The sequence below is a fragment of the Butyricicoccus sp. AM32-19 genome (assembly GCF_003480365.1).
Taxonomy (GTDB): domain Bacteria; phylum Bacillota; class Clostridia; order Oscillospirales; family Butyricicoccaceae; genus Agathobaculum; species Agathobaculum butyriciproducens.
This window is the reverse complement of the sequence record NZ_QUIX01000001.1, coordinates 115344-171284: the sequence shown is the minus strand read 5'-3', so window position 1 is coordinate 171284 and position 55941 is coordinate 115344. Positions and strand designations below refer to the sequence as shown.

63 protein-coding genes (2 of these 63 running past the window's edge) are annotated in these 55941 nt (G+C 55.6%); 5 read left to right on the top strand and 58 right to left on the bottom strand.

Annotated features, from left to right (window positions below; translation table 11 throughout):
• From eno to DW806_RS00530, 53 genes are all read right to left on the bottom strand, one after another.
• On the bottom strand, nt 1–1005 hold the 5' portion of the coding sequence (eno, locus tag DW806_RS00785; protein ID WP_117489732.1) for a phosphopyruvate hydratase. Its footprint begins 315 nt before the window's first position; the window shows 1005 of its 1320 coding nt (coding positions 1–1005); it begins with the start codon at nt 1003–1005; its stop codon lies off the left edge, out of view.
• A 251-nt stretch (nt 1006–1256) separates the two neighbouring features.
• Nucleotides 1257–2990: a 2,3-bisphosphoglycerate-independent phosphoglycerate mutase gene (gpmI, locus tag DW806_RS00780; protein ID WP_279220761.1), complete on the bottom strand. Its 1734-nt coding sequence runs from the start codon at nt 2988–2990 to the stop codon at nt 1257–1259.
• A 116-nt stretch (nt 2991–3106) separates the two neighbouring features.
• On the bottom strand, nt 3107–3877 hold the full coding sequence (gene tpiA, locus DW806_RS00775; protein ID WP_110435367.1) for a triose-phosphate isomerase: 771 nt from the start codon (nt 3875–3877) through the stop codon (nt 3107–3109).
• A gap of 112 nt (nt 3878–3989) precedes the next feature.
• Nucleotides 3990–5180, bottom strand: a complete 1191-nt coding sequence (locus DW806_RS00770) for a phosphoglycerate kinase (protein ID WP_118728802.1) — start codon at nt 5178–5180, stop codon at nt 3990–3992.
• Between the two features lie 223 nt (nt 5181–5403).
• The gene (locus DW806_RS00765; RefSeq protein WP_116704728.1) at nt 5404–6282 is read right to left on the bottom strand and encodes a DegV family protein; all 879 of its coding nucleotides are present in this window, start codon (nt 6280–6282) and stop codon (nt 5404–5406) included.
• 11 nt (nt 6283–6293) lie between these two features.
• Complete coding sequence (trmL, locus tag DW806_RS00760) at nt 6294–6779, bottom strand: tRNA (uridine(34)/cytosine(34)/5-carboxymethylaminomethyluridine(34)-2'-O)-methyltransferase TrmL (protein ID WP_116704729.1); 486 nt, start codon at nt 6777–6779, stop codon at nt 6294–6296.
• A 175-nt stretch (nt 6780–6954) separates the two neighbouring features.
• A complete protein-coding gene (locus tag DW806_RS00755; RefSeq protein WP_118728801.1) occupies nt 6955–7875 on the bottom strand; it encodes a hypothetical protein in 921 nt (306 codons plus the stop codon).
• Nucleotides 7796–8362: an RNA polymerase sigma factor gene (locus DW806_RS00750; RefSeq protein WP_118728800.1), complete on the bottom strand. Its 567-nt coding sequence runs from the start codon at nt 8360–8362 to the stop codon at nt 7796–7798. The genes DW806_RS00755 and DW806_RS00750 overlap by 80 nt, the downstream gene beginning before the upstream one ends.
• Nucleotides 8363–9020: 658 nt before the next feature.
• The gene (locus tag DW806_RS00745; RefSeq protein ID WP_110435373.1) at nt 9021–9542 is read right to left on the bottom strand and encodes a hypothetical protein; all 522 of its coding nucleotides are present in this window, start codon (nt 9540–9542) and stop codon (nt 9021–9023) included.
• A gap of 130 nt (nt 9543–9672) precedes the next feature.
• Nucleotides 9673–10581, bottom strand: coding sequence for a riboflavin biosynthesis protein RibF (gene ribF, locus DW806_RS00740; protein ID WP_110435374.1), 909 nt, complete (start codon nt 10579–10581; stop codon nt 9673–9675).
• A gap of 151 nt (nt 10582–10732) precedes the next feature.
• Nucleotides 10733–11650, bottom strand: a complete 918-nt coding sequence (truB, locus tag DW806_RS00735) for a tRNA pseudouridine(55) synthase TruB (RefSeq protein ID WP_118728799.1) — start codon at nt 11648–11650, stop codon at nt 10733–10735.
• Nucleotides 11637–12596 carry a DHH family phosphoesterase gene (locus DW806_RS00730; protein ID WP_118728798.1) on the bottom strand — a complete coding sequence of 320 codons (960 nt, stop codon included), beginning with the start codon at nt 12594–12596 and terminating at the stop codon, nt 11637–11639. Before DW806_RS00730 ends, truB begins: the two co-directional genes overlap by 14 nt.
• Nucleotides 12593–12964: a 30S ribosome-binding factor RbfA gene (gene rbfA, locus DW806_RS00725; RefSeq protein ID WP_110435377.1), complete on the bottom strand. Its 372-nt coding sequence runs from the start codon at nt 12962–12964 to the stop codon at nt 12593–12595. Before rbfA ends, DW806_RS00730 begins: the two co-directional genes overlap by 4 nt.
• 251 nt (nt 12965–13215) lie before the next feature.
• Nucleotides 13216–15525, bottom strand: coding sequence for a translation initiation factor IF-2 (gene infB, locus DW806_RS00720; RefSeq protein ID WP_118728797.1), 2310 nt, complete (start codon nt 15523–15525; stop codon nt 13216–13218).
• Nucleotides 15526–15735: 210 nt separating this feature from the next.
• The gene (locus DW806_RS00715; RefSeq protein ID WP_158578250.1) at nt 15736–16602 is read right to left on the bottom strand and encodes a ribosomal L7Ae/L30e/S12e/Gadd45 family protein; all 867 of its coding nucleotides are present in this window, start codon (nt 16600–16602) and stop codon (nt 15736–15738) included.
• A complete protein-coding gene (gene rnpM, locus DW806_RS00710; protein WP_117489855.1) occupies nt 16592–16873 on the bottom strand; it encodes an RNase P modulator RnpM in 282 nt (93 codons plus the stop codon). Before rnpM ends, DW806_RS00715 begins: the two co-directional genes overlap by 11 nt.
• 22 nt (nt 16874–16895) lie before the next feature.
• Nucleotides 16896–17960, bottom strand: coding sequence for a transcription termination factor NusA (gene nusA / locus DW806_RS00705; RefSeq protein WP_110435381.1), 1065 nt, complete (start codon nt 17958–17960; stop codon nt 16896–16898).
• Nucleotides 17961–17981: 21 nt separating this feature from the next.
• Nucleotides 17982–18446: a ribosome maturation factor RimP gene (gene rimP, locus DW806_RS00700; protein ID WP_242988106.1), complete on the bottom strand. Its 465-nt coding sequence runs from the start codon at nt 18444–18446 to the stop codon at nt 17982–17984.
• Between the two features lie 199 nt (nt 18447–18645).
• Nucleotides 18646–18819 (bottom strand): hypothetical protein, encoded by a 174-nt coding sequence (locus DW806_RS15070; protein WP_158578249.1) that lies wholly within the window; start codon nt 18817–18819, stop codon nt 18646–18648.
• A 34-nt stretch (nt 18820–18853) separates the two neighbouring features.
• On the bottom strand, nt 18854–19552 hold the full coding sequence (locus tag DW806_RS00695; protein WP_118728795.1) for a copper amine oxidase N-terminal domain-containing protein: 699 nt from the start codon (nt 19550–19552) through the stop codon (nt 18854–18856).
• Nucleotides 19553–19675: 123 nt separating this feature from the next.
• Nucleotides 19676–19906 carry a hypothetical protein gene (locus DW806_RS00690; protein ID WP_118728794.1) on the bottom strand — a complete coding sequence of 77 codons (231 nt, stop codon included), beginning with the start codon at nt 19904–19906 and terminating at the stop codon, nt 19676–19678.
• Between the two features lie 101 nt (nt 19907–20007).
• On the bottom strand, nt 20008–20391 hold the full coding sequence (locus DW806_RS00685) for a DUF2500 domain-containing protein (protein ID WP_442861136.1): 384 nt from the start codon (nt 20389–20391) through the stop codon (nt 20008–20010).
• A 180-nt stretch (nt 20392–20571) separates the two neighbouring features.
• On the bottom strand, nt 20572–20916 hold the full coding sequence (gene rplQ / locus DW806_RS00680; RefSeq protein WP_110435384.1) for a 50S ribosomal protein L17: 345 nt from the start codon (nt 20914–20916) through the stop codon (nt 20572–20574).
• A gap of 179 nt (nt 20917–21095) precedes the next feature.
• On the bottom strand, nt 21096–22043 hold the full coding sequence (locus tag DW806_RS00675; protein WP_110435385.1) for a DNA-directed RNA polymerase subunit alpha: 948 nt from the start codon (nt 22041–22043) through the stop codon (nt 21096–21098).
• Between the two features lie 84 nt (nt 22044–22127).
• Nucleotides 22128–22721: a 30S ribosomal protein S4 gene (gene rpsD, locus DW806_RS00670; protein ID WP_110435386.1), complete on the bottom strand. Its 594-nt coding sequence runs from the start codon at nt 22719–22721 to the stop codon at nt 22128–22130.
• A gap of 18 nt (nt 22722–22739) precedes the next feature.
• On the bottom strand, nt 22740–23144 hold the full coding sequence (gene rpsK, locus DW806_RS00665; protein WP_031472201.1) for a 30S ribosomal protein S11: 405 nt from the start codon (nt 23142–23144) through the stop codon (nt 22740–22742).
• Nucleotides 23145–23160: 16 nt separating this feature from the next.
• The gene (gene rpsM, locus DW806_RS00660; protein ID WP_031472203.1) at nt 23161–23529 is read right to left on the bottom strand and encodes a 30S ribosomal protein S13; all 369 of its coding nucleotides are present in this window, start codon (nt 23527–23529) and stop codon (nt 23161–23163) included.
• A 316-nt stretch (nt 23530–23845) separates the two neighbouring features.
• The gene (gene rpmJ, locus DW806_RS00655; protein ID WP_031472205.1) at nt 23846–23959 is read right to left on the bottom strand and encodes a 50S ribosomal protein L36; all 114 of its coding nucleotides are present in this window, start codon (nt 23957–23959) and stop codon (nt 23846–23848) included.
• A gap of 103 nt (nt 23960–24062) precedes the next feature.
• The gene (gene infA, locus DW806_RS00650; RefSeq protein ID WP_110435387.1) at nt 24063–24281 is read right to left on the bottom strand and encodes a translation initiation factor IF-1; all 219 of its coding nucleotides are present in this window, start codon (nt 24279–24281) and stop codon (nt 24063–24065) included.
• 19 nt (nt 24282–24300) lie between these two features.
• Nucleotides 24301–24579, bottom strand: a complete 279-nt coding sequence (locus DW806_RS00645; RefSeq protein WP_110435388.1) for a KOW domain-containing RNA-binding protein — start codon at nt 24577–24579, stop codon at nt 24301–24303.
• Nucleotides 24579–25343, bottom strand: coding sequence for a type I methionyl aminopeptidase (map, locus tag DW806_RS00640; RefSeq protein WP_118728793.1), 765 nt, complete (start codon nt 25341–25343; stop codon nt 24579–24581). Before map ends, DW806_RS00645 begins: the two co-directional genes overlap by 1 nt.
• Before the next feature lies 1 nt (nt 25344).
• Nucleotides 25345–25974, bottom strand: coding sequence for an adenylate kinase (locus tag DW806_RS00635; RefSeq protein WP_118360017.1), 630 nt, complete (start codon nt 25972–25974; stop codon nt 25345–25347).
• A gap of 19 nt (nt 25975–25993) precedes the next feature.
• Nucleotides 25994–27295: a preprotein translocase subunit SecY gene (secY, locus tag DW806_RS00630; protein WP_118728792.1), complete on the bottom strand. Its 1302-nt coding sequence runs from the start codon at nt 27293–27295 to the stop codon at nt 25994–25996.
• A 1-nt stretch (nt 27296) separates the two neighbouring features.
• Nucleotides 27297–27737: a 50S ribosomal protein L15 gene (rplO, locus tag DW806_RS00625; RefSeq protein ID WP_110435392.1), complete on the bottom strand. Its 441-nt coding sequence runs from the start codon at nt 27735–27737 to the stop codon at nt 27297–27299.
• 3 nt (nt 27738–27740) lie between these two features.
• Nucleotides 27741–27923: a 50S ribosomal protein L30 gene (gene rpmD, locus DW806_RS00620; protein WP_110435393.1), complete on the bottom strand. Its 183-nt coding sequence runs from the start codon at nt 27921–27923 to the stop codon at nt 27741–27743.
• Nucleotides 27924–27940: 17 nt separating this feature from the next.
• The gene (rpsE, locus tag DW806_RS00615) at nt 27941–28444 is read right to left on the bottom strand and encodes a 30S ribosomal protein S5 (protein WP_054326956.1); all 504 of its coding nucleotides are present in this window, start codon (nt 28442–28444) and stop codon (nt 27941–27943) included.
• 17 nt (nt 28445–28461) lie between these two features.
• Nucleotides 28462–28821, bottom strand: a complete 360-nt coding sequence (rplR, locus tag DW806_RS00610) for a 50S ribosomal protein L18 (protein ID WP_110435394.1) — start codon at nt 28819–28821, stop codon at nt 28462–28464.
• A gap of 21 nt (nt 28822–28842) precedes the next feature.
• Nucleotides 28843–29388, bottom strand: coding sequence for a 50S ribosomal protein L6 (gene rplF, locus DW806_RS00605; RefSeq protein ID WP_110435395.1), 546 nt, complete (start codon nt 29386–29388; stop codon nt 28843–28845).
• Between the two features lie 14 nt (nt 29389–29402).
• On the bottom strand, nt 29403–29801 hold the full coding sequence (gene rpsH / locus DW806_RS00600; RefSeq protein WP_110435396.1) for a 30S ribosomal protein S8: 399 nt from the start codon (nt 29799–29801) through the stop codon (nt 29403–29405).
• 1132 nt (nt 29802–30933) lie between these two features.
• Nucleotides 30934–32583, bottom strand: a complete 1650-nt coding sequence (locus DW806_RS00595) for a sensor histidine kinase (RefSeq protein WP_118728791.1) — start codon at nt 32581–32583, stop codon at nt 30934–30936.
• Nucleotides 32580–33263, bottom strand: coding sequence for a winged helix-turn-helix domain-containing protein (locus DW806_RS00590; protein WP_118728790.1), 684 nt, complete (start codon nt 33261–33263; stop codon nt 32580–32582). Before DW806_RS00590 ends, DW806_RS00595 begins: the two co-directional genes overlap by 4 nt.
• A 20-nt stretch (nt 33264–33283) precedes the next feature.
• The gene (gene phoU, locus DW806_RS00585; protein ID WP_116704734.1) at nt 33284–33952 is read right to left on the bottom strand and encodes a phosphate signaling complex protein PhoU; all 669 of its coding nucleotides are present in this window, start codon (nt 33950–33952) and stop codon (nt 33284–33286) included.
• On the bottom strand, nt 33952–34704 hold the full coding sequence (gene pstB, locus DW806_RS00580; RefSeq protein ID WP_118728789.1) for a phosphate ABC transporter ATP-binding protein PstB: 753 nt from the start codon (nt 34702–34704) through the stop codon (nt 33952–33954). The genes phoU and pstB overlap by 1 nt, the downstream gene beginning before the upstream one ends.
• A gap of 13 nt (nt 34705–34717) precedes the next feature.
• Nucleotides 34718–35599 carry a phosphate ABC transporter permease PstA gene (pstA, locus tag DW806_RS00575; protein WP_118728788.1) on the bottom strand — a complete coding sequence of 294 codons (882 nt, stop codon included), beginning with the start codon at nt 35597–35599 and terminating at the stop codon, nt 34718–34720.
• Nucleotides 35596–36462 (bottom strand): phosphate ABC transporter permease subunit PstC, encoded by an 867-nt coding sequence (gene pstC, locus DW806_RS00570; protein WP_118728787.1) that lies wholly within the window; start codon nt 36460–36462, stop codon nt 35596–35598. Before pstC ends, pstA begins: the two co-directional genes overlap by 4 nt.
• Nucleotides 36463–36528: 66 nt before the next feature.
• A complete protein-coding gene (locus DW806_RS00565; RefSeq protein WP_118728786.1) occupies nt 36529–37431 on the bottom strand; it encodes a substrate-binding domain-containing protein in 903 nt (300 codons plus the stop codon).
• A 960-nt stretch (nt 37432–38391) separates the two neighbouring features.
• A complete protein-coding gene (locus DW806_RS00560) occupies nt 38392–39990 on the bottom strand; it encodes an O-antigen ligase family protein (protein WP_118645880.1) in 1599 nt (532 codons plus the stop codon).
• Nucleotides 39991–39995: 5 nt separating this feature from the next.
• On the bottom strand, nt 39996–40502 hold the full coding sequence (locus tag DW806_RS00555; protein WP_110435405.1) for a DUF4330 domain-containing protein: 507 nt from the start codon (nt 40500–40502) through the stop codon (nt 39996–39998).
• A gap of 68 nt (nt 40503–40570) precedes the next feature.
• Entirely contained in the window at nt 40571–40789 is a 219-nt protein-coding gene (locus DW806_RS00550) for a hypothetical protein (RefSeq protein WP_110435406.1), read from the bottom strand.
• Nucleotides 40790–40853: 64 nt separating this feature from the next.
• A complete protein-coding gene (gene ispE, locus DW806_RS00545) occupies nt 40854–41756 on the bottom strand; it encodes a 4-(cytidine 5'-diphospho)-2-C-methyl-D-erythritol kinase (protein ID WP_118728785.1) in 903 nt (300 codons plus the stop codon).
• A 19-nt stretch (nt 41757–41775) separates the two neighbouring features.
• Entirely contained in the window at nt 41776–42579 is an 804-nt protein-coding gene (locus DW806_RS00540) for a PHP domain-containing protein (protein ID WP_118728784.1), read from the bottom strand.
• Between the two features lie 12 nt (nt 42580–42591).
• Entirely contained in the window at nt 42592–43485 is an 894-nt protein-coding gene (locus DW806_RS00535) for a CPBP family intramembrane glutamic endopeptidase (protein WP_118728783.1), read from the bottom strand.
• Nucleotides 43486–43560: 75 nt separating this feature from the next.
• Nucleotides 43561–44772, bottom strand: coding sequence for an acetate/propionate family kinase (locus tag DW806_RS00530; protein ID WP_118360029.1), 1212 nt, complete (start codon nt 44770–44772; stop codon nt 43561–43563).
• 165 nt (nt 44773–44937) lie between these two features.
• Between DW806_RS00530 and DW806_RS00525 the strand changes: the two genes are divergently transcribed.
• From DW806_RS00525 to DW806_RS00515, 3 genes are all read left to right on the top strand, one after another.
• The gene (locus DW806_RS00525) at nt 44938–46104 is read left to right on the top strand and encodes a tRNA(Met) cytidine acetate ligase (RefSeq protein WP_158578248.1); all 1167 of its coding nucleotides are present in this window, start codon (nt 44938–44940) and stop codon (nt 46102–46104) included.
• A gap of 66 nt (nt 46105–46170) precedes the next feature.
• Nucleotides 46171–46914, top strand: coding sequence for a DUF554 domain-containing protein (locus DW806_RS00520; RefSeq protein WP_118728781.1), 744 nt, complete (start codon nt 46171–46173; stop codon nt 46912–46914).
• Nucleotides 46915–46989: 75 nt separating this feature from the next.
• Nucleotides 46990–48033 carry an alcohol dehydrogenase gene (locus DW806_RS00515; RefSeq protein WP_118728780.1) on the top strand — a complete coding sequence of 348 codons (1044 nt, stop codon included), beginning with the start codon at nt 46990–46992 and terminating at the stop codon, nt 48031–48033.
• Between the two features lie 40 nt (nt 48034–48073).
• On the opposite strand, the gene DW806_RS00510 is transcribed toward DW806_RS00515, so the two are convergent.
• On the bottom strand, nt 48074–48466 hold the full coding sequence (locus DW806_RS00510) for a TIGR04076 family protein (RefSeq protein ID WP_118728779.1): 393 nt from the start codon (nt 48464–48466) through the stop codon (nt 48074–48076).
• A gap of 63 nt (nt 48467–48529) precedes the next feature.
• On the bottom strand, nt 48530–50053 hold the full coding sequence (locus tag DW806_RS00505; protein WP_118728962.1) for a 4Fe-4S dicluster domain-containing protein: 1524 nt from the start codon (nt 50051–50053) through the stop codon (nt 48530–48532).
• Between the two features lie 419 nt (nt 50054–50472).
• Between DW806_RS00505 and DW806_RS00500 the strand changes: the two genes are divergently transcribed.
• Entirely contained in the window at nt 50473–50964 is a 492-nt protein-coding gene (locus tag DW806_RS00500; protein ID WP_118728778.1) for an RNA polymerase sigma factor, read from the top strand.
• On the top strand, nt 50948–52024 hold the full coding sequence (locus tag DW806_RS00495) for a DUF4179 domain-containing protein (protein ID WP_118728777.1): 1077 nt from the start codon (nt 50948–50950) through the stop codon (nt 52022–52024). The genes DW806_RS00500 and DW806_RS00495 overlap by 17 nt, the downstream gene beginning before the upstream one ends.
• Before the next feature lie 179 nt (nt 52025–52203).
• Here DW806_RS00495 and DW806_RS00490 read toward each other — a convergent pair whose 3' ends face one another.
• From DW806_RS00490 to DW806_RS00480, 3 genes are all read right to left on the bottom strand, one after another.
• On the bottom strand, nt 52204–54471 hold the full coding sequence (locus DW806_RS00490) for an S-layer homology domain-containing protein (RefSeq protein ID WP_118728776.1): 2268 nt from the start codon (nt 54469–54471) through the stop codon (nt 52204–52206).
• 164 nt (nt 54472–54635) lie between these two features.
• Nucleotides 54636–55670 (bottom strand): tyrosine-type recombinase/integrase, encoded by a 1035-nt coding sequence (locus DW806_RS00485; protein ID WP_158578247.1) that lies wholly within the window; start codon nt 55668–55670, stop codon nt 54636–54638.
• A 197-nt stretch (nt 55671–55867) separates the two neighbouring features.
• On the bottom strand, nt 55868–55941 hold the 3' portion of the coding sequence (locus DW806_RS00480; RefSeq protein ID WP_118728774.1) for a 3-phosphoglycerate dehydrogenase family protein. It continues 1078 nt past the right edge of the window; 74 of the gene's 1152 nt are visible here — the last part of the coding sequence; its start codon lies beyond the right edge, outside the window; it ends in the stop codon at nt 55868–55870.

The window sequence follows — 55941 nt, the reverse complement described above, 5'->3', positions numbered from 1 at the left end:
GATGCCCTTGGACAGACGAGCGGTGTTGGTTACGAACAGGTCGTCGCCAACCAGCTGGATCTTGTCGCCCAGAGTCTTGGTCAGCATAGCCCAGCCTTCCCAGTCTTCCTCTGCCATGCCGTCCTCGAGGGAGATGATCGGGTACTTCTCAGCGAAGTTCTTCCACATCTTAACCAGCTGCTGCTGAGTCAGCTTCTTGCCGGACTTCGGCTGGATATAGCACTTCTCCTCGTCGTTCCACCACTCGGAGGAAGCAGCGTCGATCGCGATCATGAAGTCCTCGCCCGGCTTGTAGCCAGCTTCTTCGATTGCCTGAACGATAACCTTCAGAGCGTCCTCGTCCTTCTTCAGGTTCGGAGCGTAGCCGCCCTCATCGCCTACACCTGCTGCCGGAGTGCCGTTCTCCTTCAGGGTGGTCTTCAGCTGATGGAATACCTCTGCACAGCGGCGCAGAGCCTCGCGGAAGGACGGAGCGGAAACCGGCATGATCATGAATTCCTGAATCTCAACGTTGTTGGTAGCGTGTGCGCCGCCGTTCAGGATGTTCATCATCGGCATCGGCAGGGTCTTAGCGTTGCAGCCGCCGATGTAGTTGTACAGCGGCAGGCTCAGAGCCTCTGCAGCAGCCTTGGCAACAGCCAGGGATACGCCGAGGATAGCGTTTGCGCCGAACTTGGTCTTGTTCGGGGTGCCGTCAGCCTCGATCATAGCCTTGTCGATTGCCTGCTGGTCGAGAGCATTCATGCCGATAACAACTTCAGCGATCTCGCCGTTTACAGCGTCAACAGCCTTGAGTACGCCCTTGCCGTTGTAGCGGGACTTGTCGCCGTCACGCAGCTCGCAAGCCTCGAAGATACCGGTGGAAGCACCGGACGGAACAGCAGCGCGGCCCATGTATGCGCCGGTGTCGCCCTCAACGTAAACCTCAACCTCAACGGTCGGGTTGCCGCGGGAGTCCATAACTTCGCGGCCGATTACATCAACAATTTCAATGTAGCCCTTCATAATTCTTTCTCCTTCTTATTATAAAATAAAATGGTTGGCTAACTAAACAGCAAAAATCACATTTTTGCTGCGCCGCGCGCACGCGGCGATAAAATTCCCCATAAAAGTCCAGCTCTGCCGGACTTTTATACCACTGCTTCGGGACACGTGTCCCGAACCGTCTTTGCCGTGCAAAGATGAGGGGGATATCCGAAAAAGTTTCCTTGGGAACTTTTTCGGTATCTAAGGGGGACAGCGTCCCTCTTAGATGCTCACTTTACAAGCAGCGAGTGACCTGTCATCTCCTCCGGCTGCTTGAGACCCATCATATCCAGCATGGTGGGAGCCAGATCAGCCAGTACGCCGCCTTCTGCCAGCTTGCCCTCGTGGCCGATCATTACAAGCGGCACCGGATTAGTGGAGTGTGCGGTGAACGGAGTAACACCATCGGCATCGAGCATCTGATCGACGTTGCCGTGGTCGGCAGTGATCAGGCACTGGCCGCCCATCTTGAGGATGGCATCAACGACCTTGCCTACGCCGTCATCGGTGGCCTCGATAGCCTTGACTGCAGCCTCGAATACGCCGGTGTGACCTACCATATCGCAGTTTGCGAAGTTGAGGATAACAACGTCGTACTTGCCGGACAGGATGCGCTTTACGCACTCCTCGGTAACGGCAGGCTCGCTCATCTCCGGCTGGAGATCATAGGTTGCAACCTTCGGGGACGGAATGAGGGCGCGATCCTCGCCCGGGTACTCCTTCTCAACGCCGCCGTTGAAGAAGAACGTAACGTGTGCGTACTTCTCGGTCTCGGCAATGCGGAGCTGGGTCATACCCAGATCGGAGATATATTCACCGAACGTGTTCTTCAGGCTCTGCGGCTTGAAGGCGATCTCCACGCCCGGAATAGTAGCATCATACTGCGTCATGCAGACGTAGTGGATCTTAGGCTGTACGCGCTCAAAGCCGGTGAACTCCGGATCAACGAATGCACGGGTGATCTCACGCGCACGGTCGGGACGGAAGTTTGCGAAGATGATCGCGTCGTCGTCCTTGACGGTCGCGCCCTCGGTAACGATAACCGGAACAACGAACTCGTCGGTTACGCCGTTTGCGTAGGACTGCTCCATAGCCTCGTGTGCGGTAGCAGCGTGCTCGCCTTCGCCGAGTGCGATAGCGTTGTACGCCTTCTGTACACGATCCCAGCGGTTATCACGATCCATTGCGTAGTAACGGCCGGATACGGTTGCGATGCAGCCGACCTCGACAGCGTCGATCTTGGCCTGCAGGCGGTCGATATACTCGATACCGGACTGCGGCGGCGTGTCGCGGCCGTCCATGAAGCAGTGGAAGCAAACCTTGCGCAGACCATTGCGGCGTGCCAGCTCGAGCAGCGCAAACATGTGGTCAATGTGGGAATGCACACCGCCGTCAGACAGCAGACCGAAAATGTGCAGAGTGGAATCGAACCACTTGCACTGGTTGATCGCGCTCATCAGAGCCGGATTCTCGAAGAAATCGCCGTCCTGGATGGCCTTGGTGATGCGGGTCAGCTCCTGATATACAATGCGGCCTGCACCGATGTTGGTGTGGCCAACCTCGGAGTTGCCCATCTGGCCGTCCGGCAGACCAACGTCCAGACCGGATGCACCGATATAGGTGAGCGGGTTCTCTGCGAAAATCTTATCGAGATTCGGCTTTTTAGCAGCCTCGATGGCGTTGCCCTTGGTCTCCTCGCGGTGACCGAAGCCGTCCATGATAATCAGAGCGGTCGGCTTCTTCGGGCCCTCTGCCTTCTTGGCAGCAGCGGCGGCTGCCTTGGGCTTGCGGCCGCGCTTTGCTGCCGGCTTTTTCTCCTCGGCAGTCTTAGCAGCGGTCTTGCGAGTACGCTTTGCCGCCGGCTTTTTTGCAGGAGCCGGATCTGCCAGAACATTAACCGGTGCGGAAGTCTTGATCTCGACTACCTCTACCTCCGGCATGCCCGGCATAGTGGTTTTTTTCATACTGATAAAACTCCTTTACAGAAGCGAACGATAAGAGAATAAAAGGGGACACGATATGCACCATGTCCCCCTCCGCAAAACGGTGAGGGAGCGTTTCCCTTTCCCGTATCCTTATCTTACTGGTTAGCTGCTTCTACGATGGTAGCGAAGTCAGCGCTCTTCAGGGAGGCACCGCCGATCAGGCCGCCGTCAACGTCCGGCTGAGCCAGCAGCTCGGAAGCGTTCTTCGCGTTCATAGAGCCGCCGTACTGGATGGTGATGCCGCGTGCAGCGCGTGCGCCGTACTTCTCGCGCAGGCAGTCACGGATAGCGGAGCAAACCTCGTTAGCCTGCTCTGCGGTAGCGGTCTTGCCGGTACCGATTGCCCAGATCGGCTCGTAAGCGATGACAACCTTCTTAATGTCCTCAACAGCTACGTTCTGCAGAGCGATCTTGATCTGCTTGCGGATAACTTCCATGGTAACGTCCTGCTCGCGCTCGGTCAGAGACTCGCCTACGCACAGGATCGGGCGCAGACCGTTCTCGAGAGCGACCTGAACCTTCTTGCCGCAAGCCTCGTCGGTCTCGTTGAAGTACTGACGGCGCTCGGAGTGGCCGATGATAACGTACTTAACGCCCAGCTCCTTGAGCATGTCAGCGGAGATCTCGCCGGTGAAAGCGCCGGACTTCTCGAAGTGCATGTTCTCAGCGCCGATTGCAATCTTGGAGCCCTTAGCAGCCTTTACAGCAGCCTGAATATCGGTAAACGGTACGCAAAGAACCATCTCGCACCACTTGGTCTTGGACAGGAGCGGCTTCATCTCTTCGATCAGAGCCTTAGCCTCTGCCGGAGTCTTGTTCATCTTCCAGTTGCCGGCGATAATGGTCTTACGATATCTGCGATTCATGTTGGTTTTACCCCTTTCAAACATTCGGACGGACTTTTCCGTCTTAAATCTTTATGTATTTATACGGAGCGCTCAACAGAACGCGCTCCGATATAAAGCGTTCCTAATGGACTTACTTGTCCTGCAGGCATGCGATGCCCGGCAGCTCCAGACCCTCGAGGAACTCCAGAGAAGCGCCGCCGCCGGTAGAGATGTGGGTCATCTTGTCAGCAAAGCCCAGCTTCTCAACAGCAGCTGCGGAGTCGCCGCCGCCGATGATGGAAACAGCCTTGCTCTCAGCGATTGCCTTGGCAACAGCCTTGGTGCCGACTGCGAAGGTGTCAAACTCGAATACGCCCATCGGACCGTTCCAAACAACGGTGCCTGCGTCCTTGACAGCCTCGGAGAACAGCTCTACGGTCTTCGGGCCAATGTCCATGCCCATCATGTCAGCCGGGATCTTGCCAGCCTCGTATACGACCGGAGCAGCGTCCGCGCCGAAGTGATCTGCACAAACGGTATCAACCGGCAGGAGCAGCTTAACGCCCTTGTCAGCAGCCTTCTTGAGCAGGCCGAGTGCCAGCTCGATCTTGTCTTCCTCACAGAGAGAGGTGCCGATCTCGCCGCCCTTTGCCTTGGAGAAGGTGTAGGCCATGCCGCCGCCGATGATGATGGTGTCGCACTTGTCAATCAGGTTCTCGATAACGCCGATCTTGTCGGAAACCTTAGCGCCGCCCAGGATTGCAACGAACGGACGAGCCGGGTCGCTCAGAGCCTTGCCCATGATGGAGATTTCCTTCTTGATCAGGAAACCGCATACAGCCGGCAGGTAATCTGCGATGCCTGCGGTGGAAGCGTGTGCACGGTGTGCGGTGCCGAATGCGTCGTTGACGTAAATGTCAGCCATGTCAGCCATAGCCTTTGCCAGCGCAGCGTCGTTCTTGGTCTCGCCCTTTTCAAAGCGAACATTCTCAAGCAGAACGACCTCGCCCGGCTTAACCTCAGCGGCCAGCTTCTTAGCATCCTCGCCTACAACGTCCTTTGCCAGCTTGACTTCCTTGCCAAGCAGCTCGCCCAGACGCTTAGCGACCGGAGCCAGCGAATACTTCATGTTTACTTCGCCCTTCGGACGGCCGAGGTGCGAGCACAGGATTACAGCAGCGTTGTGATCCAGCAGGTAGTTGATGGTCTCCAGCGAAGCACGGATGCGCTTGTCGTCGGTGATGTTGCCGTTCTCGTCCTGCGGTACGTTAAAATCGCAGCGGGCAATTACCTTCTTGCCGGATACGTCGATATCCTCAACGCTCTTCTTGTTATACTGCATAAATATCCCTCTCCTTTAAGATGTATTATAAAGTTACGATAAGGAACAAAAGCACGAACTTATTACTTAAATAATTCCGTTTCCAATACAGAATTATACTCGTAATTCGTGTCATTCGCAAGCAAAATTGTGAAAATCATCACATTCCAACTCGCTTTTAGAGGATTTTTGCGTTTTTCGCCAAAAAGTTGCGAAATATTAAACAACATTCACAATTTTTGCATCAATCCCGCGGCGTTCCATAATACGCTACAGCCATCGCCAGCGGACCAGTATTTGTCAGAACCGAAGGACCGATCGCTACGCGTTCCACATCGCGGAATCCAATTTCGGTACGCAGACGCTTTTCCATTTCATCCAGACGCTCGGCGGGTACGTCGCCGTAGAGCAGGATAGCCGTCTGCTTATCCGGCTGCACCACACGGGCGGAGACTTTTTTGCTCATTCCGGCAACGAGTGCCTTCTCACCGCGCACCTTGTCACACACCTTTACCGCACCGTCATACACATGGCTGATGGGCTTGAGACCGAGCGCCTCACCCACGAAGGCCGCGCCGCCCGAAATACGGCCGGACTTCTTGAGGAACTTGAGGCTGTACACACCGAGGTAGGCTTCCACGCGGTTAAGACGGCTTTTTACCACGCTGACGATCGCGTCAAAGCTCTCGCCCTGCTCACGCATTTCGGCAGCCTTGACAACAATGTGTCCGTAAATATAGGTGTATGTCTTGGAGTCGATGACCTCGATGGTCATTTTGCCCTCACCCTGCTCCTCCTCGAACATGGATTTTGCAAGGCAGGCCGCCTGATAGGTACCCGAGCCGCCGCCGTTGATGAGCACTGCCAGCAGATGCGTGCAGCCGCGCTCAAATGCACGGTTGTAGGACTCGAGGAATACGGTCGGCGTAGTCATGGCCGTGCCGGGAATCTCGCTGCTGGTCTCGAGCAGCCTGCAGTAGTCCTCAGATGTGATGTCGTAATATTCGCGGAAGCTGCGTCCCTCATGCGTCAGCATGATCGGAACGATCTCAATGCCGTGCGCCTCTACCAGATCGTGCGGAATATCCGATGAGGAATCGGTCAAAATATGAATCTTTTCCATTCTTTACTCCTTTATGCCTGCGGAAACGGTCCCGCAAGTCTCAGATTTTCAAAGCCGGTCTGCCGCAGTGCCTCAAACACAATAACAGCGACCGAGTTAGACAGATTAAGGCTGCGCGCGCCCTCTCTCATGGGAATGCGGACGCAGCGTTCCGGGTGCTCGATGAGCAGCGCTTCCGGCAGACCGCGGGTCTCTTTGCCGAACATCAGGTAGTCGCCGTCGCAGTATTCCACCTCATGATAGGCGTGCGGTGCCTTTGTTGTCGCATAGAAGTAGCGGCCGTCCGGATTTTTCTCAAAAAATTCATCCAGATTTTTATACATACGCACATCGAGCAGGTGCCAGTAATCCAGACCGGCCCGCTTCATGCGCTTATCGTCGATAGCAAAGCCGAGCGGCTCGACCAGATGCAGCACACAGCCTGTCGCCGCACAGGTGCGGGCAATGTTGCCGGTGTTCTGCGGGATCTCCGGCTCGACCAAAACAATGTTGAGCATACTTTCGCCTCATTTACGAACTAAACTTCTTCTATTTTATGCGATAACACCGTATTTTTCAAGGTATATTCCCATTTTTCCGCAAAAAAGTTTCCTCTGAACACAAGATTCAGAGGAAATTTTCATGCACTATACTAATTTTTGATGATTTTGAACGAACGGCACATATCTTCAATTACTCAATATCCGCATAGACGCCATAGATATAGCCTTCCGCTGCGGCCTGCTCATCGGTCAGCACTTCGCCGGTAAGGCTCGGACCGGACGTATCGTCCTTGTATTCCACGCCCAGCTTGCCGGTGTGCAGCGTCATCGAGCGGGTCTGCTCCGAGCCGTCAGTAAAGGTGATGGTGACGGTCAGCTTTGCGCCCTCAAAGCCGTCCACAGCCTTGTGCCACGAATCCTGCAGATCGTCATCCGTGGTTTCCGGCTGGCTGGGCAGCCACAGACCGTAGCTGGTGTCCGGGTCGTACGCGTCGGTGAAGCCGTTGTCCAGCTTCCAGCACAGGTCGGCGTACATATGCATCTCGTCACTGCCCCAGACCATGATCCTGTCGGCACCGTCGAGTTCGGGGTTCGTGCCCTGATGCATCGAGCGCACCCACTCGTTACGGTCGGCCGATGTATCCTTGACGGTTTTCATGCGGTAGACTGCGCCCTTGTCGATGGTCGCAGATACGGTTTTGATATTCTCGCCGGTCACCTTGAACAGACAGCCGGAGTAGAACCCCTTTTCCGGATCGTCTGCGCCGCTGCCGGTGTCGAACACGATCTTGCTGTCCTTCGGCTGACGCAGCTCGCCGGTATCGGCGGCATAGGCTGCAAAGCCGAATGTGTGATTGATGGCGTCCGCTACGGCTGCACTGCCGGTCTGCGCGGTGCCATTATGCGTGCGATACACAGCCGTGCCGCCCAGCACAATACCGAATGCGCAGGCTGCCGCCAGAAGGCGCTTTGCCATTCCCCACGGATGGCGCGGCACCGCATGCAGCGGTTCGTTCGTCAGCTTACGCGCTTCACGAGCTGCTGCCAGCGTGCGCTCCTTCAGCTCCTGCGGAGCCTTGATGTCCTTCAGTTCGTTCCAGTTGTTCTTCATCGTAAGATCCCTCCAAATCCAGCTTTAATTGCTTTCTTGCGCGATGCAGCCGCGTGCGTACCGTTGCCGGACGGCAGCCGACCATTTCCGCGATCTCCTCTGTGCGGTAGCACTCCACATAGTGCAGCCACACCGCGATTCGCTGATCGTCCGGCAGTGCGTGTACCGCCTGCCACAGCTCACTGCTGCTTTCCGGTTCCGGAGCGGCAGCATCCGCGGCAGCTTCCATCGGTGCAGTGCGCTTAAACCACGCCGACCGGCGAAGATCGGCGCACCGGCTGAGCATTACGCGCAGCAGCCATGCTTTCAGATGCTCGGTGTCGCGGAAATCGGTGTCGTCCCGCAGCAGCCGGAGAAAGACTTCCTGATAGACGTCCTCTGCGTCCGCGCGGCTGTTCAGTCTGCACAAAGCTAAGCGATAGACCGCGTCGCCGCAGGTGTCCATCGCCTGCTGCAGAAATGCGTCCGACCTGAGTTTTGTCTGCATTGCTCTCTCCTCCTTTCACCAACAACACGCTTTGCAGCGGCAAATCGTTCCCGCTGCCGTCGGATTTTTTGAGATTTCGGCTTGTTTTCCCTTCGTTTTGTGTTCCCCTACAATTTACAGATGTTATTTTTGTAGTATATGCACAAAAACTTTTGCATTTTCTCTGGAACATTAAACAAAAAATCTATTGCATTTTTATCTAAAACGACTATAATAATAATTGTTCTAAGGAACACAACAAATCGACAATAACCAACAACCACATTGGTTTTTATATTTTATTTGCTCTCTTTTTTTCTTTTTTCTTTCTTTACTCTTTACCTGCTCTTTGAGGGAAAATCGCCGTCTGATTCATCAGGCGGCTTTTTTCCGCCTTGCGGCAAAAAAGCTGCGGTTTAACCGCAGCTTTCAGTCTGTCGATACAGTCAATCTATCGTTTTTACTTTTCGTGCGGCAGCATGCATAAAATAGAATTTGCACAGCAAATTCATAATTCCCGAGGGCGTGTACCTCGGGAATTATACAAGGGACGAAAAATTGTGCCCGTAGGGCGCGGCTTTTCGTCAAGATTCGATTGAAAGCGTGGTTTCAATCGAGAGGCTGCTCGAAAAACGGAGTTTTTCGACAGCCTCTAAGCTGCGGTTTAACCGCAGCTTTTTTAGTTTGTTCCGACAGTATGCGTTACAGTGCTGCCTGTGGTATCATACGGATACAGGGTATTCAGAGCCGCCGCAAGCGCCGGACTCTCCAGCGTATACCATCTGTCCTTGCCATGTAGTTCTGTTTTCAGCAGCAGCAACTCTTCCGAATCATTCCTGCACAGAAAAAGCATATAATCTGCTTCCGCGCTGTCTATTTGCACTGCAACGACGCACGGAATCCTGGTATTCGTGCCGTACGGTGTCCATCTGCCCGGAAAGCGCCGCTTGCCCTTACTGTCTGCAAGCAGCTGCACGATCGTCTCCCGATTTTCCGCAGAAAGTGTAATTTCTTCGGACGGGAACGCATAGTTATAAATCGTTTTGCTCGTCACCGGCGTATAGCTGTACGCCTTCCACGAAAACGAATCATCGACTGCACAGCCGATCTTCCGTGGTGCAAAGAATATGCCATAGATCCCAACCGCACAAAGCAGAAGGAGCAGCGCCGCTGTCACTGCACATTTGACCGATTTCTTCATATTGTCTTCCTCCCGATTCTCTATCCTTATTCTTGTACCTTGATGATACCGAACGATCCCTTGATTGTCAACCAAATTGTTCCCTGAGATACAGAAAGGCGGTACCGCTATGCAGCGATACCGCCTTTTCTTATTTCTCTTTAAAAAATTCTCTGGTCTGCTGCACATTTTCCTCGATGGCGGTCTTGAGCGCCTCCACCGATTCAAACTGCATTTCCGGACGCAGGAACTTATGCAGCTCCACATGGATCATCTTGCCGTACAAATCGCCCGCAAAGTCGAGCAGATGCGGCTCGATGGTCGGTGCACCGCCGTCTAAAAATGTCGGCTTTACACCGATATTGGTCGCTGCGATATAGCTCTGTCCGTCCACCAGAACGCGGGTTGCGTACACGCCGTACGGCGGCATCGCCATTTCGGTCGGCAGACGCAGATTGACCGTCGGCACCTGCAGCACGCTTGTGCCGACACGTCGTCCGTGCTCCACAATACCGGAAACCGTATACGGATGACCGAGAAACTTAGCCGCACCTTCCATATCGCCCTGCGAAATCAGCTGACGAATATAGGTGGAGGACACCACAATGCCGTCAATCTTGACATCCTCGATGCAGTCATAGCCGATGCCAGCCTTTTCGCACTCGATAGCCATGCCTTCTGCGTTGCCCTGCCCCTTATAGCCGAAACGGTTATTGCGCCCCGAGATGATCCAGCCCGCATTGAAGCGACCGATGAGCAGCTTGTGGATAAAATCGCGCCAGTCCATGTGCTGCATTTCATGGTCAAAGTGGCCGAAAATAACCTCGTCCACACCGCCGAGCTTTTTGATCTCCTCGGTGCGATATGCATTTGCGGTCAGCAGCGGCACCTGACGGCCCATGACAACCGAATCCGGATGCACATCAAACGTGAAAACCGCACTCGTGCCGCCGATTTGCTTGGCACGCTCGACCGCACGCTGCATGAGCGCCCGATGGCCCAGATGCACGCCGTCAAAGTAGCCGAGCGCGATGGCACGTGGCTTTGTAACTTCTATCATAAGGGAATCCCCCTGAAAAAATTGATAATTGAAAATTGAGAATTGAGAATGAATGCGGCGCTTCGCGCTTATTAAATCATCGCGCAAGGCGCGATACCTTCATTATCCATTTTCCATTTTCAATTCTCCATTTCTGTTTGTATGCAAAAACTTATCGGAAGTTTTTGTATACAAACAGACCCAAACCGCCCTTATCCAGCTCTCTCACCTGACCGAGCATGAGGAATTTATCCTGATGGTACACACGGCAGATGGTATCTGCGGTTTCCGGCAGGCTGTCGGTCTGGCGCGGAAATACGACTGCGCCTCTCGCAATGCGCTCTGCGCCCTCGTCGGTGAGCGAAACGGCGGGTCTATCGGTAAACAGGCTGTCGGTCGGCAGCAGAAGCTGCTGCATGGTGCCCTCTGCCATTGCCTGCTCACACTCGGCAAAGGTATGGCACTGCGCCAGCTCATACGCGCCCGAACGGGTGCGCTCCAGACTGTGCAGCACGGCCAGCGTGCCCAGCTTTTCGCCAAGGTCATTGACCAGTGTGCGGACATAGGTGCCCTTGCTGACCTTGCACCGCAGCGTGCCCTTCTGGGCATTCTCATCGAAGTCGAGCAGGTCCATTTCGTGCACAATGATATCGCGTGCCGGACGCTCGACTTCCCTGCCCTTGCGGGCCAGGTCGTACAGCTTCTGGCCGTTCACCTTGACCGCCGAGTACATGGGCGGCACCTGCTGCTGCGGACCGATAAAGCGCCGCACCATCTGCTTTACTGCGTATTCCGCGGCATAGCGTTCGCTGGTCTGGAGCATTTCGCCGGTGACATCCTGCGTATCTGTGCAGTAGCCGAGCGTAAACCCGGCAACGTATTCCTTATCCTGCGCTGCGGCAAAATCGGCCGCCTTGGTCGCACCGCCGACAAATACCGGCAGAACACCGGTCGCCATCGGGTCCAGTGTGCCGCCGTGACCGATCCTGCGCGTATGCAGAATGCCGCGCAGCTTGGCTACCACGTCATGTGAGGTAAAGCCCTGCGGCTTGTTCATCAGCAGGATGCCGTTCAGGTCACTTTGCTGCATGAAACTGCTCCTCTGCCGCCTTCAGCATAGCAGCCTTGGCTTCCGCCATGCGGCAGGTGAAGCTTGCACCTGCCGCACGGACATGACCGCCGCCGCCGACCTTCTTGCAGATAGCAGCCGCGTCCATCTCCTTGGTGGTGCGGACGGAAACGCGAACCGTACCGTCCGGCTTCTCGGTCAGCGTGATGCCGATCTGTACGCCCTCAATCTGGCGCGTGAGCGATGCAATCGAGTCCAGATCGTCCATATCCGCGCCTGCATGGTCGATATCCCTGCGCCAGAGCACGGCAACCGCGATCGCGCCGTTCTCGTGGAACTCCATCGTATCAAATACAATGCGCTCCATCTCAAAACGCGGACGCGATTTGGTCTCAAACAGCACGCGGTTGATCTCACCGCCGTCGATACCGGCAGTCAGGCAGGCCGCCGCTACCGCATGCGAATGCGCGGTCGTATTCGAGAACTTAAAGCAGCCCGTATCGGTCGAAACACCGATATAAATGCACTCTGCAATGTCGGCCGTGAACTTAACGCCGAGCGCGGTCAGCACATCGTACAGCACCTCGGCACAGCCGCCTGCATCCGGCCGGATGAGGTTTTTTTTGCCGAAGCCGTCGTTCGAGCCGTGATGGTCAATGACCAAATCGACCTTGCCCTTGTACGGCTCGGCCGTGTCCGGAAACAGCTTCTCCTCAGCGATATCAGTCGAAACCACATACGCCGGAACGAAATCCTCCGGCGGATAATACGGCACGATCAGCGGCGCATAACGCCTGGTAATCTCCGGATTTTCCAGAATATATGCGCGCTTGCCAATCTGCTGCAGACCGCGGCAGAGCGCACCGGCACAGCCTGCCGTGTCGCCGTCCGGTCTGCGGTGAGTCAGGATGAGAATGTCGTCCGCTGCCTGCAGCGCAGCAGCAGCGCCAGCAACGTCAACGATCATTCTGCGTCCTCCTCTCCCAGCTTGCCTTCATTTTTCAGCTCGTGCAGCACCTCGGAGATGTGTGCACCGTGGGTGATGGACTGATCCAGCTCAAATACCAGCTCCGGCGCGTAGCGCAGCTGTACCTTGTGGCCAACCTCGCGGCGCAGCCAGCCTGCCGCAGACTTCAGGCCCTTCATCACGTCCTTGGTCTGCTGCTCGCTGCCGAGTACGGAAATATAGCACTTCGCATAACGCAGATCGTTGGTAACATCGCAGTGTACCACGGAAACCATAGCCTCCTGTACACGCGGGTCCTTAACAGAGCGCATCGCCTCTGCCAGAGCCTTCATCACTTCTTCGGAAATACGATCAATTCGAGTAGACATAACTTTCCTCCTTTGAGGATTGATTAAAATCTGCTTGTACAGAAAATGCGATAAGCATTTTCACACGCACCGCAGTGCGTGATTCAATCCCCCATAAAAGTCCAGCTCCGCCGGACTTTTATACCACTGCTTCTGGACGCGTGTCCAGAACCGCCTTTGCCATGCAAAGGCGAGGGGGATATCCGCCAAAGTTTCCTCGGGAACTTTGGCGGTATCTAAGGGGGACAGCGTCCCCCTTAGAAGAAGCGGTTTTACCGCTTCACTTCTTCCATAACAAAGCACTCAATGATATCGCCTTCCTTGATATCATTGTAGTTCTCGATGCTCATGCCGCACTCATAAGAGGTTGCAACTTCCTTCACATCGTCCTTGAAGCGCTTGAGGGTATTCAGGTGGCCCTCGTGGAATACGATGCCGTCACGGACTACGCGAACCTCAGCGTTACGCTGAATCTTGCCGTCCTGTACATAGCAGCCTGCAACCGCACCTGCGCCGGTGATCTTGAACACCTGACGAACCTCTGCGTGGCCGAGAACAACTTCCTTGAACTTCGGCTCGAGCATGCCCTTCATGGCCTGCTCCATCTCCTCGATGGCATCATAAATAACGCGGTACATACGCATATCAACGCCCTGCTGTGCAGCGGAGTCGGTAGCGGTGCGGTCCGGACGAACGTTAAAGCCAACAATGATCGCGCCGGAAGCGGCAGCCAGCATAACGTCGGACTCGTTGATGGCGCCAACGGCACCGTGGATAACGCGCACGCGAACCTCTTCGTTGGTCAGCTTCTCGAGAGAGGAACGAACCGCCTCGACAGAGCCCTGAACGTCTGCCTTGACGATGATATTCAGCTCCTTCATCTCGCCCTGCTGGATGGAATCGAACAGGTTATCGAGCGTTACCTTGTGGAACAGCTTGTTGCGCTCTTCCTTCTCCTTGTCCTTGCGCTGCTCAACCAGCTCACGAGCCATCTTCTCGTCGTCTACGGCGTCAAAGATGTCGCCTGCACCCGGAACCTCAGCCAGACCGATAATCTCGACCGGAACAGACGGGCCTGCGGACTCAATCTTCTTGCCGTCGTCGTTGGTCATTGCGCGAACGCGGCCGACAGAGGTACCCGCGATAACGGTATCGCCTGCATGCAGGGTGCCGTTCTGTACCAGAAGGGTTGCAACCGGGCCACGGCCCTTATCCAGCTTTGCCTCGATGACGGTACCGTGCGCCTTGCGGTTCGGGTTTGCCTTGAGGTCAGCCATTTCAGCGGTCAGCAGTACCATTTCGAGCAGGTTGTCAATGCCCTGACCGAACTTTGCGGAGATGTTGCAGACGATGGTCTGACCGCCCCATTCCTCCGGTACCAGTTCGTACTCGGTCAGCTGCTGCAGAACACGATCCGGGTTTGCACCCTGCTTGTCGATCTTGTTTACGGCAACGATGATCGGCACGTTTGCTGCCTTGGCGTGGTTGATCGCCTCGATGGTCTGCGGCATAACGCCGTCATCGGCTGCTACGACCAGAATGGCGATATCGGTTACCTGCGCACCGCGTGCACGCATGGAGGTAAACGCAGCGTGACCCGGGGTATCGAGGAAGGTGATCGGCTTGCCGCCAACCTCAACGCGGTATGCGCCGATGTGCTGGGTAATGCCGCCGGCCTCGCCCTCGATGACCTTGGTCTTGCGGATCGCGTCGAGCAGAGAGGTCTTGCCGTGGTCAACGTGACCCATAACAACAACGACCGGATCGCGCGGCTGCAGCTCTTCTTCCTTGTCCTCGTGCTCATCGAACAGCTGCTCCTCGATGGTAACGTGTACTTCCTTCTCAACCTTGCAGCCCATTTCCTCTGCAACGATGGCTGCGGTATCGTAGTCGATCACCTCAGAGATGGACGCCATAACGCCCAGCTTGATGAGACCCTTGATAACATCCGCTGCGGTGCGCTTCATACGGGAAGCCAGTTCACCGACGGAAATCTCCTCCGGAATCATTACCTTAACCGGAATCTTCTTAAGTGCTGCCATCTGCTGCTGACGCTGCAGGCGGCGCATCTTCTCCTGCTCCTCCTGACGGCGCTTGTTGCCGAACGGCTTGGAGCGCTGGTCAGACTTCTTGGTCAGCTTCTGCTTCTTGCTGCCCTTGGACTCCATTCGCTCGGCCTTTGCGTCAACCAGCTTATCTACATGATCATCATATTTTGCAAGGTTTACGTCGCCGGTGCCGCGGGTGTCAATGCGGTGAACCTGCTTTACCTTGCTCTGTGTCGGCTGCTGCTGCACGATAGGCTCCTCTCTCTTGGACTCGGTCTGCTGTTTGGTTTCCGCCTTGGACTGCTCCGGCTTCTTGCGGGATGCGCCCTGTGCGTTCAGCGTACCTTCCATGTCACTTACTTGATTATGCTGGGTGAGATACTCGAAAATGACCGACAGGTCGGTATCGTCAAGCACCTGCATGTGATTCTTCGGTGCAGAGCGATACTTCGTCAGGATTTCGGTGATCTCCTTGGTGGATACGCCGAAGTCCTTTGCGACCTCGTGTACCCGATATTTATTGTCTAATGCCATGGGCAATAACCTCCTTACACACTTCGTTCAAAACCACGGTTTTGAACGAGAGAGGACGTACCGAACAATGTTCGGATACGTCCAAAGCTGCGAAAAGTTCCTCCTGTGTCAAAACTTTTCTCCGCTCTGGTATCAAATGCACGGGCAAAGCTCGCACATTTGATGCAAAGCTATGCTTTGCTATTGGAATGCGCGCTGCGGCGCGGGAAATTACGTTTTATTGCGGAAGCTGCGCTTGCCGCTGTTGAAGCTCGGCTTGCCGGCACCGCTTTTACGGTACGGGCGGCGTTCGCCGTCTTTGCGGAACGGACGCTTCTCTCCGTCGTTCTTGCGGTACGGACGATATTCACCGTCCTTGCGGAACGGACGCTTCTCGCCGTCATTCTTGCGATACGGACGATATTCACCGTCCTTGCGGAACGGGCGCTTTTCGCCGTCATTCTTGCGATACGGACGGTCGCCGTCCTTGCGGAACGGGCGCTTCTCGCCGTCATTCTTGCGATACGGACGATATTCGCCGTCCTTGTGGAACGAGCGCTTCTCTCCGTCATTCTTGCGATACGGACGGTCGCCTTCCTTGCGGAACGGGCGATCGCCGGACGGCTTACGGTAGGTGCGCTTGGGCTTCTCCTCTGCCGATTTTTCGGTCTTGACCGGCGCTTCCTCGGTCTTTTCCGCCTTATCCTTATGCTTTTTGACGCCCCTGCGGGACTGGATCTTTGCGTTTTTTTCGCTAAGCTGCTGCGCCACTTCGGCGTATGCAGGATCCTGCTCCGCCAGCTTATTTACGGCTGCTGCCGCCATGCCGATGTCCGCTACCGCGCACATCGCGCAGCCTGCCTTGCCGATCGCGCTGCCGAGTTCCAGCTTGCCGTGCGGCAACGTTACGCACGGCACATTGGCCTTATCGGCGTAAAATGCGGCCTTTTTCGCTGCATTTGCGCCTGCGTCGCCCGCGATGAACACACAGCGGGTCTTGTGGTCGAAGCACGCTTCGCGCACCAGCTCGTCACCGTAGGCCAGCTTGCCGGCACGGCGTGCCAGACCGAGCATTCTCAGAACCGGATCAGTTGCCATTTGCACCCTCCTGTTCCATCTGCTGCTCAAGCTGGTCATAGACCGACTCGGGCACCTCTACACTGAGCGCACGCTCGATCGCTCGGCTCTTGCGGGCCTTTTTCAGACATTCCGGCTTGCCGCACAGGTATGCGCCGCGGCCGGGTGCCTTGCCCTTGAAATCCAGCGAAAGCTCGCCTTCCGGCGAACGCACCACGCGGATCAGCTCCCGTTTCGGGAACATTTCACGGCAGCCGAGGCACTGCCGCATGGGAATCTTCTTCTGTACCATATTCTGCCGCACCTCCGCTTGCTTATTCGCCCTGAGACTCAGGAGCGATATCGATCTTGCAGCCGGTCAGCTTGGCAGCCAGACGCGCGTTCTGGCCTTCCTTGCCGATAGCGAGGGACAGCTGATCGTCCGGAACGATGACACGGCAGGACTTGTTGTCTGCCTGCATGGTGGCATTGATAACATCAGCCGGAGCGAGTGCCGCAGAAACAAACTGCGCCATATCCTCGTTCCACTTGATGATGTCGATCTTCTCGCCGTTCAGCTCGCCGGTGATGTTGGCAACACGCGCACCGCGGGTACCAACGCATGCGCCGATCGGATCCACGTTCTCATCGTGGGAAACAACAGCGATCTTGGTGCGGTTGCCTGCCTCACGCGCGATGGACTTGACCTCGACGATACCGGAGTGGATCTCCGGCACCTCCAGCTCAAACAGACGCTTAACCAGACCCGGGTGGGTGCGGGAAACAACGACCTGCGGGCCGCGGGTGCCGCGGCGGACCTCAATGAGATAAACCTTCAGGCGCTGACCCTCGGTCAGGACCTCACCGCGCACCTGCTCGGAAGCCGCCAGAACAGCCTCGCTCTTCTCACCGCCGGAAACAACATCCAGATAAGCGGTGCCGGAGCGCGGATCAATGCGGGCAACCACGCCGTTGAGGATCTCGTGTTCCTTGCTCTCGAACTCGGAGATAACCATGCCGCGCTCTGCCTCGCGGATGCCCTGAATGATAACCTGCTTTGCAGTCTGGGCCGCAATGCGGCCGAAGGACTTGGTCGGGATGTCGATATCAATGATATCGCCTACCATCGGGTTATTCTTGTACTCGGCAGCCTCCTCGAGGGTGATCTCCTCGTACGGCTCGTACAGGTCCTCCGCCTTGACAACCGTCTTGCGGACAAACATGTGAATGGTCTTCTTGTCGCGGTCCGGCTCAACATAAACATTATCGGTCATGCCGTCGTTATCGCGCTTGTAGGCGGTGATCAGCGCCTGACCTACACGGTCGAGCATATAGTCTACCGGAATGCCTTTTTCCTTTTCCAGCTGTTCCAGCGCGTCAAAAAATTCTGCGTTAACCATTTTTTCCAACTCAGCTCCTTCTTATATCTCTACCGCCAGTCGAACTGCGGCAATGTCTTTGGGTTCGTATACAGTGGTCTCGCCGTTCACTTCCAGCGTTACAGCGCCGTTGTCATAGCCAGCGAGTGTGCCCTCGATCTGCTTCATACCGTTCATCGGCTTGTAGAAGCCGACTTCGACGGTCTGACCCATGAACGCCTGGAAATGCTCCGGGCGCTTGAGGCGGCGCGACATACCGGCCGAGGAAACACACAGCGTGTAGGACGGCATATCGTCAAATTCCTTTTCATCCAGCATGGGATCGAGTGCGCGCGAAACCTGCTCGCACTGGTCGATATTAACGCCTTCCGGACGATCCACGGTGACGGTCAGCATGTACTGTCCGCCCTCTTTTTCAAACTCCACATCCCACAGGGAAACACCAGCCTGTTCACACAAAGGCTTTACCAGTTCCTCTACGCGGGCTACGATCTGCTTTGCCTGCAAAGCCGTCCCTCCTTACTGAAAAATTTTCTCCGAGCAAAGCGTAAGGAGTGGCACTTGGCCACTCCTTACGGTTACTTATCATCTTACACTGATAGTATATCACGCATTGCCGTACATTGCAAGCGTTTTTGCAATAAAAATATCCGTTTTTACCGTGAAAATGCACAAATTTAGGCGTGTGAGCCGCAAATTTTGCGGATTAGCGGCTGCTGCCGTGTCTCAGCTCATGCAGGATGCACAGTCCCATGGCCAAGATGGGAAACAGGATGCGCAGACTGAGGAAACCCATTGGGTCACCGAAATCGATGTTTGCATCCAGTATCAGGCCGATAAACCAGCCTAATATGGTGAATAAGGTCGCTTTCAGGTACATAATCTCTATCTCCTTTTTTTATTCCAACTGCCAATTACTTAAATTCACGCCAGTTGAACGAATCATAAAAAGATTCCAACTCAACACTATAACTAATACCATTTACATTTGCTTCGTTTTCACTACGAGAAAAAGCACTCCACAAATTCATATTAGAATAACTCTTTTGATTATACATTGCTGTATAATTCTTTACTGCATTTCTATATGCCGGAATAAACTCATTATAAAGCGGCAATAGTTCTTCTTCCAAAAGCGAATAGTTGATATTTTCCTTTTGCAATGTCTGTAACATTTTCTCGTTCCGGCTAATAAGAGCTTCACTATCCGGATTTCTTGTTGCTGGATTTATTGTAAATAAATTCGCGTTGATTGATTCATTATAAAGATCAAGTTCTCCTCTGCATATGGTAATTGTACGCTCCAACTTATACGCTGCTGTAACAATTTCTGTGAAATCATCATAAATCGAAATCGTCTGCGTATTGCGGTCGTAGCCGATATCCGCGCCGAACGCATTCGACACCGCACGAATCGGCACATAGGTTGTGCCGTTGTAGATAAACGCCTCGACCGCTTTACCGTTGGCGTCTGTCATGTCGATTGCTTCGTTGTTAAATTCCACATTGACGCCGGACGTGACGGTGATCGTCTTGCGATAAGTGTTTGCCGCATAGGATGTGGTCAGGAACAGGGCAAACATCAGGATGATTGCGGGGATTCTCTTTTTCATATTGTGACCTCCCTTTATTTGTTTGTTATAGTATACCAAACAATTCCTTATATTTCAATGCTATATTATTCAATCAGCACAAAAGCCGTCCGGCATTTCTGCCGAACGGCTTTGCTATTCCGTTTATATCTCAACCGACTGCACACCCAGAATGTCCTCCTGCAGCCGCAGGAAATTCGCTTTATCGAAATGCCGCGGCATGGCGATATATAGCACAATTTTTACCGAATTGCCTTCCTTCCGCTTGAGATTGATCTCGCGCACGGTGATTTTCCTCTGTGCCAGCCAGTCGTACAGACGCACAAGTTCGCCTTTGCCGTCTGTCAGACCGACCGCAAGCTCGGTCACCTGCATTTTTTCTCGCCGCTCCACACCGATCAGCAGACCGCAGACAGCCGCACCAAACAGATTATTTGAATATTTTCCGGCATACGCAGTCCCCTCTCGAATAAAAACTATCGCTCAAACGACAGATACCGCGTCCCTTGGAAGGTCAGTCTGCCGGTATCACCCTCTGCAAGCATACCATATTCCGAGCCGGAAACATGGAACTCCATCCGGTCCCCGCTTTCCACCTGAAACGTGACATAATAGGTCGTGCTCGACGTTGTGTGGAAGCCGTGCGCTCCACTCATGTCGCCAGCATTGGCATGCTGGTAATGTAATACATCTGTCCGCTTTGCAACGATCACTGCCGGTACGGTCAATCTGGGCGAATTGTTGTTCTTATGCCATGTGCTTATCCCCTGTATGATGGAAAAAATGATGATGCCAAATACGACAATAAACATGATGGGGACGATGAAACTCAATATATCAAACATCTGCATTGCAAACATCTGTGGCCCTCCTTTTCCTGTTCGACAGAATTTAGCCTTTCGATTTATCTACATAGTAACATACAGGCTGCAAAAAAGCAAAAAGAAAAAGGTTATCCAATAAGCACGCTACTGGATAACCTTTTTAGGATCATTTTTCTGTTTTGGAACAGATCGAGTCGTCAGAAGTTAAAATTTAACTTACTTAACCAGCTCGATGATCGCCATTTCAGCTGCGTCGCCACGACGCGGGCCGGTCTTGATGATGCGGGTGTAGCCACCGTTGCGGTTAGCGTACTCCGGAGCGATCTCAGAGAACAGCTTAGCAACAACAGCTTCCTTGGTTACGAAAGCCATAGCCTGACGGCGGGATGCCAGGGTGTTCTTCTTGCCCAGGGTGATCATCTTCTCAGTCAGCGGGCCTACTTCCTTGGCACGAGCGAGCGTGGTCTCAACCTTGCCGTTCTCCAGCAGGTAGGTTACCAGCGCACGCAGCATAGCCATACGGTGATCCGTAGCACGGCCGAGCTTGCGATTGTTAGCCATGTGAGTTTACCTCCAAATTAAAGTAAAGCGGCGGCGCGGTAATCGTACCGCCGCAACAGTTCAAGTAATTCCTCTTTGAAATAATCAAGTATTTTCGTTCACAGCAAGGAAGAAGCGCGTGCCGCGTACAAAGGTACGCAATCGTGCTTCTGACGAAGCTGCGGGCGGAAAGACGCAGATTATTCTTCGGACTTGGCGAGGTGGAGACCCATTGCCTCCAGCTTGCCGATAACCTCTTCCAGGGACTTGCGGCCCAGGTTACGAACCTTCATCATGTCCTCCTCAGAGGTATTGATGAGGTCCTCAACCGTGTTGATGCCTGCGCGCTTGAGGCAGTTGAACGAACGCACGGAGAAGTCAAGCTCCTCAATGGTCATTTCAAGCACCTTATCGTGCTGCGCTTCAGCCTTTTCAACAACGGTGGACTTGGAGCCGATTTCCTCGGACAGGTCTACGAACAGATCGAGGTGGTCGCGCAGAACCTTCGCACCGAGCGAAACCGCATCGCGTGCGTTGATGGTTGCATCGGTCCATACCTCGAGTGTCAGCTTATCATAGTCGGTCAGGTCGCGTACACGGGTGTTTTCAACCGTGTAGTTTACCTTGTAAACCGGCGTGTAGATCGAATCCACCGGAATGACGCCGATGGAGGTCTGATGCTGCTTGTTCTTCTCAGCCGGAACATAGCCGCGGCCGGAAGTCATCGTAATCTCCATGGACAGACGCGCGTCGCTCATCAGGGTAGCGATGTGCAGATCCGGGTTGAGGATCTCAACCTCGCCGTCTGCATGAATATCGCCAGCCTTGACCTCGCCCTCGCCGGCGGCCTCGATGTAGACCGTCTTGGGACCATCACAATGCAGCTTGGCAATAATGCCCTTAACATTCAGCACGATTTCGGTAACGTCTTCCTTAACGCCCGGAATCGTAGAAAACTCGTGCTGCACACCAGCGATCTTGATGCTGGACGCTGCCGTGCCCGGCAGAGACGACAGCAGGATGCGGCGCAGAGAGTTGCCCAGCGTGGTGCCGTAGCCGCGCTCAAGAGGCTCTACAACGAACTTGCCGTAGGAACCGTCCTCCGCGAGCTGTTCACAGTCAATACGCGGTTTTTCGATTTCGATCATGTGGTACCCTCCTTCACGTTGGTTGGAAACTTAAGATAGAACAGGCGAAGCAGACGCCGCGCCTGTTCCAAAAGCGAGGGTCTATTATTTCGAGTACAGCTCGACGATGAGGTGCTCGGCAACATCATAGTCGATGTCGTCACGTGCAGGCATCGCAACGATCTTGCCCTCGAAGGAATCGTTAGCCTTCTCGATCCACTTCGGGCAAGCCTTCTTGCCGTTCTCTTCCAGCAGAGACTTGAACTTGGTGGTAGAACGGGACTTCTCGGAAACTGCAACTACGTCGCCCGGCTTAACCTGGTAAGACGGAATGTTAACGCGCTTGCCGTTTACGGTGAAGTGTGCATGGTTAACCAGCTGACGAGCCTCACGGCGGGTGTTAGCAAAGCCCATGCGGAAAACTACGTTGTCCAGACGGCGCTCGAGCTCCTGCAGCAGGATCTCACCAGTGATGCCCTGCTTGCGCTCAGCCTTCTCGTAGTAAGCATGGAACTGCTTCTCGAGTACGCCGTAGATGAATTTTACCTTCTGCTTTTCGTTCAGCTGCATGCCGTACTCGGACTGCTTGCGGCGGCTCTGCTTGGGCTGACGCTTCGTGGACTTGGAGTAACCAAGTACCGCAGGGGAAAGACCAAGCGTCTTGCAGCGCTTGAGAACGGGCTGGGTATTCTTAGCCATTTATTGGTTCCTCCTCTATTAAACTCGACGACGCTTGGGCGGACGGCAGCCGTTGTGCGGGATCGGGGTTACGTCCTTGATCATGGTAACCTCGAGGCCAGCGGCCTGCAGTGCACGGATTGCAGCCTCACGGCCGGAACCCGGGCCCTTAACGTATACTTCAACAGTCTTCAGACCGTGCTCCATTGCAGCAGCAGCAGCGGTTTCAGCCGCAGTCTGAGCAGCGAACGGAGTGGACTTACGCGAACCGCGGAAGCCCATTTCGCCGGAGGAAGCCCAGGAAATAGCGTTACCGTTCAGGTCGGTAATGGTAACGATCGTGTTGTTGAAAGAGGAACGGATATGTGCCGCGCCCTTTTCAATGTTCTTGCGCTCACGACGACGAGTACGGGTCGCAGCGCCCTTCTTCTGTACCTTAGCCATTTATACGTTCCCCTCCTTACTTCTTCTTGTTCGCAATGGTCTTCTTCGGGCCCTTGCGGGTACGAGCATTGGTCTTGGTGCGCTGACCGCGAACCGGCAGGCCGCGGCGATGGCGCAGGCCGCGGTAGCATCCAATCTCAACCAGGCGCTTGATATTCAGGCCGATCTCACGGCGCAGGTCACCCTCGACGTTGTAGTCGCGCTCGATGACTTCACGCAGCTTAGCAGCCTCTTCTTCAGTCAGGTCCTTAACGCGGGTATCCGGATTGATACCGGTCTTAGCAAGGATCTCGTTGGACGTTTTGCGGCCAATGCCGAAAACGTAGGTCAGGCCGATCTCCACGCGCTTCTCGCGGGGAAGGTCAACACCGGCAATACGTGCCATACTATTATAACCTCCATAGTTACACACTGAGGCGTGTTTGCAAACACAGTATAGGAGCCGCCTCCGCTCCTGCAGCGCCGCACTCGCCGTGCGTGCTTGTCGTGCTCGCGTAAACCATGATCCGCACCCCTGGGTGCGCATTTATTGATGACTGCTTGCAGTCATCATAAAATGGACGAGCTTTGCCCGTTCATTTTATACCTTGACTCAGCGATCTTGGATCGCGTCATTTCGGTATCGAAAATCAGTTTCTACTGGAACTGATTTTCGTATATAGGGACTTTTTGAAAGTCCCTATAAGCACCGTCAGGTGCTCTTAGCCCTGCTTCTGCTTGTGCTTCGGGTTCTGGCAGATAACCATAACCTTGCCCTTACGGCGAATGATCTTGCACTTCTCGCAGATCGGCTTTACAGACGGTCTTACCTTCATGTTATTTTACCTCCATCAAATTTTTGGTGGGATGGGACACCGGAAACCTGTCCGGCGACCACTGGCGCGCAGGTCACATGCGTACCTCCGCCCGCTTTTTATCTTACTTGGAACGCCAAGTGATACGACCGCGGGTCAGGTCGTAAGGCGACATCTGAACGGTGACCTTGTCGCCGGGAAGAATGCGGATAAAGTTCATGCGGAGCTTGCCCGAGATATGCGCCAGAATCTTATGGCCGTTGGGAAGCTCTACCTGAAACATTGCATTGGGCAGCGCCTCTACGACGGTACCCTCGAGCTCAATCACATCATCTTTTGCCATTGTGGTTTATCCTCCTCGGTCAATTTGCGTTCTCGTCCCCTGTCCAGAGGGCGAGCGCCTTGCGGATCTCGCTGTTTGTCAGCCGGCTTTCGCTTTGCAGCTTAAGCCGTGTGCGCTCGTCGCATGGGCCCTGCAGGCTCACATGCTTGCGGCGCTTGCGCTTCGGGTTTTCGGCCCGGCGCGCACGTCCGTTCGCCAGCAGAAGAAAATCCCCCTCCTCTGCGACGACCAGCATCAGCTGTCCTCTGTCCCTTCCGGTCAGCGACAGCACAATGTCGGCGGTACGAATCTCTGCCATTACAGCACTTCGCCGTCGATATTCGTAAGAATCTCCGGCTCTCCATCCGTAATAGCGATGGTGTTTTCGTAGTGAGCGGACAGCTTGCCGTCCCTGGTCTTAACCGTCCAGCCATCCGGCAGGACCTTGACCGTGTAAACACCCACATTGACCATCGGCTCTACCGCGATGACCATACCGCGCTGCAGGCGAATGCCGTGGCCCGGTTTGCCGTAGTTCGGAACCTCCGGGCTCTCATGCAGCGCAGCGCCTACGCCGTGACCGACGTAGTCGCGCACGACAGAAAAGCCGTTGGCCTCGACGTAAGCCTGAACGGCTGCGCCGATATCCGATACGCGGTAGCCCTCACGGGCAAATTTAATGCCTTCAAAGAAGCTCTGACGTGTTACAGCGATCAGCTTTTTCGCCTCTTCGCTTACTTCACCGCACGGAACCGTGCAGGCGCAGTCGCCGTGGAAACCGCCGATGTATGCACCAACATCAACCTTAACGATATCGCCTTCCTTGACAACTGCGTGCTTGGAAGGAATACCGTGGATGACCTGGTCATTCAGCGATACGCAGGCGCTGCCCGGGAAGCCGCCGTAGCCGAGGAAAGACGGCTTGGCGCCGGCATCCTCAATCATCTTGCGGACGATGCGGTCGATCTCCCAGGTGGTAACACCCGGCTTTACGGCGTCTGCCGCCGCCTTACGCGCAATAGCGGTAAGGCGGCCGGCAACACGCATTTTTTCAAGCTCTTTTTCCGTCTTGATATGAATCATATTACAGACCCAGCGCCTCTACTGCAAACTTTTCGGTAGCGGTGATGCCCTGAGCACCATCGATGCTCTTGAGCTTGCCCTGGGCTTCATAGTAGCCCTTGAGCGGCTCGGTCTGCTCATGGTAGGTTTCAAGACGATGACGAACGACCTCAGCCTGATCATCGCTGCGGATGACCAGCTTATCGCCGCAGATGTCGCAAACGTCCTTCACGCGCGGCGGATTTGCCTCAACGTGATAGGTTGCACCGCAGCGCAGGCAGACACGGCGGCCGGTCATGCGCTTTTCGATGACGTCGTCTGCAACCTCAAGGGACAGAGCGCAGTCGATGCGAGCAATCTCGTCGAGTGCTTCCGCCTGCGGAATCGTACGCGGAAAACCATCGAGGATGAAACCGCTCTTGCAGTCGCGCTTAGCGATACGCTCCTTCAGCATGCCGATAACCACTTCATCGGGTACCAGCTTGCCGGCATCCATATACTCCTTAGCGGACTGGCCGAGCGGAGTATTGTTCTTAATCGCTTCGCGCAGGATGTTACCGGTGGAAATGCTCGGTACACCCATCTGCTCGATCAGGTAAGAAGCAAGCGTGCCCTTACCGGCGCCCGGAGCGCCCAGCAGAATTAAATTCATTTGAACACAGCCTCCAGAATTATTCCAGGAATCCCTTATGATGACGCATCAGCATCTGTGCTTCCATCTGCTTCACCGTATCAAGCGCAACGCCTACTACGATGATAACCGAGGTGCCGCCCAGTGCTACGTTGCTCAGGCTGGAGTTTACTGCGCCTACGATCAGCGGGAGCAGTGCTACAACAGCGAGGAACAGCGCACCAACGAAGGTGACCTTGCCGAGTGCCTTGGTGATGAAGTCGCTGGTCGGCTTGCCTGGACGGAAGCCCGGGATGAAGCCGCCGTTCTTCTTCAGGTTGTTGGCGATCTCGATCGGGTTGAACTGGATGGATGCATAGAAGTATGCAAATGCGAGGATCAGCAGTGCGTACAGTACAATGTAGAACACGCTGGTCTGAGAGAACAGGTTAAGAATATGCGCACCAACCGAGCCGCTCTCCGGGTGCCAGAACATCGAAATGGTCTGCGGCAGGGACAGGATGGACGATGCGAAGATGATCGGCATAACGCCGGACGCATTGACCTTGATCGGCAGGTGGGTGGACTGACCGCCGTACATCTTGCGGCCAACTACGCGCTTTGCGTACTGAACCGGGATGCGGCGCTCTGCATTCGACATATAAACGATGAATACAACGATCGCAAGACCGACGATAATCATTGCAATGCCGGAAACGATGCCGCTCGTGCCGGTCTGGAACAGGTCAACCAGCGTACGCATGAGCGACGGACCGCGGGAAACGATACCTGCGAACAGGATGATCGAAATGCCGTTGCCAATACCCTTCTGGGTGATATGCTCGCCCATCCACATGATCAGCGCGGTGCCTGCGGTGAAAGTTACAATAATGGTTACGGCTGCAAGCGCGCCGGTGTTAGACAGCATAGTCTTGCCGCCGAAACCGTTGCGGAGCAGTGCGTAGTAGGACAGGCCCTGGAGCAGACCGAGCAGAACGCCGAGGTAACGGGTCCAGCTTGCAATCTTCTCACGGCCTTCCTCGCCGCCGTCCTTTACCATGCGCTCAAGAGCGGGGATGGCAACAGTCAGCAGCTGAAGGATAATGGATGCATTGATATACGGGGTGATGGACATTGCGAAGATGGTCGCACGAGACAGACCACCGCCGGTGAACATATCCAGATAACCAAGCATTGAACCGTTTACCGATGCCTGCTCAAAGTACTGAGACAGGAGCGCGGTATCAATAAACGGAACCGGAATGCACGAACCAAAGCGGAAGATCAGGATGATGAACAGAGTGTACAGCATCTTCTTGCGCAGTTCGGGCATAGACCAGGCGTTTTTAAGGGTTTGAAACACCTTAAACCACCTCGGCCTTTCCGCCTGCGGCTTCGATCTTCTCCTTTGCGGAAGCCGAGAAAGCAGCTGCCTTAACGGTCAGCTTCTTGGTCAGCGTGCCGGTGCCGAGGATCTTGATGCCGTCGAGAGCATTCTTAACGATGCCGGCATTGCAGAGGATCTCTGCAGTTACCTCAGCGCCGTCTTCAAACTTCTCCAGTGCGGAAACATTGACCGGTGCGTAAGTGGTGCCGAAAATGTTGTGGAAACCACGCTTCGGCAGACGACGTGCCAGAGGCATCTGGCCGCCTTCAAAGCCCGGACGGACACCGCCGCCGGAACGGGCCCACTGGCCCTTGTGACCGCGACCTGCGGTCTTGCCATTGCCGGAACCAGCGCCGCGGCCCTTACGGTATGCCGGCTTGGTAGCGCCTGCGGCAGGCGTCAATTCATGCAGCTTCATGGGTTACGCCTCCTCTACGATTTCGAGCAGGTAACCGATCTGCTTTACCTTGCCGCGCGTCTGCGCGTTGTCCGGCTGAACGGTTACGTCATTGATCTTCTTAAGCCCCAAAGAATGAGCCGTTGCGATGTGCTTCTCCAAGCGACCAGCCAGGCTCTTTTTCAGGGTAATCTTCATGTTAGCCATTGTCAGTTACCCCTTTCTTACAGTTCTTCTACGGCTTTGCCGCGTACAGCAGCTACCTGAGCTGCGTCGCGCAGGCTCTTCAGGCCTTCCATCGTTGCGGTAACAACGTTCTGCGGGTTGTTGGAACGCAGGCACTTGGTACGGATGTCCTTGATGCCGGCAGCCTCAACTACTGCACGAACAGCGCCGCCGGCGATAACGCCGGTACCGGGAGCAGCAGGCTTGAGCAGAACGCGGCCTGCACCGAACTCGCCGATAACCTCGTGCGGGATGGTGGTGCCCTTCAGAGAAATCTTAACGAGGTTCTTCTTGGCGTCCTCGATGCCCTTGCGGATAGCGTCCGGAACCTCGGAAGCCTTACCGAGGCCGAAACCGACAGTACCCTTGCCGTCGCCTACAACGACCAGAGCTGCGAACTTGAAGATTCGGCCGCCCTTAACGGTCTTGGCAACGCGGTTGAGCGCTACAACGTTCTCGGAGAACTCGTCCTCACGCTTATCGTTTCTGTTAAACTGAGCCATGTTTTACCTCCTCCCGATTAAAACTGCAGGCCGCCCTCACGGGCGCCATCTGCGAGCTCCTTCACGCGGCCGTGGAACACATAGCCGCCGCGGTCAAACACGACAGTCTCAATGCCCTTAGCCTTGCAGCGCTCGGCAACGATCTGACCAATCTTCTTGGCTGCTTCCTTGTTGCCGCCGTACTCGGTAAAGCTCTTCTCTGCAGTCGAGGCGGATACGAGGGTTACACCGGCTACATCGTCAATAACCTGTGCATAGATGTTCTTTGCAGAACGGAATACGTCCAGACGGGGACGCTCAGCGGTGCCGCTGATCTTAGCGCGTACGCGCTTGTGGCGCTGAAGGCGCGCCTTGTTGGAATCCTTCTTCGAAACCATTTATTTTCGCCTCTCCTTTCCTTACTTCTTCTTAGCGCCGGTCTTGCCTTCCTTGCGGCGGACATACTCATCAGCGTAGCGAATGCCCTTGCCCTTATAGGGTTCCGGCGGACGCTTCTCGCGGACTTCCGCTGCAAACTGGCCAACCTTCTGCTTGTCAGGACCGGAGATGATGATCGTGTTCGGGTTCGGAACGTCGATCGTGATGCCCTCTACCTCGCTCATGGTAACCTGATGCGAGTAGCCGAGGTTCATAACCAGATCCTTGCCCTGCTTAGCGACACGGTAACCAACGCCCTGAACGCTCAGCTCCTTCTTGAAGCCTTCGGTAACACCAACAACCATGTTGTGAACCAAGCTGCGGGTGAGGCCGTGCAGTGCGCGGTTGTGCTTGTCGTCGTTCGGACGGGTTACGAGGATTTCGTTGCCCTCTACCGCGATGGTCATGTTCGGATGAAATTCGCGGGTAAGGGTTGCCTTAGCGCCCTTCACGGTAACAACGCTGCCGTCAATCTTGACTTCAACGCCGGCCGGGATGGCAATCGGCATTCTACCAATACGAGACATTGTTTATACCTCCCTTACCATACAAATGCGAGAACTTCACCGCCGACATTCAGCTCGCGAGCCTTCTTGTCGGTCATGACGCCTCTGGAAGTGGAAACGATGGCAATACCAAGGCCGCGGAGTACCTTCGGCAGCTCCTGTGCGCCAGCGTATACACGCAGGCCCGGCTTGGACACACGCTTGATGCCGGTGATAGCCTTCTGGCGGTTATCAACGTACTTCAGTGCGATGCGGATAATGCCCTGGGTGTTGCCCTCTACAACCTCGAAAGACTTGATGTAGCCTTCGTCGAGCAGGATCTGGGCAATAGCCTTCTTCATCTTGGATGCGGGTACATCCACACTGGCATGACGAGCATTGCCAGCGTTGCGGATACGAGTCAGCATATCCGCGATAGGATCAGTGATCTGCATAAAATGCTCTCCTTTAATATAAGAAGTTTGGGGGTAGTGCAGCAATCGAGCGCCGGTGGGTTAATCCGGTTCTGATTTGTCTGTTTGCCCTCCACTTTTCTTTACACTGTTCGTGGCCCTTCCACGGACAGCGGCGGGGATAAAAAATCGCCGGTCCAGTACTCAACCAGACCAGCGTTAATTATAGCACGAGAAACCAATGGCTGCAATCGGAAAAGTGCTGATTTTTACGCAGTTTTAGCCTGTTTTGCAGTCAAATTGCTTGATTACCCGGTATAACGGCAGGTCGGCCGTTTTTGGACCGCACCAGGGACCACGCCGGGAAAATCCGGTTGATGGCCAATGGGCGTGCGCAGGAGAAACTCCTTTGCGCGGCAATTCGGTTACGCATTTGCGCAACTGTAATTAGTATACACTACACCGGGTGTATCGCGCAAGTGTTTTTTTCAAAATTTCTTAATTTTTTGAGATTTTCTTTTTTGAGAGGATTTCGCCTGCGAGGCGAACGGAACTGCGCTGACGCCGCGCGGGCGCACAAGAGGGTAGACAACCTGCGGTTTTCCACCCTCTTGTAAATCTCCCCTTTTCCCTTAGAGGGTCTGGCGCAGATTGCCGACATGTGACCGCTGCGAAAATGGGAAACGGCAGTCGGGTTACCACAGCGTGTCTTTCTCCGCCTTTTCGCAGTTCACAGATAGCGTACTGCTACACATACGGTTAAATCTACGCTGAGTGCGGCATAACAGTGCCGCACAATTCGTGAGCGCGTTGTTACAGGCAGGGCCTGCGAAGATAAATTGTCCCAGATAGCCAAATTCGTAGGTGCCGTGCGTTACAACGCACCAAAGGGTTGCGCGACACGGGCATGTCGCGCCTGCGTAGATTTAACCGTATGTGTAGCAGTACATTATCTGACACTGCGAATAGGGCAAGAAATGGGAGCACACTGTGCTCCCCTACGATAGAAAGAATCCTCTGCCGTTCCCCTTATTTCGAAGCAGTCGCCGCTCTCCGATTTTTGCCGGGCTAAGAAACAAAGGGAAACGGGAGTTAAGAGGGTAGAAACCGTAGGTGTCTACCCTCTTGCCCCGCCGCGGGGCGCGGCAGTCTCCCACGCTCCGCAGAGCGCATTTCATTCTTTAGGAAACCGCAAAGTAATGCAAGTCCCCTCGCCGAGTACACTCTTCAGTTCAACCTCCGCATGATGCAGTGCCGCACCATGCTTGACAATCGAAAGCCCCAGTCCGGTGCCGCCGGTCATCTTGCTGTGGCTTTTATCCACGCGGTAGAACCGCTCAAACACGCGCTGCTGGTCCGCCGGTGCGATACCGATGCCGGTATCCGCCACCTGCACGAACGGCCGGCCGTTCTCTGTGCCGGTCACAAGCGTCACGCTGCCCTGCGGCTTATTATAATTGATGGCGTTATCCGTCAGATTAAAGATCATCTGCTCAAGCGTGCGGCGCTGACCGGAAACCGCAGCCGGTTCTCCCTCGATGTGCAGCGCAATGCCCTTGCCTGCTGCCTTGCTCTGCAGGCGGTCGCGCACAGTATCACAGAGTGCGGACAGCTCCACCGGCTCAAAGGCCACCGTTTCTCCGCCTTCATCCAGTCGGGACAGATGAATGATATCCTCGATGAGCGCCAGCAGCCGCTGCGCTTCCGTGCGGATCTTGCCCGCAAACGGCGCCACGTCCTCCGGCTTGGCAATGCCGCCCGCGATGATCTCCGCGTAGCCCATGATGCTGGTCAGCGGCGTTTTCAGCTCGTGCGACACGTTGGCGGTAAATTCCTGCCGCTGCTGCTCGGCACGCTCGCGCTCGGTAATATCCACGATCAGCAGCACGGCCGCGTGCCATGCGCTGTTCTCCTCCACCGAGCTTGCCGTAAGTTCATAAATGCGGCCATTCCGCTCAAGTTTTCCGTGCGCGCCTTTGCCGTCGAGCGCCTGCTCGACCACCTGAATGTAATTCGCATCGCGGCACAGCGTCAGATAGCTTCTTTCCGCACTGTCATGCGGAAACAGCGCCCGCGCAGCGTGATTGGCGAACAGAATCATGCCCTTGCCGGAAAACAGCACCAGACCTTCGTCCATGCGGGCCGTAATGTCGTCAAACTCAGCCTGACGACGCTGCAGCTCGTCCATCTGCGCCTGAATTTTGTGGTTCTGCTTGTCCATGCGGTGCAGCAGCGGCGACAGCTCGTCATAGGCTTCGCCCTTCATCGGATCATGCAGGTCGAGCGCTTCGATCGGCTTGAGGAACAGACCGGTCAGCCAGCCTGCCAGCACAGCTGCAACCAACAGCGTCAGCAGGATGATCAGCACAATCCACGGTGACGCATTCGACAGTGCGCCGAACACGCTGTCCGCAGTTGCGGAAATACGCAGAACATCGCCGTTTTTCAGACGGACCGCGTAATAAAACGTCTGCTCAGCGAAGGTTTCGGACAGACGGTTGTCCTCACCCGCGCCTTTCTTCTCTGCCGCCGCAATCTCCGGACGGACGGCGTGGTTCTCCATCTCGGAGGCATTCGTGCGGTTGTCGTACAGCACCGTGCCGTCCTGCGCGACCAGCGTCAAACGGTCGGCGTACACCGAGCCGCACTCCTCCAGTTCCTCCCGAATGTCATCCACCGCAGACAGGTAGCTGCTCTCCGTTATCAGCCGCTGCCGCATATCATTGGTCAGACCGGCGTGAACCGCCAGCAGCAGCAGCCCGGTCGTCAGCAGCAGCGTGACAAGCGACGTGAGAAAAATGCTGCCGAATACGCGCTTTCTCATGTGTGCTCTCCCATACGGTAGCCGACACCGCGGACAGTCTCGATCAGCGCACCGTCCGCGCCCAGCTTTTGCCGCAGCGTGCGGATATGCACATCGACCGTGCGGGTTTCGCTTTCATTATTATAGCCCCAGATATTCTCGAGCAGCACATCGCGCGTGAGCACGGCACCGCGTTTTTTCATCAGCAGGCACAGCAGCTGGTACTCCTTGAGCGTCAACTGCACCTCCTGCCCGTTAACGAATACGGTGTGAGCACGCTCATCCACACAGATGCCGCCGGCTACCAGCGGACGCGGCTCATCCTTGTCCTGCATATCCTCGGTGCGGCGCAGGACCGCACGAATGCGCGCGATCAGCTCCATCATGCCGAACGGCTTGGGAATGTAATCATCCGCACCGGTGTCCAGACCGACTACCTTGTCGTACTCCGTGTTTTTCGCAGTCAGCAGAATGACCGGAACCCTCGCCGTATACGGCGCTGCGCGCAGACGACGCAGAATAGTGATGCCGTCCTCACCGGGCAGCATGATATCCAGCAGAATCAGCTGCGGCTTGCATTTTTTCAGAGCAGCGGTCAGCGCCGCACTGTCCTCGAAGCCGTCAGCCTCAAAACCGGTGTTGCGCAGTGTATACACCACCAGTTCGCGGATACCCGCATCATCTTCCACACAGTATATCATATATTACACTCCGATTTCTGTCAGCGTGCCGCCGCTTCCGCGCCGTGCATTGCACTTTTATGCGAGCCGGTGATGGAAAACTCCACCCATTCGGCAATATTGGTCGCGTGGTCGCCGATACGCTCCAGATACTTGGCGATCATCAGCACATCGAGTACGCGCTCGCCGTCCTCCGGGTTCTGCGCGATCTCCGCGATGAGGTCGCTCTTGCACTCGTCAAACAGGCGGTCTACCACGTCATCATATTCAATAACGCTCCATGCAAGGGTCAGGTCACGGCGGACAAACGCGTCCAGGCTGTCGGTCACCATTTTAATGGTTGCCTGCGCCATCTGGTCGATATGCGTGTTGTGACCGCACGCACCGGACAGATACGTTACAATCTCCGCAATATCGCTTGCCTGATCACCTATACGCTCGATATCCGTGATCATTTTCAGCACGGAGGAGATCAGACGCAGATCGCTTGCCACCGGCTGCTGCTGCAGCAGCAGCTTGAGGCACATGGACTCGATTTCGCGTTCCTTGCGGTCGATCTCCTGATCGATGCGGATGGCGGCCGCCGCCAGCTTGATATCGCCCTCAAGCAGAGCCTTTACCGCACTGGCGATTGCGTTTTCGCACAGTGCTCCCATCGAGATCAGCTCATTGTTCATCTCCGCAAGCTGATTGTCAAAACGGTTTCTCATTAGCCGAACCTCCCCGTAATGTAGTCTTCCGTGCGCTTGTCCGACGGCATGGAGAACAGCTTTTCGGTGTCATCCACTTCGATCATGTCGCCAAGCAGGAAGAATGCGGTCGTATCCGAAACACGGGTGGCCTGCTGCATATTATGCGTTACCATAACGATAGTATAATCCTTTTTGAGCTCGAGCACAAGGTCCTCGATCTTCGCGGTGGAGATCGGATCAAGCGCAGAGGTCGGCTCGTCCATCAGCAGCACCTCCGGGTCTGCGGCAAGCGCACGCGCGATGCAGATACGCTGCTGCTGACCGCCGGACATGGACAGCGCGGATTTTTTGAGGTTATCCTTGGTCTCCTCCCAGATAGCGGCACGCTTGAGCGAAGTCTCGACGATCTCGTCAAGCTGCAAACGGCTCTTGATGCCGTGCGTGCGCGGACCATAGGCGATGTTGTCATAAATCGACATCGGGAACGGATTCGGCTTTTGGAATACCATGCCGACACGGCGGCGCAGCAGATTGACGTCACAGTTCTTGTAGATATCCTGACCGTCAAGCATGATATCGCCCGTGATACGGCAGTTTTCCACCAGATCGTTCATGCGGTTGAGCGAACGCAGCAGCGTAGACTTGCCGCAGCCGGACGGTCCGATGAATGCGGTGATCTCATTCTCCTTGATATCCAGATTGATATCGTGCAGGGCGTGAAAATCGCCGTAATGCAGATTCATATTGTGAATTTCGATCTTATTTTCCATGTTCATTCTCCATTTACTTCTTGGTCAGCTTTTTCGCTGCCAGAGCGGAAAGCGTATTCATCAGCAGGACCACCAGCAGCAGAACAACTGCGGTAGCATTTGCCTCGTTCATGTGCAGCGCCTCACCCGAGAGCACATACATGTGGATGGCCAGCGTACGGCCGGACTGGAACAGGCCGGGAATCTGTGCCATGGTGCCTGCGGTAAAGATGAGCGCCGCAGTCTCACCGACGATGCGTCCGATACCGAGGATAACACCGGACAGGATGCCGGGACCCGCAGCAGGCAGCACGATGCGGAATACCGTGCGCAGACGTCCGGCACCCAGACCGAACGAGCCTTCGCGGTAGGAATCCGGAACCGCAATCAGTGCTTCCTCAGCGGTACGCATGATGAGCGGCAGGATCATGATCGCCAGCGTCATCGCACCGGCCAGCAGCGAGTATCCCCAGTGCAGCCTGGTGACGAAGAACAGCATGCCGAACAGGCCGTACACAATGGACGGAATGCCGGAAAGCGTCTCGGTCGTGATGCGGATGACGTTTACCAGCTTATTGCCGCGCTTGGCGTACTCATTCAGGTACACGGCGGTGAACAGGCCGAGCGGCACGGCCAGCAGCAGTGCCAGCGCGGTCGTTTCAACCGTAGTGAGGATGGCAGGCATCATCGAGACGTTCTCAGAGGTATAATTCCACTGAAACAGCGACGGCTTGAGATGCGGAATGCCCGTCACCAGAATATAGCCGAGCAGGAACAGCAGTACCGCAAAAGTCAGCATAGCCGCGCCGTACACCAAACCCTTGAGCACAGCCGCAGATGCGGCGCCGTGCACCTTTTCGGTCTTTGCCTGTACGCGCACTGCCGGTTTTGCAGCAGAGACAGCTTCTCTTGTCATGCTTCCTTCCTCCTCTTGAGAACCGAGAATGCCAGATTGATGAGCAGAATGAATACGAACAGCACAACGCCGGTCGCAATAAGCGCCTCACGGTGCAGGCTGGTGGCGTAGCCCATCTCAAGCACGATGTTTGCCGTCATGGTGCGGATGCCCTTGAGCATACTGCCGGTCAGCCGCGGCTGGTTGCCCGCTACCATGATAACCGCCATAGTCTCGCCGATGGCGCGGCCGATGCCGAGCACGATGCCAGCCAGCACGCCGGACTTGGCAGCCGGTACCATAACCGTGAATATGGCACGCTCATGCCGTGCGCCCATGGCAACGGCGCCCTCGTAGTAACTCATCGGAACCGCACGCAGCGCCGCTTCGGACACACCGATGATGGTCGGCAGAATCATAATGCCGAGCAGGATGGACGCCGCCAGAATGGACGAGCCGGAGATATCCGCGCCGAACACGCCTGCCACCGCACGGACTGCCGGTACGATAATGACCATGCCGAAGAAGCCGTATACGATGGACGGAATACCGGCCAGCAGCTCGGTGCACGGCTTGAGCAGACCGTACAGCTTTTTCGGACAGTAGAATGCCATGAATACCGCGGTCAGCAGACCGATCGGCACGCCGATAACGATCGCACCGGCGGTGATGTACAGGCTGCCGAGGATCATCGGCAGGATGCCGTAAATGTCGTTGCCCGGCTTCCACTTCGCGCCTGTGAGGAAGTCCAGCAGGCCAATCTCCTTCATGGCAGGCACACCGTTCGCAAACAGGAAAATACAGATGAGCACCACCGCAAAGATGGAGGTCAGCGCACAGAGGAAAAATACCATGTGCATCAGGTTTTCCCGAAGGTTTTTCATAAATCTTTCTCCTATACAGGCACAGGGCGAATCGCTTCGCCCTGTTTTATCAGTCTGTGAATTCGCTTACGCGAGATCGCCCCAGTCAGTGATGTCACCGACATAGATACCCTTGATCTGATCCATAGACAGGTCGTCAATGGTGTTCGCCGGGTTTACGACTACTGCGATGCCGTCCAGCGCGATGGCGGTGCCGGTCAGCTGTGCAGTCTCGTCATCCTTCAGCTCGCGAGATGCCATGCCGATGGCAAAGGTGCCGTCCATTGCGCCGGTCATGCCGGAGGTGGAGTCAGAGGTCTGCAGGTCGATGCTTGCGTTCGGGTTTACAGCCTTGTACGCCTCGATCAGCTTCTCCATAACCGGGGATACCGAGGAGGAACCGCCAACTGCGATCTGGCCGGAGGAACCGTCGGAAGTAAAGGCTGCTGCATTGTCGTCAACAGCGATGTACTTGTTATCGGTTACAACAGCCTGACCTTCCTTGGAGAGGATGAAGTTGATAAAATCCTTGGCTACGCCGGTCGGCTCGCCCTTGGTTGCAATATTGAACGGACGGGACAGCTTGTAGGTGCCTGCCTTTACGTTATCTACGGCAGCTTCTGCGCCGTCTACCTTGACAGCCTTTACGGTGTCGTTCAGCGCACCGAGGGAAATGTAGCCGATAGCCTTCTCGTTGCCTGCTACGCTGGTCAGCACAACATCGGTCTTGTTGGCGATCTCGGCATCCGCGGTGGTATTGTCGATCTTCTCGCCTGCGTCGTTCTTCTCCTCTACACCAGTCAGTTCGATGAACGCGCCGCGCGTACCGGAACCATCCTCACGTGAGATAACGGTGATTGCACCGGATACGCCGCTGTCATTACCGCTTGCTTGGGAATCCGAAGAATCGGAAGAGGAGCTGCCTCCGCAGCCGCTCAGTGCACCGGTCAGCATCAGTGCTGCCAGAAGCATGGAAATGCTCTTTTTCATAATTAGTTCTCCTTTTACATTCGTCTTCGTTTTTTGTTACAAGATTATCTTACGGAAGTTTTGTAAAATGCAAAAGCGAGAGTTCGTTAAGTTTAAGTAAAGTGTGTGTTTTCGAGTAAAATCTATGTTAAACCGAGGTTTTCGCCTGCGATTCAGCGGGATTTGTGCTCTGCGGAGTGCAGGAACGTGCGGCATCCGCCGCAGGGGCAAAAAGGAAGGACAACCTGCGGTTTTCCTTCCTCTTTGGACTCCTACCTTTCCCTTGCTTCCTAATCTGACGCAGATTACCTACATGTGACCGCTGCGAAACAGGGGAACGGCAGAGGATTTTTTCTTCCGTGTTTTTCGTGACCTGTTCGCAGGGTCGGATAGTGTTCTGCTACACAGGTCGGCTACTTCCAGCAGGCGCGGCACAAGGTGAATTGCCCGTAGGGCAAGAGAGGGCCCCCTGGGGGATGACAGTGCCGCGCAACTCTTTAACACGTTATACCGCACGGCACCTGCGAATTAAGCGTTTGGTACAATTTATCCTCGCAGACCCTGTCTATTATAACGCGCTCACGAATTGCGCGGCACGGTCATGCCGCGCCTGCGCAGAGTAGCCCGTATGTGTAGCAGTACGCTGTCTGTGAACTGCGAAAAGGCGGAGAAAGACACGCAAGAGTAACCCGACTGCCGTGTCCTTTTCCTGCTTACGCAGTCTACCGTCTGCACCCAATCTATCCTAACAAGGGAAAGGTAGGAGTTCAAAGAGGAAGGGAAACCGTAGGTGTCCCTTCCTTTTTGCCCCCGCGGCAGGCGCCGCAACGTTCCCGCCGTCCGCAGACGGCGAATCCCCCCGCTTGATCGCAAGCGAAAACTCCCCGCCCGTTAAGGGCGAACCGCCTGCGCGGTTCGTATGCCTCGCCGAGTCGGTGCCTAGAAAAAAAGAGAACCCTCTCACGAAGGTTCTCTAAAAAATCAGTTTTTTCGCTTTCGGAAGTACCCGAGGTACATAACCGCTGCCGCCATGCTCCAGAAATACGCCATCATATACGGCACCTCGAAGATATTCTCGAAGTAGCAGTGCACCAGCACGCCGCACATGCCTGCGAACATGGAAACCGCCAGCACGCGCGTGCGGTCGCCCTTGGTGTAGCCGGTACGGCCGATCGAGCGCAGGCTCCACAGCACCAGACCGAACAGCAGCAGGATGAAGAACGCCAGACCGAGATAACCCATCTCGACCAGCGTTTTCAGATAATAGTTATCCATGTAGAAGTAGGAGAAATCCTTGGTCTCCTCGATGACCTTGTTCTGCATGGCAACCGCGCCGCCGAAGCGGCCGAGGCCGAAGCCGAGCACCGGATTGCTCTCCTGCAGCAGCTTGAGACCCTTGGACCAGCGAATGACACGACCTGCGCGGCGGCTTGCTGCAAGGTAATCCGCGGTAAACAGATACGTGATGCGGTTCGCAATAGACGGGATTGCCAGCAGTGCACCGACACCGGCCACGCCCATCAGCGCGATCAGGCGGCGGTCCAGAAAGATAGCGAAAATCACAACGGCTACTGCCAGACCGCCCCAGGCACCCTTGGAGAAGGTGAAAACGCAGCTCAGACACATCATGCCGGTCGCGCAGACGGCCAGCACCTTGACCCACATTTTACTGCTGTAATATGCAAGTCCTGCCACCATCGGGGCAAACAGCACCAGCAGGCTGCCCATGATATTCGGGCTGCCGGTGAGCGAGTACACGCGCGTACGCACGCTGGCCTCGGTCTGAGAGACCCAGCTCGACGGAATCGGCGCGGCTACGATATACTGGTAAATACCGTGCGCCGCAATGCAGAGCGCCATCACGACGAGCGCACCGTAGAATACCGCGAAATCGCGGTCGTTTTCAATCAGGCGGGTGACGAGGAAGAACCAGAACAGGTACTCCACAACCGCACGGTAGCCTGCTACCGCGATATGCGTATTCGGAGAAACCGCACACATCAGGAAAAAGCCGACCGCGATGAACAGCAGCAGATAGGCATCCACCGGCGTGGCACGCGAGCCGAGCGGCGCACGCTTCATCGCCATGTGCCACAGGATGTACGCAAATGCAGCAAGCATCAGGCACTCATCCCACACGGATGCCACAAACGACGGCAGATAGCCGGCATCCGACACCCAGCGGACAGCGGAATCGAGCGGCAGATACATCGCCAGACAAATCAGCAGCAGACCGCGCATGCCGACGAACCTGCAGGCTCTGCCGATCAGGCCGCCGCCTGCGACACGCTCAATCGGCCGCCAGACAGCAAGGCAGATGCGGTAGATCAGGCTGTTTGCCGCAATTCCGCCCAGTTTTTCGACAAACCGGCGCAGCGCTGCCAGAATCCGCGCATAGATGCTGTTCGCCGAGGTACATATCGGTGCCGCGCAGAATTTATTCCACAGACGGCAGAACACCGAGCTTGGGTACGCCTGCCGGATACGGTTAAAGAATCCCGCGATAGCGCCCTCGTGGTACCATGCGCGCAGACACATCAGCAGCCGCACGAACAGACTGTTTTCAAATAACGCTTTCATAGGCTTTAATTATCCGCAATATCGACCGAATCAATGTTGCCGGTCGTCTCAAAATCGTTGGTCTTTACAATGAATGTACGGCCTGCGCGCACCTCCTGCGTACCGATGGCCGGTGCAGGCGTGCCCTTGGAAACCTTGGTCGTGATGGTGAATACCAGATCCTTCTTCTCCGGATCGGTTGCCGTTACAATGCGGCCGTCAGCGGTGGTAACCTGCTGATTGTAATCATCGATCTTCATGTCGGTGATCTGCGCATTGACATAGCTGTTGCCGTTTACCAGTGACTTGCCTACCTGGCTGTTGCGCTGCACCTCGTTTACCAGGAACGGCGTTGCACCGCGTACGCGGACGGTCATCGTCAGGGAGACCTGCGGAGACGCAACCTCCTTGATCTGCTTGGCAAACAGCTTGTAACCGACACCGGCTACGACAGCGATCGCAGCGACCAGCACCAGCAGATCGACAACATTGATGATGCCGAACAGCTTGCCCTTTTCGTTAATGATCTTCATAAATTTCCTCCGTTGGCAAATGAATTTCGTGTTTCACTGTGTCATTATACCATAGAGCGACTGAAAAGTTAAGTGTTATCTTTGTGAAGCAGCAAGTCTGCCAGAAGTGACCGAAATTCCACCCGGTCGCTGCCTGTTCTGCTCTCACCTGCCGCCTCCTCGCAGGTGATGGAAAACGCCGTACACCACCATGCCGCACGAGGACTCTGCGGCGCAAACGCCGACCAGAACAGCACAAGAACCGCTGTCAGAACTGCCGCAAGTGCCTTTCTATCCTGTTTCTGCATAACAAAACCGCCTTTCTGCATCCGGTGTACCCAGTATGCCCGAAAGGCGGCTTTCTATACCCGTTTAATTGCAGGTTTCCGTCAGGAATGTATCCGCGAAACGGCGACGCAGCATTTTCGCTGCCGTTTTGGCGCGGCTCTCATCCGAGAACAGGCCGTACACGGTCGGGCCGGAGCCGCTCATCAGCGTACCGTCCGCACCGTTTTCTGCGAGAAACGACTTGATTTCGCCGATCTGTCGGCGTTTTGCCGCCGTAACGGTCTCCATCACGTTGGACAGGTACGCGCACACGCCCTCGTAATCTTCCTGATTGAGCGCGGCCATCATACCCTTGTTGTCCGGATGCTCGAGAATATCCACGCTGTCGATCTCCTGATAGACCTCCTTAGTCGGCACCGCAAACGGCGGCTTACACAGTACGACCCAGCAGTGCGGCATATCGGGCAGCAGGCTCAGCTCCTCGCCGATGCCCTGCGCCAGCATGGTGCCGCCGCGCAGGCAGAACGGCACATCGGCACCCAGTTTAAGTCCCATCTCGCACAGCTCGTCGTCGGTCAGACCGGCTGTATGCAATGCGTTGAGCGCACGCAGCACAGCCGCCGCGTCCGTCGAGCCACCCGCCAGACCTGCCGCAACCGGAATGCGCTTTTCGATATGAATCTCGCAGGTTTCGAGTAGTGCGCCGGTCTCCTTGTAGAACAGCTCCGCCGCACGGTACGCCAGATTGCGCTCGTCGGTCGGCAGAAACGGCAGGCTGCAGCTCAGCACGATGCCGCGCGGCTTTTTCTCGCCGTGAATGGTGGTAACACGCACGGTATCGTGCAGCGCGATCGACTGCATGACCATTTCCACCGTGTGGTAGCCGTCCTCCCGCCGTCCGGTGACGTCGAGCGTCAAGTTGATCTTTGCACGGGCACGAACGGTCGTATCCGCGTGTGTAATTTCCTGCTTTCTTCCAAAAAACATGTTATTTCAGCCTCTACATTTATTTCAGTGCGATCTGCACCGGTTTGCGCTCTCGGAACACGGTAACGTGGGTAAAGCCTGCGTCGAGTGCATTCTTCACGCAGTTGTCTACGCCGCGTGCCACGGTGTCCAGCGTATGCGAATCCGAACCGATCGAGATGCGCTCGCCGCCCATGCGCTTGTATTCGTACAGAATATTCTGCGGTGGACCGACTTTTTTCTGCCAGCCCGCAATGCCGGCAGCATTCAGCTCAAGCGCGTAGCCGTGGTCGATGCACAAGCGCAGCACCTGCTGTACGCGGTCCATATAATTGTCAAACGACGGGATATAGTCGCCGTGCTTCATCACGCGCAGCGGATAGTCAATATGCGCCAGCACATCAAAGCCGCCGTGCTCCTCGAGCAGCAGCAGCTGATCGAAATACTCGTGCAGGAACTTGTCGCAGTCCATATTCGGAAAGTCGTGAAAGTAGATATCCAGATCGTTCGGCATAGCATGCAGCGAGCCGATGACCATATCGAACGGATGCGTGCGGACAAAATCGTCCGCGTCCGGTGTAGCGTGCAGCTGTCCGATCTCCATGCCCGCCAGAACCTCAATACCGCCGTTCCCTGCCGGACGGCGCTTTTCCCATACCTCGCGCGCACATGCTTCCGGGTCACGGTTGTCGCGCGTGCCGCCCGAACGCAGAAAATCCAGATGATCGGTAATGCCGATGATATCCAGTCCGGCCTGCTCGCAGGCGTGAATTTTATCGTCGATGGACTGCGGATACTGGGCATCGGCTGAATATCCGGTGTGCATATGCAGGTCTACCCGCATGGACGTTCCTCCTTATAGATAATTGAACACGGTCTGCACAAAGCAGGCGACGATCAGCAGAAACATGCCTGCATTCTGCAAAACGGCTTTGAGCGACGGCGCGCAGGGTCCGTGCAGCCAGACCTGCTGTTTTCTGCCGCGAACGAGCAGAATTATGCCGATCACCAGCATTGCCATCCAGAACAGACCGAGCGCCGACTGCGCGGCTATGGTATCCGGCAGCAGCATGGGCACCACCGAGCCGATGATGTTGAACAGCATGTGCAGCAGCACCGAGGTACGCAGCAGTCCGGTGCGGTAGTACGCATAGGACAGCAGCAGACCGAGCGCAAAGGCGTAGAAAAACTGCTCCAGATTGGCGTGATACAGGCCGAACAGCAGCGCAGAAATGAATGCGCCCGGCTTCTGCCCGTACCGCGCGAGACGGCCGGCCAGCAGGCCGCGGAACACCAGCTCCTCACACAGCGGACCGATAATGCAGGCACCGAGAACGATGGCCGTCATGGACATCTGCGAAAAGCTCTCGTCCACCATGCCGACCGGATCGCGTCCGGTCAAGGTGTAGACCATGTCGTTGATATTCGTGCCGATGAGCGAACCGAGCCACATCAGCGCACAGCCGATGACAAACCACCGGCCCATGCGCTTTGCGCCTGCCCGCTCCCTGCAGAACGGCATCGGCGGTGTTTTACGCCACAAACAGAACACAATCGGCAGCGATACCGCATAATGTCCGACGAGCAGCAGCAGATAATACAGCGTTTCCGGTATGCGGAACGGCAGGATCCAGCCATCCAGCCAGTACAGGCCGAACTGCCAGAGGATCGACCACAGCATGATCGCCAGCACGGAAAATCCCAGCTTCGAGCAGTAGCGGCGCTCCTGCGGGATATCAATTTGCTCCATAAAAGTTTCCTCTCCGGGCAAAAACAGAGGCGGAGCCTATGCTCCGCCCCCATATTTGTCTAATTGACGAAAGGCTTACTGAGCCTTGGCCTCGTTTACCAGACGCTCGGTATCCTTGGCGATCATAAGCTCCTCGTTGGTCGGAATAACCAGAACGCGAACGCGTGCCCAGTCGATGGAGATATCCATCTGCTTGCCGCGGTACTTGTTCTTCTCCGGGTCGATCTTGATGCCGAGGTACTCGAGGTGCTCGCAGACATCCCAGCGAACCGAACGGTCGTTCTCACCTACGCCTGCGGTGAAGATGATAGCGTCTACGCCGCCCATCTCAGCAACGTAGGAACCGATGATCTTCTTAACGGACAGGTTGAACATATCCTTAGCCAGAGCAGCACGCGCGTTGCCGTCAGCAACTGCAGCGTCCAGATCACGGAAGTCGGAGGATACGCCGGAGATACCCAGCATACCGGACTTCTTGTTCAGGATATTGATGACCTCGTGTGCGTCCATGTGCTCGTGCTCAGCCAGGAACTCGATGATAGCCGGGTCGATGTTGCCGGCACGGGTGCCCATCGGCAGACCGTCCAGCGGAGTAAAGCCCATGGAGGTATCGAAGCTCTTGCCGCCGTTGATTGCGCAGATAGAAGAACCATTGCCGAGGTGGCAGGTAATCAGGCGCAGCTCCTCGAGCGGACGGCCGAGCATCTCAGCAGCCTGCTGAGAAACGTACTTATGGCTGGTGCCGTGGAAGCCGTAACGACGGATCTTGTACTTCTCGTAATACTCATACGGTACTGCGTACATATAGTGGGACTGCGGCATGGTCTGATGGAATGCGGTATCGAATACTGCGACCATCGGAACATCCGGGCCCATAACCTCGCGGCAAGCCTCGATGCCGGTCAGGTTAGGCGGATTGTGAAGCGGTGCCAGCGGTACGCAGTCCTCGATAGCCTTGAGGACCTTCTCGGTGATGATAACGCTGTCCGAGAAGAACTCGCCGCCGTGTACAACGCGGTGACCTACTGCGTCGATCTCGCTCATAGAGGAGATGACACCCTTTTCCGGATCGAGCAGAATGTTGATAACAGACTGGATCGCTTCCTTGTGGGTGGGCATTGCGATGTCAAACTTGAACTTCTCATCGGACTTGTTGCCGGTGTGGGTCAGCACACCGTCGATGCCGATGCGCTCGCACAGGCCCTTCGCCATTACCTCACCCGACTCGGTGTCGAGCAGCTGGTACTTCAGCGAAGAACTGCCAGCGTTGATTACCAATACTTTCATTTGCGAAAACTCCCTTATGCCGTATTTGGCGGCTTGCATAAAGCCGCGGAAGCCTATATAATAATGCTATATTTTTATTCTACACGATTCTTTGCAAATGTACAACCCCTTTTTCGAGGTTTTTACCTTGCAGACCGCTGTCATCTCGCTGAAAGGAGCACCGTCATGACCGTATGCGGCATCACCGCCGAGTATAATCCGTTTCACACAGGGCATCTGCACCATATTGCCGAAACCCGGCGCAGCCTCGGCGAAAACGCCGTGATCGTGTGCGTGATGAGCGGCAATTTCGTCCAGCGCGGCGATTTTGCCGTGCTGGATAAGTACGCGCGTGCCGAAATGGCCGTGCGCTGCGGCGCTGACCTCGTGGTTGAGTTGCCTCTTGCGGCAGCGCTGTCCTCTGCGGAGGGCTTCGCCAAGGGTGCGGTGCAGACGCTGCACGCACTCGGGTGCGGCACGGTGTCGTTCGGCGCGGAGACTGCGGATGCGGATTTGCTTTTACAGGCGGCAGAACTCCTGAACAGCCTGCCGATGGAGGGTGAATCCGGCTCTCCGCACCTGTCCTACGCCGCCAGACGGCAGGAGGAATTAGCGAAAGTTCACAAGCAGGCGGCAGCTCTTTTAGACAACCCAAACAACACGCTTGCCGTGGAATACTGCCGCTTCCTGCTCCCGCTCGGGATGCATCCGCTTGCGGTGCTCCGGCAGGGCGCGGCCCACGATGCATACGCGCCGCACAGCGGCTTTGCCTCGGCGAGTCTGCTGCGAGCGCATTTGCGAGACGGTGATTTCGCGTTCTGCGCACCGTTCCTGCCGCCTGCGGCTCGCGCCGTGTGGAAGAAGGCCGCAGATTGCGGTGAAGCGCCGGTCGCTTTGCCGGAAGACACACTGCTCGCGCTGCTGCGGACGGCACTCTATCAAGGCAGACTGCAGAGCGGCTCGGCAGACGGCTTTGATGAGCGGCTGTGCAAGGCGGTCTATACGTCACATTCGTTCTCGGATGCTGTAGAAAAGGCTCGAACGCGGCGGTTTCCGGCGGCTCGTGTGCGCCGTGCGCTCCTGCGGTCTGTGCTCGGTGTGGAGACGGACGCACCCGTCTCCCCTGCTTATCTGCGCGTACTGGCGCTCGGCCCGCGCGGGCGCTCTGTGCTGAAAACCGCCTCCCTGCCCGTTATCGTCAAACCGGCAACGGAAAAACGGCTGCCCGCAAATCTGCAAGCGGCACTCTGCCGCGATGCCTTCGCGGACGACCTGTTTGCGCTTGCACTTTCCGATCCCGAACGGAGAATCGGCGGCGGGCATTTCCGCAAAACGCCGTTCTGTCTACGCTGAATTGACAATCCTCTCATTTTGCTTTACAATAAACTTTAGCGTTGTAAAGTGAAACGAGGGGATTTTATGATTGGTCTTGGAACCATTGTAAATGTTGGCACGGTGCTTATAGGCACTACTATCGGTATACTGTTAAAAAACGGTCTGCCGAAACGCTTTGAAAAAACGGTCATGCAGGGACTGGGACTAACCACCTGCTTTATCGGTATAGGCGGAACACTCAGCGAAGTATTGACCATACAGAATGGCGAAATCGGCACCCAGCATACCATGCTGCTTATACTCTGTCTGGCACTCGGCGCTGTCATCGGTGAAGCGCTGAATATCGAGCAGCGACTGGAGGATTTCGGTGCATTCTGTCAATCACACTTTGCTGCCAAAGGGGACAGCCGATTTGTTGAAGGCTTCGTTACCGCATCTCTTCTGTTTTGTGTCGGTGCAATGGCAATTGTCGGTGCATTAAACGATGGTCTGAATGGTGACCCAACCATGCTGATTGCCAAGGCTATTCTGGATGGTGTTGCCTCGATTCTCTTCGCCGCATCTCTCGGCAAGGGCGTATACCTGTCTATTGTGCCGATTTTCTTCTATCAAGGCGGCATTACATTGATGGCACGATTCATCCGTCCCTGGCTGACCGATGTCTTGATTGGTCAAATGTCGTGTGTCGGCTCCGTGCTGATTTTTGCCATTAGCTTGAATCTTATCTTCAACAGCAAGCTGCGTGTCGGCAACCTGCTGCCTGCAATCTTCCTGCCGGTGCTGTTTTTCTTTCTGGCGCGGTTTTTCCCGACTCTCGGCACCTTATAAAATCGACACCGTTTGACTTTCTTTTCGCCCTCCCGTATAATGGATACAACATTTAACGAAACGGAGCCGTAAACTATGCTCGCTTACACTTATCGAAAACAGGGTGAGTTTGCCCTGCAGAACAAGCCGGAACCCGTTCTCACGCATGTAGGAGACGCGGTAGTGCGCGTTACCATGTCGAGCATCTGCACGAGCGATCTGCACATCAAGCACGGCTCGGTGCCGCGTGCCGTACCCGGTATTACGGTCGGCCATGAGATGGTCGGCGTAGTCGAGCAGGTCGGTTCGGCAGTCAAAACCGTCAAACCCGGCGACCGTGTAGCCGTCAACGTGGAGACGTTCTGCGGACACTGCTTTTTCTGTCAGCACGGCTTTGTCAACAACTGCACCGATCCCAACGGCGGCTGGGCACTCGGCTGCCGGATTGACGGTGGTCAGGCGGAGTACGTCCGCGTGCCGTATGCCGATCAGGGTCTGACCGTCATTCCCGATCGCGTTTCCGACCGGCAGGCGCTGTTTGCCGGCGATGTACTCGCCACCGGCTACTGGGCAGCCAGGATTTCCGAGATCCGGCAGGGCGACACCGTGCTTATCCTCGGTGCCGGGCCGACCGGTATCTGCACCATGCTGTGCGCCATGCTGCATCACCCACACAGGATCATCATCTGCGACCCCGATCCGGCGCGGCTGCGCTTTGTGCGCGAGCGCTATCCCGATGTGCTCACCATCACGCCCAACCACGCGCAGGAGTTCGTGCAGCTGAACAGCCCGCACGGCGGCGCGGATGTGGTCTGCGAGGTGGCAGGCTCGAACGAAAGTTTCCGTCTTGCATGGGAGTGCGCCCGTCCGAACGCCGTTGTCACCGTTGTTGCACTGTATGACAAGCCGCAGGTGCTTCCCCTGCCCGATATGTACGGCAAAAACCTGATCTTTAAGACCGGCGGCGTGGATGGCTGCGACACCGCAGAAATCCTGCGGCTGATTGAAAACGGTCAGCTGGATACCACACCGCTCATCACGCATATTTTCCCGCTGAATGAGATTGAAGCGGCGTACGATCTGTTTGAGAAGCGCCGCGACGGTGTAATGAAGGTGGCAATTACGCCTCCGGATAAGTAAAAACAAGCGGCAGAGGCACAGCCTCTGCCGCTTTTGCATTTTATTCGCAGTCGATTCTCTCGATGTTGAAGATAACCAGCCGCGCTTCGTCCGAACAGCAGGTTATCATCTCGTTTTCGCGCTTCATCCAGCCTTTCATAATCGAGCCGCCCTGCAATCCAGTATAGATATAGCACGAAATCGCATCCCAGACCTCGGAGCAGAACGGCAGTTTCGGACCGCCTGCAACGGCATCAGCATCACCGGTGGTTTTGGTCAGCGTGTTGATACCCATGTGCCAGAAATCGTCCCGCACATCATCGCGGTAGAATTCAAATTCATCTCCCACGTTGTAACAGGGGCACACGCCGAAGGACGGGTCGGCGCAATACTGCTGCTGCAGCTCCGGATACAGTTTTTTGTCCAGAACAGTTACTTGTTCATCACCATTCACCTGCTGTATTCAAGAGAAAAGCCACCATATCAGTCGATACAGTGGCTTTTATAGCATTATTTTTTAATCAACCAGCTTATCCAGCTCGGCAACATGATGCGTGCCGGTTGCAGTCTGGTGTTCCGCCTGCTTGGCATACATGCCGACTACCGCAGCGGATTTCTTGATGGACTGCATCGTGCCCGCACCGGCTACACAGCCGCCCGGGCATGCCATGCCTTCGAGCAGATAACCGTTGTACTTGCCGGCCTTGGCGGCCATCAGCAGCTTGCGGCAGTCGCGCAGACCCTCGGCGTTTGCCACCTTGATCTCGCGGTCCGGGTGCTTCTCGTTGATGACGTTGACAACGGCCTTGGCTACGCCGCCGGATACCGCAAAGTTACGGCCGTCCGTGGATGCATCGTTGATGCCGTGCGGGTCCTCCTTGAGATTTTCCACGTCGATATGGCGTGCGGCGAAAATACCGGTCATCTCCTCGAACGTCAGCACGAAATCGACCTCGCTTCGTACGTCCGAACGCATTGCTTCGAGCTTCTTTGCCGCGCACGGTCCGATAAACGCAACCTTTGCGCCCGGCTGATGGTGCTTGACCAGTCGAGCGGTCAGCGTCATCGGGGTGAGGGCCATCGAGATGCAGTTTGCCTGATCCGGGAACAGCTTTTTCGCCATTGCGGACCATGCCGGACAGCAGGAAGTCGCCATGAACGGCAGCTTCTCCGGTACTTCCTCCACAAAGTCCTCGGCCTCCTGTGCCGCACACAGGTCAGCGCCGATGGCAACCTCGATAATATCGGCAAAGCCAAGGCGCTTCATCGCGGCACGCAGCTTGCCCGGTGTCATCTTCGGGCCGAACTGGCCGACAAACGCCGGTGCGACAGCGGCGTAGACACGCTCGCCCGCCTGAATGGCGCGGATCATCTGGAAGATCTGCGACTTGTCTGCGATCGCGCCGAACGGGCAGTTTACAAGGCACTGGCCGCAGGAAACGCACTTCTCGTAATCAATATCGGCTCTGCCATTGCAGTCGCTGTGGATGGCATCCATGCCGCAGGCTGCCGCGCACGGGCGCTCCTGACGGATGATGGCGTGATACTGACAGACATCCATGCAGCGGCCGCACTTGATGCACTTCTCCTGATCGATAACAGAACGGCCGTTGAAGCGGTCGAGCGATACTGCGCCCTTGGGACATACCTCAACGCACGGATGCGCCATGCAGCCCTGACAGCCGTCCGTGACCATGACCTCGTTCTCCTTGCAGGCGTGGCACGCGAACTTGATCACGTTGATGAGCGGCGGCGTGTAGTAGGTTTCCTCTCGGGTGGCAGCCTCGATGTTGTCGGACAGCGGCGCGTGCTCGGCCGCACTGCGGCACGGCAGACCCATCGCCAGACGCAGGCGTTCGCCAACGATAGCGCGCTCGAGGAAAATATCATTGCGAATGTTGCCAACCTCACCCGGCATGATATCGTACGGCAGTGCTTCGATACGGCGGTCGGTCGGCCACTCGGTATGGTACGCCATACGGGCAACCTCGGTGAAAATGCGGTGGCGGATCTCCTGAATACGGGTTTCTACACCTCTCATAGCCATAGTTTGTTTTATCCTCCTGAATTCCTTTGCGACCCGTTGAGCGGGTCGTCCCTTTGTCCTATCTTATGAGCGCTCCCGGCAGAGCGCATGTGCTCTTTTAACAGGATACCATAAACAGGGCTTTCTGCAAAGGGTATTTGTAGATTTTTTAACAATTACTTTGTTACAATTTTACCTGTGTTTTTTGGGCATTCTGTTGAAAAACAACGCGCAGACGGACAGGTGTCTTTCTATCCCTTGCAAAATCGAAGGTTTTACGCTTGACGAAAAGCGAGAGGTACGCTCTGCGGCGCGCGGGAACGGTGCCCGCCAACGCATTTATGTTATAATAAATTTATCCTCTCTGTCAGGATACGCAATCCTCAATCGTATTATAGGTGAAACAACGTTGCTTTCCAAAGGAGCTGAGACCAATGAAACAATTTAACAGGGCGGACGCCGAACGTCTGGTGCAGACGTACTCCGACCTAATCCTGCGGCTGGCTTACACCTATTTGAAGTCCACGCACGATGCCGAGGACATCTGCCAGAATATCTTCCTCAAGCTGCTGACCGGCGGTCAAACCTTTGACAGTCCGGCGCACGAAAAAGCGTGGATCATCCGCGCGACCGCCAACGCCTGCAAAGACAGTCTGCGTGCCGCGCACCGGCGCAATGTCGGTCTGGAGGCCGCTGCCACGACACCCGCGCCTACCGCACCGGATTCCGATGTGCTCGATGCGGTGATGGCGCTGCCGCGCAAATACCGTGAAGCGGTCTATCTGCACTACTACGAGGGCTATTCCGTACGCGAAATCGCGTCTCTGCTCGGTCAGAGCGAGTCTGCCGTTTCCGCACACCTGAGCCGCGGGCGCAAAAGCCTGCGCACCACCTTGGGAGGGGATCTTTATGAACAGAGAGTATAATGATAACAAAATGTATAATTCCGCACTAGACGAGCTTCGCTTCTCCGAAGAAGCGAAAAGCCGCATGGTTGATCGCCTGATGACTGCCGCCGAGCAGCCGGAGCAGCCGGTTACCATTCATCGTGTACGCCGTTTTCCGCGCATCGCGATGGTCGGCGTGGCTGCCGCTCTGGTGCTGAGCATCGGTGCGGGTGCGACCGGCGTATTCAAGTCCGCCGGTGAAGCGTTTGCAGGCGTATTTGGACCGACGGCGGATACCGAGATTATTGATCAGATCGGTCATCCCATTGGCGCAAGCGACACAGCAGGCGGCGTGACCGTCACCGCGGATGCGATTCTGTTCGATGGCTACAACTACCTTATCTCCTACACGCTCGAAAAGGAGGACGGTTCGGCGTTCGACTGCACGAAAAACCCGGATACCGGTCTGCTGAATGTGTACTGGAATCGTGCAGACAGCAATATCGGCCTGAATGCGCAAGGCGCAATCGGCAGTAGCTATTTCTATGACGAAAATCCGAATGATAATGCCATTCAGTATGTTGAAACCATGTCGTACACTGACGCAGTTACGACCGGTGGTACAGCAAAGATTATGCTCGGCGACCTGACAGCAGTAACTGATAACGGCGCTGAAACCAAAACCATCGCCGACGGTACCTGGCATCTCAAGTTCAAGCTGGAGGCCGATAACAGCGCGGTTGAACTGCCTGCCGGTCAGTCTATTCAAGTAGGTGGCAAAACCGCAACGATCAATAAAGTCCTGCTCTCGCCTATCGGCTATAACTTTGTCTACACGGTTGATGGCAAAGCACCGTTTGAGAATGCCGAAAGCGGTCAGGAACCCGCCAGCCACCGCGATACATGGGACGCATTTTCTGCAAAACTGCTTATCAATAAGAAGGACGGCACTGTAATCGACGTGCCAGGCAACGGCAGCAGCATGGACGTGCATGACGGCAAGACCGTCTGCACCCGCCAGGGCACGTTCGATACCATTCTCCCGCTTGATGAAGTGGCGTCCGTCACCATCGGTGATACTACGATTCCGGTAAAATAATCGGCGGAGTGCTTGCATTATCGCAAGATCGGTGCTATAACTATTAACAACAATGTGACACAGCCATGAGCTGCGAAAACCCCGGAGAGTGGTAGTCTCTGGGGTTTTCTCATGCCTAAACAAAAATGGAGAACGGAATGCTGCATGAGCATTTTCCATTCTCCATTCTTCATTTTCAATTAAATCGTCGTCAGCAGCTTTGCGAACTCCGCACGAGTGAACGTACCCTGCGACTTGATCGTGCCGTCGCTGAAGCCCTGCACCAGACCCTTCTGCATACACAGCGCAACCGCATTTCGACGGTCTGCCGCGATCGTGTCCGCATCCTTGACAGACACCAGCGTCTGTGCCGTTTCCGCATCACTCATGGCTGCTGTGCCGTCCGCCTGCAGCAGATTTGCAAAAAGCTGCATCGCGTCCTCGCGGGTCATGGCAGCCGTCGGCCGGAAGTCATTCAGGCCCTCGAGCAGACCGTTTGCGTACACCGCGCTGACCGCCTCCGAGTACCACTCGCCTGCGCGAACGCCTGCGGGCAACGTGCCGCTGCCGGACAGACCGCGCTGACGCGCGATGGTCGTGCAGACCTCAGCCGCCGTGATCTTATCGTTCGGACGGAATTTACCGTTCGCGCCGGTCATCAGCTTGCGCTCGGTCACTGTATTGATATACTGCAGTGCCCAGCAGGTACTGCTCACATCGCTGTAGCCGGTCGCAGCAGCCGAAACTTCGGGCGAATACGACGTCATCAACGCCTTATAGCACGCGCTGTTCCGGTTCAGCACATCGGAAAGCTGCTCAAACGTCAGCAGATATTCCTCTGTATAAGCTCGGCGGGAAGCGCTCTCATATTCGTTGTAAAAATAGGTTACGCCTTTCGTGCTGATGCGCGGATAGCTGTACAGATAAATCGCATGATCGTCCGGCAGCAGCTTCTTGACCGTCTCGATGTAGTCATCGGTCAGCAGGTCGTTCAGTGTGTACTGCGTGCCGGTGTGCAGATCAAATGCCAGACAGTTATTCCACACCGATGAACCGGCGCCTTTGCCGCTCTCGCAGTTGGCCCAGACAACGAGCACCGAGCCTTCCACGGACGCACCGTAGCTGCCCTCGAGCGCATCATACTCGGCGGTAACGGACGGTCCCTTGAGGAAGAACGAGCGGATTTCGCTGTTGATGGTGCTCTGCACCTTTTTGTCGCTCAGGCCGCTGATCTCCGGAAAATCGACATCCCATCCATGCTCCGTGCCGTCCTGCTGATAGCCCATGAACTTTTCGTAATGCACGGTCTTTGCAGTGATGCCGCCGCCAAGGTCGAACGACTTCGGCTGCTCGAACAGCGTTTTGCCGCTGCGCAGGTCAATATATTTGCGGGTGTCGTCCTGCGTGACGCAGACCACGTTCTCGGTCAGAATGGTCGGGTTCTCCGCCTCTTTAACGGATGCTGCAAAGCCGCCGTTTTTGCGGAAGAAAATCAATGTGCCGTCTGCGGTGTTGTGCCACGACAGACCGTAGCGCAGCTCGGAGAAGCCGCTGATGTAGCTCAGTGTGCGGTAAGACAAGCTGCCGCCCGCATCCACCGCGGAAACCGAACCGTCCTCACTGCGGGCCGCGTACAGCCCCTCGCCCATGTAGGACAGATAGTAATACGTCGGCGCCGTCAGCAGCTTGCCGGTGGTATCCATAATGCCCCAGCGGTTGATCTGACGAACCATTGCTTCGCCATCGTGAAACTCCGAAATGGTGTTGTACAGAAACTCGGTCAGCAGTTTGCCCTCCGAAAGCGAATACAGCGCCTGATTGGTGCCGTTGGTGACGACCACCGTGCTCTCGCCGTAAATCGCCATGTAGGAAGGCGTTACGTCATTCGGCAGAGTGTACAGCACCGTGCCCTTGGTGTCGATTGCCTGATAATCGCCGTCCTGCGTCTGCACAAGCGTTCTGCCGTTTGAGAACGCGCCAGCCTTACGGTAGCTGCCCGAAAAGGCAGTCGAACCATCCTGCTTGACATAGGAATACAGACCGGTATCCGCATTTCTGCACAGCAGCAGTCCGTCCTCAAAGAAGCCGACCGCGCCCGGATATGAGCCAATGCGCTTGCCGTCAGTCGCATAATACACGCTGTGGTCAGTGTAACGATACGCAACTATCGTATCCGAAAAATCAACCGAAACCGGCGAATCCGTGTATGCAATGACGAGCTTTCCTGTGCGGTCGATCACCGCCGTCTGCCACTGCTCGTTTTCTACGGCAGCGAGTCCGCAGTCCGCGAAATCGCCTGCCTGTGCGTAAGCAAACGGAAGCACGGTCATGCCGTCCTCATCCAGATAGCCTGCGCGTGTCACGCCGTCAATGTCGGTGTACTCTGCCGGAAAAATGGTGCCGGCCGCAGCCGCACTCACCAGCATCACACACGCAACCGCCAGCGCGGAAAGTGTTTTTTTGAACATATGCTTCACCTGTATATTGTGTAAAGTTCTCTATCCTTGTTATTCTTATACAATATACATTATAAGCACTCACGCACTCTCATACAAGGTCAGGCGGCAAAGTGTAACAATGGTGAAACAACCCGCCGGAATGTTACGATTATGTTACATTCCCAGAATGCACATCAGCTGCCGATAATCGGTGTTGCGCTCTTGGCGATGGATACCTTTTCCACATACGGCACATGTGCGTAAACGTTGGCTGTGGTGGAGATGTCGGAATGCCCCAGCCAGTCCTGAATCTGCTTGAGCGAAAAGCCCTGCTGCAGCAGAATCGTTGCAACCGAATGCCGTAAATCATGAAACCGGATACGCGGCAGGCACGCACGGCGGCACACCCGCTCGAACTCACGCGAAATGTAATCCGGCCGGAGCGGCGAACCGTCCTCACGGCAGCAGACGTAATCGCTCTGGCAGTAGGCTTTGCCGTACTTTTTGCGGTTGGCGTTCTGTCTGCGGCGCAGATCGGTCAGATACCGTCGGAGCGAGTCGGACAGCGGCAGCGTCCGATAGCTGGATTTGGTCTTTACGCTGTCCGCGTAGATCACACGTCCGGAGGACAGCACCGCCGTATGATTGATGATCATGCTCCGTGCCCGAAAATCCACGGCACGCCAGCGCAGACCGGCGCACTCGCTGCGGCGCAGACCATAGGTTGCCGCCAGCACGAACGCCGCCTCTGCCGGCGACTGCAGCGCCGCTGCCAGAAAAATGTTGATCTGCGTCCGGTCGTACACCTGTCCTCGAAAGCGCGTCCGCTTGGGCAGCATGACATTATCCGACGGATTCGTCGGGATAATCTGCAGTGCTACCGCGTATTTCAGGCACTTGTGCATAATGGAATGGAACTTAACGATTGAAGTCGGTGAAAGCCCCTGATCGAATTTCAAGTTGACAAAATCCTGAAAATCCATCGGCCGTGCCGTAGCAAGCGTTGTCCCTCGTGCGGTGAAAAACGGCTTGATGTGCTTTTCAAATGCGTAGCGGTAGCCGTCCATCGTGTTTTCGCGCACCTGCGTTTTCATCTGGGTCAGCCAGCGGTCCATGAAGTCTGCAAACGGCGTTTTCGCTTCGGTCGAGTAGCGCAGCCGCATCAGGTCCTCCGGACGCATGATAAAGTGAATGTAGCCGTCCTCCTCGTAAATGCGTATGTTCTCCATTGAGAAGCCTCCTGTAAAAATAGTCATCCTGCAGTATTCGGCAGCACCGCACAATGAAAGCTGCGGTGCTGTCTTGTCCTGCATTTCCATATTTTACGAAAATTCGACCAAATTCGACAATATTCAATTTGCACAGAAAAGCAACAAAAAACCGCTCCGAATCTGCATTCAGAGCGGTTTTATCGGTTTTATGGCAATTAGATCGTGCGGACAGAGATCATACCTTCGATCGCGCGCAGCTCGTCGAGGTTAGCCTCGGTCGGAGCCTCTG

What these genes read in the sequence shown, in the direction of transcription:
- gpmI (WP_279220761.1), bottom strand. Translation starts at nt 2,990, where the DNA reads ATGAAAAAAACCACTATGCCGGGCATGCCGGAGGTAGAGGTAGTCGAG.
- tpiA (WP_110435367.1), bottom strand. Translation starts at nt 3,877, where the DNA reads ATGAATCGCAGATATCGTAAGACCATTATCGCCGGCAACTGGAAGATG.
- DW806_RS00770 (WP_118728802.1), bottom strand. Translation starts at nt 5,180, where the DNA reads ATGCAGTATAACAAGAAGAGCGTTGAGGATATCGACGTATCCGGCAAG.
- DW806_RS00765 (WP_116704728.1), bottom strand. Translation starts at nt 6,282, where the DNA reads ATGGAAAAGATTCATATTTTGACCGATTCCTCATCGGATATTCCGCAC.
- trmL (WP_116704729.1), bottom strand. Translation starts at nt 6,779, where the DNA reads ATGCTCAACATTGTTTTGGTCGAGCCGGAGATCCCGCAGAACACCGGC.
- DW806_RS00755 (WP_118728801.1), bottom strand. Translation starts at nt 7,875, where the DNA reads ATGAAGAACAACTGGAACGAACTGAAGGACATCAAGGCTCCGCAGGAG.
- DW806_RS00750 (WP_118728800.1), bottom strand. Translation starts at nt 8,362, where the DNA reads ATGCAGACAAAACTCAGGTCGGACGCATTTCTGCAGCAGGCGATGGAC.
- DW806_RS00745 (WP_110435373.1), bottom strand. Translation starts at nt 9,542, where the DNA reads ATGAAGAAATCGGTCAAATGTGCAGTGACAGCGGCGCTGCTCCTTCTG.
- ribF (WP_110435374.1), bottom strand. Translation starts at nt 10,581, where the DNA reads ATGATAGAAGTTACAAAGCCACGTGCCATCGCGCTCGGCTACTTTGAC.
- truB (WP_118728799.1), bottom strand. Translation starts at nt 11,650, where the DNA reads ATGCAGCAAAGTGACCTGAACGGCATCCTGCTGATGAACAAGCCGCAG.
- DW806_RS00730 (WP_118728798.1), bottom strand. Translation starts at nt 12,596, where the DNA reads ATGATCGTTGACGTTGCTGGCGCTGCTGCTGCGCTGCAGGCAGCGGAC.
- rbfA (WP_110435377.1), bottom strand. Translation starts at nt 12,964, where the DNA reads ATGTCTACTCGAATTGATCGTATTTCCGAAGAAGTGATGAAGGCTCTG.
- infB (WP_118728797.1), bottom strand. Translation starts at nt 15,525, where the DNA reads ATGGCATTAGACAATAAATATCGGGTACACGAGGTCGCAAAGGACTTC.
- DW806_RS00715 (WP_158578250.1), bottom strand. Translation starts at nt 16,602, where the DNA reads ATGGCAACTGATCCGGTTCTGAGAATGCTCGGTCTGGCACGCCGTGCC.
- rnpM (WP_117489855.1), bottom strand. Translation starts at nt 16,873, where the DNA reads ATGGTACAGAAGAAGATTCCCATGCGGCAGTGCCTCGGCTGCCGTGAA.
- nusA (WP_110435381.1), bottom strand. Translation starts at nt 17,960, where the DNA reads ATGGTTAACGCAGAATTTTTTGACGCGCTGGAACAGCTGGAAAAGGAA.
- DW806_RS15070 (WP_158578249.1), bottom strand. Translation starts at nt 18,819, where the DNA reads ATGTACCTGAAAGCGACCTTATTCACCATATTAGGCTGGTTTATCGGC.
- DW806_RS00695 (WP_118728795.1), bottom strand. Translation starts at nt 19,552, where the DNA reads ATGAAAAAGAGAATCCCCGCAATCATCCTGATGTTTGCCCTGTTCCTG.
- DW806_RS00690 (WP_118728794.1), bottom strand. Translation starts at nt 19,906, where the DNA reads ATGCAGGTGACCGAGCTTGCGGTCGGTCTGACAGACGGCAAAGGCGAA.
- DW806_RS00685 (WP_442861136.1), bottom strand. Translation starts at nt 20,391, where the DNA reads ATGTTTGCAATGCAGATGTTTGATATATTGAGTTTCATCGTCCCCATC.
- rplQ (WP_110435384.1), bottom strand. Translation starts at nt 20,916, where the DNA reads ATGGCTAACAATCGCAAGCTCGGCCGTGCTACGGATCACCGTATGGCT.
- DW806_RS00675 (WP_110435385.1), bottom strand. Translation starts at nt 22,043, where the DNA reads ATGATCGAAATCGAAAAACCGCGTATTGACTGTGAACAGCTCGCGGAG.
- rpsD (WP_110435386.1), bottom strand. Translation starts at nt 22,721, where the DNA reads ATGGCTAAGAATACCCAGCCCGTTCTCAAGCGCTGCAAGACGCTTGGT.
- rpsK (WP_031472201.1), bottom strand. Translation starts at nt 23,144, where the DNA reads ATGGCTAAGGTACAGAAGAAGGGCGCTGCGACCCGTACTCGTCGTCGT.
- rpsM (WP_031472203.1), bottom strand. Translation starts at nt 23,529, where the DNA reads ATGGCACGTATTGCCGGTGTTGACCTTCCCCGCGAGAAGCGCGTGGAG.
- rpmJ (WP_031472205.1), bottom strand. Translation starts at nt 23,959, where the DNA reads ATGAAGGTAAGACCGTCTGTAAAGCCGATCTGCGAGAAGTGCAAGATC.
- infA (WP_110435387.1), bottom strand. Translation starts at nt 24,281, where the DNA reads ATGGCAAAAGATGATGTGATTGAGCTCGAGGGTACCGTCGTAGAGGCG.
- DW806_RS00645 (WP_110435388.1), bottom strand. Translation starts at nt 24,579, where the DNA reads ATGGCAGAGATTCGTACCGCCGACATTGTGCTGTCGCTGACCGGAAGG.
- map (WP_118728793.1), bottom strand. Translation starts at nt 25,343, where the DNA reads ATGATTCATATCAAGACGGAAAAAGAGCTTGAAAAAATGCGTGTTGCC.
- DW806_RS00635 (WP_118360017.1), bottom strand. Translation starts at nt 25,974, where the DNA reads ATGAATTTAATTCTGCTGGGCGCTCCGGGCGCCGGTAAGGGCACGCTT.
- rplO (WP_110435392.1), bottom strand. Translation starts at nt 27,737, where the DNA reads ATGAAGCTGCATGAATTGACGCCTGCCGCAGGCGCTACCAAGCCGGCA.
- rpmD (WP_110435393.1), bottom strand. Translation starts at nt 27,923, where the DNA reads ATGGCTAACATGAAGATTACCCTGAAAAAGAGCCTGGCTGGTCGCTTG.
- rpsE (WP_054326956.1), bottom strand. Translation starts at nt 28,444, where the DNA reads ATGGCTCAGTTTAACAGAAACGATAAGCGTGAGGACGAGTTCTCCGAG.
- rplR (WP_110435394.1), bottom strand. Translation starts at nt 28,821, where the DNA reads ATGGTTTCGAAGAAGGATTCCAACAAGGCGCGCCTTCAGCGCCACAAG.
- rplF (WP_110435395.1), bottom strand. Translation starts at nt 29,388, where the DNA reads ATGTCTCGTATTGGTAGAATGCCGATTGCCATCCCGGCCGGCGTTGAA.
- rpsH (WP_110435396.1), bottom strand. Translation starts at nt 29,801, where the DNA reads ATGCAGATCACTGATCCTATCGCGGATATGCTGACTCGTATCCGCAAC.
- DW806_RS00595 (WP_118728791.1), bottom strand. Translation starts at nt 32,583, where the DNA reads ATGAGAAAGCGCGTATTCGGCAGCATTTTTCTCACGTCGCTTGTCACG.
- DW806_RS00590 (WP_118728790.1), bottom strand. Translation starts at nt 33,263, where the DNA reads ATGATATACTGTGTGGAAGATGATGCGGGTATCCGCGAACTGGTGGTG.
- phoU (WP_116704734.1), bottom strand. Translation starts at nt 33,952, where the DNA reads ATGAGAAACCGTTTTGACAATCAGCTTGCGGAGATGAACAATGAGCTG.
- pstB (WP_118728789.1), bottom strand. Translation starts at nt 34,704, where the DNA reads ATGGAAAATAAGATCGAAATTCACAATATGAATCTGCATTACGGCGAT.
- pstA (WP_118728788.1), bottom strand. Translation starts at nt 35,599, where the DNA reads ATGACAAGAGAAGCTGTCTCTGCTGCAAAACCGGCAGTGCGCGTACAG.
- pstC (WP_118728787.1), bottom strand. Translation starts at nt 36,462, where the DNA reads ATGAAAAACCTTCGGGAAAACCTGATGCACATGGTATTTTTCCTCTGT.
- DW806_RS00565 (WP_118728786.1), bottom strand. Translation starts at nt 37,431, where the DNA reads ATGAAAAAGAGCATTTCCATGCTTCTGGCAGCACTGATGCTGACCGGT.
- DW806_RS00560 (WP_118645880.1), bottom strand. Translation starts at nt 39,990, where the DNA reads ATGAAAGCGTTATTTGAAAACAGTCTGTTCGTGCGGCTGCTGATGTGT.
- DW806_RS00555 (WP_110435405.1), bottom strand. Translation starts at nt 40,502, where the DNA reads ATGAAGATCATTAACGAAAAGGGCAAGCTGTTCGGCATCATCAATGTT.
- DW806_RS00550 (WP_110435406.1), bottom strand. Translation starts at nt 40,789, where the DNA reads ATGCAGAAACAGGATAGAAAGGCACTTGCGGCAGTTCTGACAGCGGTT.
- ispE (WP_118728785.1), bottom strand. Translation starts at nt 41,756, where the DNA reads ATGTTTTTTGGAAGAAAGCAGGAAATTACACACGCGGATACGACCGTT.
- DW806_RS00540 (WP_118728784.1), bottom strand. Translation starts at nt 42,579, where the DNA reads ATGCGGGTAGACCTGCATATGCACACCGGATATTCAGCCGATGCCCAG.
- DW806_RS00535 (WP_118728783.1), bottom strand. Translation starts at nt 43,485, where the DNA reads ATGGAGCAAATTGATATCCCGCAGGAGCGCCGCTACTGCTCGAAGCTG.
- DW806_RS00530 (WP_118360029.1), bottom strand. Translation starts at nt 44,772, where the DNA reads ATGAAAGTATTGGTAATCAACGCTGGCAGTTCTTCGCTGAAGTACCAG.
- DW806_RS00525 (WP_158578248.1), top strand. Translation starts at nt 44,938, where the DNA reads ATGACCGTATGCGGCATCACCGCCGAGTATAATCCGTTTCACACAGGG.
- DW806_RS00520 (WP_118728781.1), top strand. Translation starts at nt 46,171, where the DNA reads ATGATTGGTCTTGGAACCATTGTAAATGTTGGCACGGTGCTTATAGGC.
- DW806_RS00515 (WP_118728780.1), top strand. Translation starts at nt 46,990, where the DNA reads ATGCTCGCTTACACTTATCGAAAACAGGGTGAGTTTGCCCTGCAGAAC.
- DW806_RS00505 (WP_118728962.1), bottom strand. Translation starts at nt 50,053, where the DNA reads ATGAGAGGTGTAGAAACCCGTATTCAGGAGATCCGCCACCGCATTTTC.
- DW806_RS00500 (WP_118728778.1), top strand. Translation starts at nt 50,473, where the DNA reads ATGAAACAATTTAACAGGGCGGACGCCGAACGTCTGGTGCAGACGTAC.
- DW806_RS00495 (WP_118728777.1), top strand. Translation starts at nt 50,948, where the DNA reads ATGAACAGAGAGTATAATGATAACAAAATGTATAATTCCGCACTAGAC.
- DW806_RS00490 (WP_118728776.1), bottom strand. Translation starts at nt 54,471, where the DNA reads ATGTTCAAAAAAACACTTTCCGCGCTGGCGGTTGCGTGTGTGATGCTG.
- DW806_RS00485 (WP_158578247.1), bottom strand. Translation starts at nt 55,670, where the DNA reads ATGGAGAACATACGCATTTACGAGGAGGACGGCTACATTCACTTTATC.